The organism is Serratia sp. 506_PEND, from assembly GCF_001076875.1.
GTDB classification, from domain to species: Bacteria; Pseudomonadota; Gammaproteobacteria; order Enterobacterales; family Enterobacteriaceae; genus Serratia; species Serratia marcescens.
This window is the reverse complement of sequence record NZ_JVEL01000369.1, coordinates 1-54839: the sequence shown is the minus strand read 5'-3', so window position 1 is coordinate 54839 and position 54839 is coordinate 1. Positions and strand designations below refer to the sequence as shown.

The 54839-nt window shown below is 61.2% G+C and carries 59 protein-coding genes and 3 pseudogenes (1 of these 62 running past the window's edge); 38 read left to right on the top strand and 24 right to left on the bottom strand.

What is annotated here, in order from left to right:
* On the bottom strand, nt 1-600 hold the 5' portion of the coding sequence (locus ADK28_RS12165) for an oxygenase MpaB family protein (protein WP_016928595.1). 273 nt of this gene lie to the left of the window's left edge; the window shows 600 of its 873 coding nt (coding positions 1-600); it begins with the start codon at nt 598-600; its stop codon lies beyond the left edge, outside the window.
* Between the two features lie 242 nt (nt 601-842).
* Between ADK28_RS12165 and ADK28_RS12160 the strand changes: the two genes are divergently transcribed.
* The 4 genes from ADK28_RS12160 (at nt 843) to ADK28_RS12145 (ending at nt 4047) form a co-directional block, all read left to right on the top strand.
* Complete coding sequence (locus ADK28_RS12160; RefSeq protein ID WP_016928596.1) at nt 843-1286, top strand: acetyltransferase; 444 nt, start codon at nt 843-845, stop codon at nt 1284-1286.
* A 236-nt stretch (nt 1287-1522) separates the two neighbouring features.
* Nucleotides 1523-2548, top strand: coding sequence for a methionine ABC transporter ATP-binding protein (locus ADK28_RS12155; protein ID WP_033640979.1), 1026 nt, complete (start codon nt 1523-1525; stop codon nt 2546-2548).
* Nucleotides 2541-3209: a methionine ABC transporter permease gene (locus ADK28_RS12150; RefSeq protein WP_004939505.1), complete on the top strand. Its 669-nt coding sequence runs from the start codon at nt 2541-2543 to the stop codon at nt 3207-3209. Before ADK28_RS12155 ends, ADK28_RS12150 begins: the two co-directional genes overlap by 8 nt.
* 19 nt (nt 3210-3228) lie before the next feature.
* The gene (locus ADK28_RS12145) at nt 3229-4047 is read left to right on the top strand and encodes a MetQ/NlpA family ABC transporter substrate-binding protein (RefSeq protein WP_016928598.1); all 819 of its coding nucleotides are present in this window, start codon (nt 3229-3231) and stop codon (nt 4045-4047) included.
* Nucleotides 4048-4082: 35 nt separating this feature from the next.
* Here the strand turns inward: ADK28_RS12145 and ADK28_RS12140 are convergent, their stop codons facing one another.
* Nucleotides 4083-4727 (bottom strand): TetR/AcrR family transcriptional regulator, encoded by a 645-nt coding sequence (locus ADK28_RS12140; RefSeq protein ID WP_016928599.1) that lies wholly within the window; start codon nt 4725-4727, stop codon nt 4083-4085.
* Nucleotides 4728-4903: 176 nt separating this feature from the next.
* On the opposite strand from ADK28_RS12140, the gene bhsA (ADK28_RS12135) reads away from it, so the two are divergent.
* From bhsA (ADK28_RS12135) to dapF, 3 genes and pseudogenes are all read left to right on the top strand, one after another.
* Nucleotides 4904-5161: a multiple stress resistance protein BhsA gene (bhsA, locus tag ADK28_RS12135; RefSeq protein WP_016928600.1), complete on the top strand. Its 258-nt coding sequence runs from the start codon at nt 4904-4906 to the stop codon at nt 5159-5161.
* Between the two features lie 193 nt (nt 5162-5354).
* On the top strand, nt 5355-5612 hold the full coding sequence (gene bhsA / locus ADK28_RS12130; protein ID WP_016928601.1) for a multiple stress resistance protein BhsA: 258 nt from the start codon (nt 5355-5357) through the stop codon (nt 5610-5612).
* Between the two features lie 113 nt (nt 5613-5725).
* A pseudogene (gene dapF / locus ADK28_RS12125) lies at nt 5726-6602 on the top strand (diaminopimelate epimerase).
* Here dapF and ADK28_RS12120 read toward each other — a convergent pair.
* Entirely contained in the window at nt 6577-7875 is a 1299-nt protein-coding gene (locus ADK28_RS12120) for an SLC13 family permease (protein WP_048795764.1), read from the bottom strand. The pseudogene dapF and the gene ADK28_RS12120 sit on opposite strands and share 26 nt — an antisense overlap.
* Nucleotides 7876-7959: 84 nt before the next feature.
* Nucleotides 7960-8865: a bifunctional helix-turn-helix transcriptional regulator/GNAT family N-acetyltransferase gene (locus tag ADK28_RS12115; protein ID WP_082172283.1), complete on the bottom strand. Its 906-nt coding sequence runs from the start codon at nt 8863-8865 to the stop codon at nt 7960-7962.
* Between the two features lie 480 nt (nt 8866-9345).
* Between ADK28_RS12115 and ADK28_RS12110 the strand changes: the two genes are divergently transcribed.
* The 5 genes from ADK28_RS12110 (at nt 9346) to ADK28_RS12090 (ending at nt 13619) form a co-directional block, all read left to right on the top strand.
* On the top strand, nt 9346-10017 hold the full coding sequence (locus tag ADK28_RS12110; protein ID WP_016928605.1) for a CsgG/HfaB family protein: 672 nt from the start codon (nt 9346-9348) through the stop codon (nt 10015-10017).
* Between the two features lie 20 nt (nt 10018-10037).
* Nucleotides 10038-10394 (top strand): DUF4810 domain-containing protein, encoded by a 357-nt coding sequence (locus ADK28_RS12105; RefSeq protein WP_048795762.1) that lies wholly within the window; start codon nt 10038-10040, stop codon nt 10392-10394.
* A complete protein-coding gene (locus ADK28_RS12100) occupies nt 10391-11047 on the top strand; it encodes a DUF799 domain-containing protein (RefSeq protein ID WP_016928607.1) in 657 nt (218 codons plus the stop codon). The genes ADK28_RS12105 and ADK28_RS12100 overlap by 4 nt, the downstream gene beginning before the upstream one ends.
* Nucleotides 11048-11159: 112 nt before the next feature.
* Entirely contained in the window at nt 11160-12650 is a 1491-nt protein-coding gene (amyA, locus tag ADK28_RS12095; RefSeq protein WP_016928608.1) for an alpha-amylase, read from the top strand.
* Nucleotides 12651-12770: 120 nt separating this feature from the next.
* Nucleotides 12771-13619, top strand: a complete 849-nt coding sequence (locus tag ADK28_RS12090) for a PA4780 family RIO1-like protein kinase (protein WP_016928609.1) — start codon at nt 12771-12773, stop codon at nt 13617-13619.
* Nucleotides 13620-13628: 9 nt separating this feature from the next.
* Here ADK28_RS12090 and ADK28_RS12085 read toward each other — a convergent pair whose 3' ends face one another.
* Nucleotides 13629-13847, bottom strand: coding sequence for a DUF7661 family protein (locus tag ADK28_RS12085; RefSeq protein WP_016928610.1), 219 nt, complete (start codon nt 13845-13847; stop codon nt 13629-13631).
* A gap of 69 nt (nt 13848-13916) precedes the next feature.
* Here ADK28_RS12085 and ADK28_RS12080 point away from each other — a divergent pair, with 69 nt between their 5' ends.
* Nucleotides 13917-14744: an AraC family transcriptional regulator gene (locus ADK28_RS12080; protein WP_048795761.1), complete on the top strand. Its 828-nt coding sequence runs from the start codon at nt 13917-13919 to the stop codon at nt 14742-14744.
* Here the strand turns inward: ADK28_RS12080 and ADK28_RS12075 are convergent.
* The 3 genes from ADK28_RS12075 to lsrG all read right to left on the bottom strand — a co-directional run bounded on the left by ADK28_RS12075 (nt 14720) and on the right by lsrG (nt 16680).
* Nucleotides 14720-15310 (bottom strand): LysE family translocator, encoded by a 591-nt coding sequence (locus ADK28_RS12075; RefSeq protein ID WP_033640997.1) that lies wholly within the window; start codon nt 15308-15310, stop codon nt 14720-14722. The genes ADK28_RS12080 and ADK28_RS12075 overlap by 25 nt on opposite strands.
* Nucleotides 15311-15393: 83 nt before the next feature.
* Nucleotides 15394-16299: an O-acetylserine/cysteine exporter gene (locus ADK28_RS12070; RefSeq protein WP_004939557.1), complete on the bottom strand. Its 906-nt coding sequence runs from the start codon at nt 16297-16299 to the stop codon at nt 15394-15396.
* An 87-nt stretch (nt 16300-16386) separates the two neighbouring features.
* Complete coding sequence (lsrG, locus tag ADK28_RS12065; RefSeq protein ID WP_004939559.1) at nt 16387-16680, bottom strand: (4S)-4-hydroxy-5-phosphonooxypentane-2,3-dione isomerase; 294 nt, start codon at nt 16678-16680, stop codon at nt 16387-16389.
* 193 nt (nt 16681-16873) lie between these two features.
* Between lsrG and lsrK the strand changes: the two genes are divergently transcribed.
* From lsrK to ADK28_RS12035, 6 genes are all read left to right on the top strand, one after another.
* Nucleotides 16874-18439 (top strand): autoinducer-2 kinase, encoded by a 1566-nt coding sequence (gene lsrK / locus ADK28_RS12060; RefSeq protein WP_033640999.1) that lies wholly within the window; start codon nt 16874-16876, stop codon nt 18437-18439.
* Nucleotides 18440-18659: 220 nt separating this feature from the next.
* Entirely contained in the window at nt 18660-19844 is a 1185-nt protein-coding gene (locus tag ADK28_RS12055; protein WP_033641000.1) for an MFS transporter, read from the top strand.
* Between the two features lie 59 nt (nt 19845-19903).
* The gene (locus ADK28_RS12050; protein WP_033641001.1) at nt 19904-20797 is read left to right on the top strand and encodes a LysR family transcriptional regulator; all 894 of its coding nucleotides are present in this window, start codon (nt 19904-19906) and stop codon (nt 20795-20797) included.
* A gap of 79 nt (nt 20798-20876) precedes the next feature.
* A complete protein-coding gene (gene yajD / locus ADK28_RS12045; protein ID WP_016928619.1) occupies nt 20877-21218 on the top strand; it encodes an HNH nuclease YajD in 342 nt (113 codons plus the stop codon).
* Between the two features lie 270 nt (nt 21219-21488).
* Nucleotides 21489-22124: an AAA family ATPase gene (locus tag ADK28_RS12040; RefSeq protein WP_033641002.1), complete on the top strand. Its 636-nt coding sequence runs from the start codon at nt 21489-21491 to the stop codon at nt 22122-22124.
* Nucleotides 22121-22423, top strand: a complete 303-nt coding sequence (locus ADK28_RS12035; RefSeq protein ID WP_033641003.1) for a hypothetical protein — start codon at nt 22121-22123, stop codon at nt 22421-22423. Before ADK28_RS12040 ends, ADK28_RS12035 begins: the two co-directional genes overlap by 4 nt.
* Before the next feature lie 41 nt (nt 22424-22464).
* On the opposite strand, the gene ADK28_RS12030 is transcribed toward ADK28_RS12035, so the two are convergent.
* On the bottom strand, nt 22465-23226 hold the full coding sequence (locus ADK28_RS12030) for a CDP-diacylglycerol diphosphatase (protein ID WP_048795760.1): 762 nt from the start codon (nt 23224-23226) through the stop codon (nt 22465-22467).
* 237 nt (nt 23227-23463) lie between these two features.
* Between ADK28_RS12030 and ADK28_RS12025 the strand changes: the two genes are divergently transcribed.
* On the top strand, nt 23464-24264 hold the full coding sequence (locus ADK28_RS12025; RefSeq protein ID WP_082172282.1) for an alpha/beta fold hydrolase: 801 nt from the start codon (nt 23464-23466) through the stop codon (nt 24262-24264).
* Between the two features lie 72 nt (nt 24265-24336).
* Here ADK28_RS12025 and ADK28_RS12020 read toward each other — a convergent pair whose 3' ends face one another.
* Nucleotides 24337-24729: a hypothetical protein gene (locus ADK28_RS12020; RefSeq protein WP_016928624.1), complete on the bottom strand. Its 393-nt coding sequence runs from the start codon at nt 24727-24729 to the stop codon at nt 24337-24339.
* Nucleotides 24730-25081: 352 nt separating this feature from the next.
* On the opposite strand from ADK28_RS12020, the gene ADK28_RS12015 reads away from it, so the two are divergent.
* Both ADK28_RS12015 and ADK28_RS32985 read left to right on the top strand, forming a co-directional pair.
* Nucleotides 25082-25936 carry an acetylserotonin O-methyltransferase gene (locus tag ADK28_RS12015; protein WP_239686243.1) on the top strand — a complete coding sequence of 285 codons (855 nt, stop codon included), beginning with the start codon at nt 25082-25084 and terminating at the stop codon, nt 25934-25936.
* Nucleotides 25936-26079 (top strand): hypothetical protein, encoded by a 144-nt coding sequence (locus ADK28_RS32985; protein WP_239686242.1) that lies wholly within the window; start codon nt 25936-25938, stop codon nt 26077-26079. Before ADK28_RS12015 ends, ADK28_RS32985 begins: the two co-directional genes overlap by 1 nt.
* Here the strand turns inward: ADK28_RS32985 and ADK28_RS12010 are convergent.
* The 3 genes and pseudogenes from ADK28_RS12010 to ADK28_RS12000 all read right to left on the bottom strand — a co-directional run bounded on the left by ADK28_RS12010 (nt 26076) and on the right by ADK28_RS12000 (nt 30403).
* Complete coding sequence (locus tag ADK28_RS12010) at nt 26076-26999, bottom strand: PEP phosphonomutase (protein WP_048795758.1); 924 nt, start codon at nt 26997-26999, stop codon at nt 26076-26078. The two genes, ADK28_RS32985 and ADK28_RS12010, sit on opposite strands and share 4 nt — an antisense overlap.
* Before the next feature lie 73 nt (nt 27000-27072).
* Nucleotides 27073-29370 (bottom strand): annotated as a pseudogene (bglX, locus tag ADK28_RS12005) (beta-glucosidase BglX).
* Nucleotides 29371-29482: 112 nt separating this feature from the next.
* Entirely contained in the window at nt 29483-30403 is a 921-nt protein-coding gene (locus tag ADK28_RS12000) for a LysR substrate-binding domain-containing protein (protein ID WP_048795757.1), read from the bottom strand.
* A 118-nt stretch (nt 30404-30521) separates the two neighbouring features.
* On the opposite strand from ADK28_RS12000, the gene ADK28_RS11995 reads away from it, so the two are divergent.
* Together ADK28_RS11995 and ADK28_RS11990 are read left to right on the top strand one after the other, a co-directional pair.
* Complete coding sequence (locus tag ADK28_RS11995) at nt 30522-31676, top strand: methionine aminotransferase (RefSeq protein ID WP_048795756.1); 1155 nt, start codon at nt 30522-30524, stop codon at nt 31674-31676.
* Nucleotides 31677-31710: 34 nt separating this feature from the next.
* Nucleotides 31711-32490: an ABC transporter substrate-binding protein gene (locus tag ADK28_RS11990; protein ID WP_048795755.1), complete on the top strand. Its 780-nt coding sequence runs from the start codon at nt 31711-31713 to the stop codon at nt 32488-32490.
* 34 nt (nt 32491-32524) lie between these two features.
* On the opposite strand, the gene ddlA is transcribed toward ADK28_RS11990, so the two are convergent.
* Nucleotides 32525-33628 (bottom strand): D-alanine--D-alanine ligase, encoded by a 1104-nt coding sequence (gene ddlA / locus ADK28_RS11985; protein WP_015377061.1) that lies wholly within the window; start codon nt 33626-33628, stop codon nt 32525-32527.
* A gap of 168 nt (nt 33629-33796) precedes the next feature.
* On the opposite strand from ddlA, the gene ADK28_RS11980 reads away from it, so the two are divergent.
* The 5 genes from ADK28_RS11980 (at nt 33797) to ADK28_RS11960 (ending at nt 38806) form a co-directional block, all read left to right on the top strand.
* Nucleotides 33797-34000, top strand: coding sequence for a ParD-like family protein (locus tag ADK28_RS11980; protein WP_004939618.1), 204 nt, complete (start codon nt 33797-33799; stop codon nt 33998-34000).
* Complete coding sequence (gene map, locus ADK28_RS11975) at nt 33997-34791, top strand: type I methionyl aminopeptidase (RefSeq protein ID WP_048795754.1); 795 nt, start codon at nt 33997-33999, stop codon at nt 34789-34791. Before ADK28_RS11980 ends, map begins: the two co-directional genes overlap by 4 nt.
* A 126-nt stretch (nt 34792-34917) precedes the next feature.
* On the top strand, nt 34918-36624 hold the full coding sequence (dld, locus tag ADK28_RS11970; RefSeq protein WP_033641012.1) for a D-lactate dehydrogenase: 1707 nt from the start codon (nt 34918-34920) through the stop codon (nt 36622-36624).
* Nucleotides 36625-36851: 227 nt separating this feature from the next.
* On the top strand, nt 36852-37277 hold the full coding sequence (locus ADK28_RS11965) for a PAS domain-containing protein (RefSeq protein ID WP_023447580.1): 426 nt from the start codon (nt 36852-36854) through the stop codon (nt 37275-37277).
* 5 nt (nt 37278-37282) lie between these two features.
* The gene (locus tag ADK28_RS11960; protein WP_048795753.1) at nt 37283-38806 is read left to right on the top strand and encodes a flavodoxin domain-containing protein; all 1524 of its coding nucleotides are present in this window, start codon (nt 37283-37285) and stop codon (nt 38804-38806) included.
* 3 nt (nt 38807-38809) lie between these two features.
* On the opposite strand, the gene ADK28_RS11955 is transcribed toward ADK28_RS11960, so the two are convergent.
* Genes ADK28_RS11955 through ADK28_RS11945 form a run of 3 tightly spaced genes read right to left on the bottom strand, consistent with a single transcriptional unit; the run spans nt 38810 to nt 41503 of the window.
* Nucleotides 38810-39817, bottom strand: a complete 1008-nt coding sequence (locus tag ADK28_RS11955) for a FecCD family ABC transporter permease (RefSeq protein ID WP_033641014.1) — start codon at nt 39815-39817, stop codon at nt 38810-38812.
* On the bottom strand, nt 39814-40770 hold the full coding sequence (locus ADK28_RS11950) for an ABC transporter substrate-binding protein (protein ID WP_048795752.1): 957 nt from the start codon (nt 40768-40770) through the stop codon (nt 39814-39816). Before ADK28_RS11950 ends, ADK28_RS11955 begins: the two co-directional genes overlap by 4 nt.
* A 16-nt stretch (nt 40771-40786) precedes the next feature.
* Nucleotides 40787-41503, bottom strand: coding sequence for an ABC transporter ATP-binding protein (locus ADK28_RS11945; RefSeq protein ID WP_048795751.1), 717 nt, complete (start codon nt 41501-41503; stop codon nt 40787-40789).
* A gap of 597 nt (nt 41504-42100) precedes the next feature.
* Here ADK28_RS11945 and ADK28_RS11940 point away from each other — a divergent pair.
* Entirely contained in the window at nt 42101-42952 is an 852-nt protein-coding gene (locus ADK28_RS11940) for a DMT family transporter (RefSeq protein ID WP_048795750.1), read from the top strand.
* Nucleotides 42953-43009: 57 nt separating this feature from the next.
* On the opposite strand, the gene ADK28_RS11935 is transcribed toward ADK28_RS11940, so the two are convergent.
* The gene (locus ADK28_RS11935; protein WP_033633836.1) at nt 43010-43600 is read right to left on the bottom strand and encodes a Yip1 family protein; all 591 of its coding nucleotides are present in this window, start codon (nt 43598-43600) and stop codon (nt 43010-43012) included.
* 205 nt (nt 43601-43805) lie between these two features.
* Between ADK28_RS11935 and ADK28_RS11930 the strand changes: the two genes are divergently transcribed.
* The 5 genes from ADK28_RS11930 (at nt 43806) to ADK28_RS11910 (ending at nt 47389) form a co-directional block, all read left to right on the top strand.
* A complete protein-coding gene (locus ADK28_RS11930) occupies nt 43806-44273 on the top strand; it encodes an acyltransferase (protein WP_048795749.1) in 468 nt (155 codons plus the stop codon).
* The gene (locus ADK28_RS11925) at nt 44273-44815 is read left to right on the top strand and encodes a GNAT family N-acetyltransferase (protein WP_048795748.1); all 543 of its coding nucleotides are present in this window, start codon (nt 44273-44275) and stop codon (nt 44813-44815) included. Before ADK28_RS11930 ends, ADK28_RS11925 begins: the two co-directional genes overlap by 1 nt.
* 104 nt (nt 44816-44919) lie before the next feature.
* Complete coding sequence (locus tag ADK28_RS11920; RefSeq protein WP_048795747.1) at nt 44920-45771, top strand: DUF1460 domain-containing protein; 852 nt, start codon at nt 44920-44922, stop codon at nt 45769-45771.
* A 130-nt stretch (nt 45772-45901) separates the two neighbouring features.
* Complete coding sequence (locus tag ADK28_RS11915) at nt 45902-46714, top strand: MetQ/NlpA family lipoprotein (protein ID WP_015377051.1); 813 nt, start codon at nt 45902-45904, stop codon at nt 46712-46714.
* Between the two features lie 135 nt (nt 46715-46849).
* Entirely contained in the window at nt 46850-47389 is a 540-nt protein-coding gene (locus ADK28_RS11910; protein ID WP_028127650.1) for a GNAT family N-acetyltransferase, read from the top strand.
* A gap of 229 nt (nt 47390-47618) precedes the next feature.
* On the opposite strand, the gene ADK28_RS11905 is transcribed toward ADK28_RS11910, so the two are convergent.
* The 3 genes from ADK28_RS11905 to ADK28_RS11895 form a co-directional block, all read right to left on the bottom strand.
* Nucleotides 47619-48539 (bottom strand): DUF808 domain-containing protein, encoded by a 921-nt coding sequence (locus ADK28_RS11905; RefSeq protein WP_028127651.1) that lies wholly within the window; start codon nt 48537-48539, stop codon nt 47619-47621.
* A gap of 122 nt (nt 48540-48661) precedes the next feature.
* Complete coding sequence (locus ADK28_RS11900) at nt 48662-49591, bottom strand: alpha/beta fold hydrolase (protein ID WP_065426209.1); 930 nt, start codon at nt 49589-49591, stop codon at nt 48662-48664.
* Nucleotides 49592-49711: 120 nt separating this feature from the next.
* Entirely contained in the window at nt 49712-50116 is a 405-nt protein-coding gene (locus tag ADK28_RS11895; RefSeq protein WP_048795746.1) for a VOC family protein, read from the bottom strand.
* A gap of 76 nt (nt 50117-50192) precedes the next feature.
* Between ADK28_RS11895 and ADK28_RS11890 the strand changes: the two genes are divergently transcribed.
* Nucleotides 50193-50648: a GNAT family N-acetyltransferase gene (locus tag ADK28_RS11890; RefSeq protein ID WP_048795745.1), complete on the top strand. Its 456-nt coding sequence runs from the start codon at nt 50193-50195 to the stop codon at nt 50646-50648.
* A gap of 34 nt (nt 50649-50682) precedes the next feature.
* Here the strand turns inward: ADK28_RS11890 and pbpG are convergent, their stop codons facing one another.
* The 3 genes from pbpG to ADK28_RS11875 all read right to left on the bottom strand — a co-directional run bounded on the left by pbpG (nt 50683) and on the right by ADK28_RS11875 (nt 53856).
* Nucleotides 50683-51612 (bottom strand): D-alanyl-D-alanine endopeptidase, encoded by a 930-nt coding sequence (gene pbpG / locus ADK28_RS11885; protein WP_033641023.1) that lies wholly within the window; start codon nt 51610-51612, stop codon nt 50683-50685.
* A 151-nt stretch (nt 51613-51763) separates the two neighbouring features.
* Nucleotides 51764-52867, bottom strand: coding sequence for an adenosylhomocysteinase (locus tag ADK28_RS11880; protein ID WP_033641024.1), 1104 nt, complete (start codon nt 52865-52867; stop codon nt 51764-51766).
* 44 nt (nt 52868-52911) lie between these two features.
* Entirely contained in the window at nt 52912-53856 is a 945-nt protein-coding gene (locus ADK28_RS11875; protein ID WP_016928650.1) for a GlxA family transcriptional regulator, read from the bottom strand.
* Nucleotides 53857-53947: 91 nt separating this feature from the next.
* Between ADK28_RS11875 and ADK28_RS11870 the strand changes: the two genes are divergently transcribed.
* Nucleotides 53948-54625, top strand: coding sequence for a DJ-1/PfpI family protein (locus ADK28_RS11870; protein ID WP_033641025.1), 678 nt, complete (start codon nt 53948-53950; stop codon nt 54623-54625).
* A gap of 50 nt (nt 54626-54675) precedes the next feature.
* Nucleotides 54676-54839 (top strand): annotated as a pseudogene (locus ADK28_RS32980) (DedA family protein); the annotation flags it as partial.

The following is a 54839-nucleotide window of genomic DNA, read 5'->3' as shown; positions in this document are numbered from 1 at the left end:
CTGCGGCCGCATCGCCTGCAGGTATTCTTCGACCTCCGCGCAGGACTGAGGTATTGCAGTGGCTCCCAGCGCGGCGGCCACGCGCGCCGCTTCACGATAGTATTGATCCTGCAAATCGCGGGAAAGATGGGGGTTACGGTAGCGCAGGTGGCTGGCCAGAAAGCGGCTGCTCTCCGCCACGTGCACCCAGGTCAGCAGCGCCGGATCGCTGGCGGCATAAGGCGTGCCGTCGCCGCCGACGCCGGTTACCCGCAGATGGATGGCTTTGACTTTGGCGATCAGCCGCTCCGCCTCGGCGGTCGGGCCGAAAGTGGTGACCGACACGAACTGGCTGGTGCGGCGCAGGCGGCCGATCATATCGTCGCGAAAATTGGAGTGATCCCATACGCCGGCCAGCGCCAGCGGGTGCAGCATTTGCAGCAGCAAGGCGCTGACGCCGCCGCACAGCATCGGCGTGAAATCGCGATGTACCTGCCAGATGACAGACTGCGGGCCGAACAGCCCCGGATCGCCGGGCGGATTCTCAAAATCGACGCCGCCGAGCGCCAGCCCGGTCAGGCTGAGCACCTGTTTCTCTATCGCTGCGCGTACCGCTTCCATCCTGCCGCCCTCTTGCTGGTTCAGCGGCCAGTGTATCACGCGGCGATCGCCTCATTGCGCCCTGCGGCGGTTGAAAGCATTAACTTACTGAATTACAGTTGTTATACCGCTTGCAACAAGGCGGACCTATTCGATCCACTGCAGAGGCGCTTTGCAGGGCGTTAACCCACGTTAATTCGGCACTAACCCCACAAAACCTCTATCTAGTTTCTTTTCCTTCAACTTAGATAGCAGAGAGTTCGATGATTACCATCAGAGCACGCGCGGCGGAAGACAACGCGCAATTGGCAGATATCTGGCTGCGTTCGGTGCGCGCCACCCACCATTTTTTAACCGAAGACAACATCGCGCAGCTGTTCCCGCTGGTGCTGAACGACTACCTGCCGGCGGTCAACGTTTGGGTGGCCGAAGAACGCCCGGGGCATCCCTGCGGCTTTATCGGCCTGAACGGCAACAAGGTGGAGATGTTGTTTATCGACGCCGATCAGCGCGGCAAAGGGGTGGGCAAAGCGCTGCTGACCCACGCGGAAACGCTGCACGATGAGCTGCAGCTGGACGTGAACGAGCAAAATCCGCAGGCCAGCGGCTTCTACCGCCACTACGGGTTTGTCATCACCGGCCGCTCGCCGCTCGACGGCCAGGGCAACCCGTTCCCGCTGCTGCACATGAAGCTGGAAAAACGCTAGCCCTCCGCCGGCCGCCCTGCGGCCGGTTTCTTCCCCCGCCTCCCCCGCCGCCTTATATATCAAATAAGAATAAGTAATAGATTTTACATTCTTCCTGTCACTATAAACCCTCGGTAGGATTGCCCGGTATTCACCCGCAACAGAGGTTCCGTCAGCCGAAAAGCCGAACGATCTCTGTCCGGCGCACCGCGCTCTGGACGGAATGCTGTGATGTATCGATAAGGATCCGCTTCGCTATGATCGTTCTTTCGAACGTTTGCAAAACTTTTGACAGCACACAGGGCCGCGTCGTGGCGGTAGACAACGTCAGCCTGGCGGTAGAGGCCGGGCAAATTTACGGCATCATCGGCTACAGCGGCGCCGGCAAAAGCACCCTCATCCGCCTGCTCAACGGTCTGGAAACGCCCACCAGCGGCCGCATTGACGTGGGCGGTTTTGATATCGCCCGCGCCAAAGGCAGCCATCTGCGCCAGGCGCGCCTGAAAATCAGCATGGTGTTTCAGCACTTCAACCTGCTGTGGTCGCGCACCGTCAGCCAGAACATCGCGTTTTCCATGCAGATCGCCGGCGTGCCCAAGGCGCAGATTGCGCCGCGCGTGGCGGAACTGATCGCGCTGGTCGGCCTGCAGGGGCGCGAAAACGCCTACCCGTCGCAGCTCAGCGGCGGCCAAAAGCAGCGCGTCGGCATCGCCCGCGCGCTGGCCAATAACCCGAGCGTGCTGCTGTGCGACGAGGCCACTTCGGCGCTCGATCCGCAGACCACCGACGCCATTCTCGACCTGCTGTTGGACATCAACCGTCAGCTGAAATTGACCATCGTGCTAATCACCCACGAGATGCACGTGGTGCGCAAAATCTGCCACCGCGTGGCGGTGATGGAAAACGGCCGCATCGTCGAAGAAGGCCCGGTGCTTGACGTGTTCACCCGGCCGCAGCAGCCGATCACCCGACAGTTCGTCAAACAGGTGTCGCAGTATGCGGACACCGAAGAGAGCTTCAACCCGCAGCTCACCGCCCACCTGCCGGGGGCGATTTTCAAGCTGACCTTCGTCGGCGTGCAAACCCATCAGGCGGTGATCTCTGAAGTGATCCGGCGCTACGCCCTGACCGTCAACATTCTGCACGGCAAGATCAGCCACACCCTCAACGGTTCGTTCGGCGAACTGTACATCCACGCCGAAGGCAATGAACAACAAGTCGCCGACATGCTCAACCTGCTGCACGAAAGAGACATCGCCGTCGAGGTTATCCAACATGATTGAATCCCTGTTCCCCCACCTGCGTCTGGACCAACTGTGGGACGCCACCTGGGAAACGCTGTACATGACCGGCATCGCCGGTTTGGCCACGCTGGTGCTGGGCATCGTGCTCGGCGTGCTGCTGTTTTTAACCTCGAAGGGCCAGCTGTTGCAGAACCGGGCGGTCTACTCGCTGATCTCCGTGTTGGTCAACGTCTTCCGCTCTATCCCGTTCATCATTCTGATCGTGCTGCTGATCCCATTCACCAAGTCGCTGATCGGCACCATTCTCGGCGCGGACGCGGCCCTGCCGGCGCTGATCGTCGGCGCGGCGCCGTTCTACGCCCGGCTGGTGGAGATCGCGCTGCGCGAGGTCGACAAAGGAGTGATCGAAGCGGCGCGCTCGATGGGCGCCAAAAACCGCACCCTGATTTTCCGCGTATTGCTGCCGGAAAGCTCGCCGGCGCTGGTTTCCGGCATCACCGTCACCCTGATCGCGCTGGTGAGCTACACCGCGATGGCCGGGGTGATCGGCGCCGGCGGCCTGGGCAATCTGGCCTATCTGGAAGGCTTCCAACGCAACCACAGTGACGTGACGCTGGTGGCGACGCTGACGATCCTGCTGATCGTTTTCGTCATTCAGTTCATTGGCGACACCCTGACAAGAACGCTCGATAAACGTTAATTAACCAAGGAAAACGATGATGAAAAAGCACCTACTGATGTTGGCTTTCGCCTCTGTCGCCACCCTCGCCTCTTACGGCGCCGCCGCGGCGACCAAGCTGGTGGTCGGCGCCTCCAACGTGCCGCACGCCGAGATCCTCGAACAGGCCAAACCGATACTGGCGAAGGAAGGCATCGATCTGCAGATCAAGCGCTTCCAAGACTACATTCTGCCGAACACCGCCTTGGCCAGCCACGACATCGACGCCAACTACTTCCAGCACGTGCCTTACCTGAACTCGGTGCTGAAAGACCACGCCGACGACAAGAGCTACGACTTCGTCAGCGCCGGCGCGATCCATATTGAGCCTATCGGCATCTACTCGAAGAAGTACAAGAGCCTGAAAGATCTGCCGGAAAACGGCAAAATCATCATGCGCGACGCGGTGGCGGAAGAAGGCCGCATTCTGTCTATTTTTGAACGGGAAGGCGTGATCAAGCTGAAGCCGGGGGTGAGCAAAGTGGACGCGCGCATCACCGACGTGGTGGAAAACCCGAAACACCTGAAGTTCCAGGCCAACGTTGAAGGCGCGCTGCTGCCGCAGATGTACAACAACAACGAAGGCGACGCGGTGGTGATCAACGCCAACTACGCCATCGACGCCGGGCTGAATCCGACCAAGGATCCGATCGCAGTCGAAAGCGGCGAAAACAACCCGTACGCCAACATCATCACCGTGCACAAAGCCGACGTGAACAAGCCGGAGATCGTGGCACTGGTCAAAGTGCTGCACTCCAAACCGATTCAGGACTTTATCCGCGAGAAGTACCAGGGCGCGGTGATCCCGGTCAATCAGTAATGGGTTAGACGGCCCGGTGAAAACCGGGCCGGTTGTCACACCTTATTGCCAATCTGGCTGAGCCGCGGCCACACCAGCATCAACGCCTCCAGCAACCGCAGCAGATCGCCGCGGCTTGCCCCTTCGCGCGCCTGCACCGACATGCCTTCAATGGTGCAAATGACGTACTTCGCCAGCAGCGCGGTGTCGGTCTTCGCCAGCAGTTCACCCTGCTGCACCTTGCGATCGAAGCAGGCTTTCAGCGCCGCTTCCTGGGCATGATGTTTTTTGCGCAGCATCTGGGCGACGTCGTCGGACGCGGACGACAGCGCGGCGGAAGCGCACACCATAAAACAACCTGACGGCGTATCGGGGTCGGTAAACACTTCGACGGAAGAACGCACGTAGGCCTCGACGATCTCGGCCACCGGCAACGCCTGTTCCAACAGTTGGTTGGTGCAGGTGGTGTATTTTTGCAAATAGCGTTCCACCGCCGCGCGGAACATCCCTTCCTTGTTGCCGAATTCCGCATACAGCGTCGGCGCCTTGGCGCCGGTCACTTCCACCAGATCGGCCAGCGAGGTGGCTTCATAACCGTGCCGCCAGAACAGATCGAGCGCGCTTTCCAGCGCCCGATCGCGATCAAATTGTTTCGGTCTGCCGCGGCTTTTCTTGCCGCAGACCGCTTCATTGATGCTCATCGTTCCTCTCCTATCCCGCTCCACGGCAGGGTTAGCACAAATAACTTAACGATCATTATAAAAAAATATTGCGCGCTCGTCGAGAACCGATTAGCATTTAGTTATCGATCGTTAAGATAATTTAGCGAAGCGGATTAAACCCCTCTATTCACCGTTATCGGAAAGGAATTAACATTATGAAAAACTTAAAATTAACCTTAGCAGCCCTCACTCTGGCCAGCGTTTCCTTCGGCAGCTTCGCCGCTGATTTGGTTCAGAACCAACCGGCTGACCAGCAGAAAGTGGGCGTCATTACCGTCAGCGGCGCATCCGATCTGACCTCGCTGGAAAACAGCCTGGCCGCCAAAGCTGATCAGGCCGGTGCAAAATCCTTCCGCATTATCGGCGCCGGCGGTAACAACCAGCTGCATGGCACTGCAGAAATCTATCAATAACAAAGCATTAAGCCTGTGGACTGCATACCTTTATTGCTCACAGCGCCAGGGCGTAAAAAAAATTAATTAACGAGCATTAAAAAAATACTTGCAATCCGTCAAACCGGCATCTAACATTAAATTATCGATCGTTAATTAATTTAACGACCTTACAAAACAAACATCGTAAAGAACAAAGATAGGAAATAAGACCATGAAAAACCTGAAAATGACCATCGCAGCCATCGCACTGGCCTCCGTCTCCTTCGGCAGCTTCGCCGCCGATCTGGTTAACGCGCAACCCGCCGACCTGCAAAAAGCCGGCGTCGTCACCGTCAGCGGCGCGTCCGACCTGAGCAGCCTGGAAAACAAACTGGCGGCCAAAGCCGACGCGGCGGGCGCCAAATCTTTCCAGATCATCGCCACCACCGGTGACAACAAACTGCACGGCACCGCGATCATCTACAATTAATCGCCGGATCGGCAATCGTGCAAAAGGGCGGCTCAGGCCGCCTTTTGTTTGCTTTAACGCCAACGTTCTGTTGTAAGCTGTAGCGACCTTTTCCCGCTGAGCCGAGCAACGCCATGACTCCCCTGCTGTTCCACAAATATCACGGTCTGGGCAACGACTATCTGGTCTGCCACCGCTCGGTCGCCGAACGTCTGAGCCAGGAACAGATCCGCCTGCTGTGCCACCCGCATTACGGCATCGGTTCCGACGGCTTGCTGATCGACAGCGGCGACGCCGTCAATCCCACCCTGCGCATCATCAACCCGGACGGCTCCGAAGCGGAGAAAAGCGGCAACGGCCTGCGNTATCTACGCGCGCTATCTGTTCGACAGTAAGCGCGTGGCGCATCAGCCGTTTCTGGTGCACACCGCCGGCGGCGACGTGCGTTGCCAGGTGGCGGAAGACGCGCATCAGATAACCGTGGAGATGGGGCGCGCCAATTTCAGCCCGGCGGCGCTGCCGGCGTTGCTCGATCTGCCGGAGGCGCTGAACTATTCGCTGCCCCTGAGGGAGGAGACGTTGAGCGTTTCGCTGGTGTCGATGGGCAATCCGCACTGCGTGGTGCCGGTGGAAAAACTGGATCTGGCGCAGGTGCATCGGCTCGGACCGCAGATTGAACGCCATCCGCTGTTCCCGAAACGCACCAATGTACAACTGGTGGAAGTGGTCGATCGCCAGACGCTGCGCATCGGCATCTGGGAGCGCGGCGCCGGCTTTACCCTCGCCTCCGGCAGCAGCAGCTGCGCCGCCGCCAGCGTGATGCGCAAGTTGGGACGAGTCGACGATCGGGTTAGCGTGCGGATGCCGGGCGGCGAACTGCAGATCGCCTTCAGCGGCGATTTTCAGGTCAGCATGCGCGGACCGGTGCATAAAATCGCCACCCTGACGCTGGACGAAGATTGTTTTGCCGGCGGCGCGGAGCTGTTTACGGGATCCACCCCAGCAGCCTGAACCACAGATAATCCAACGGCACCAGCAGCGCAAAGCTGAGCGCAGCCAACAGCAGGCACAGCTTCAACCCTTCACGCGCCGGCACTTTGCCCATCCCCATCGCCACCACGATCGGCGAAGCCTGATACGGCAGCAGCGGCGTGGCATAGCCGATCACCTGGGTCATCAGCACCGTCAGCAGCGGCAAGCCGCTGCCCGCGGACAACGCCTGCGCCAGCGGAGTAAACAGCGCCGGCACGCCGTTGGCGGTCACAACGAAATTCAGCAACGCGGTGATCCCCACCAGCGAACCGAACGCAGCGAACGGTTTGCCATGCAGATCCGGCATCATCGCCAGCAGCGCGCCGCCCAGCCGATCGCCGAGACCGGAGTGGCTGACCAGCGCGGTCAGCCCCAGGATCCCCGCCACGTAGATACAGGTGCGCACGTTAACCCCGGCGGCGAACTGCTCGCCGTTGAGAAAACCGATGCGCGGCAACAGGCAGAAGCAGGCCGCCGCCAACCCGATCCAGGCGGGGGCGATGCCGTGCCAGCTGTCGGTCATCCACAGCAGCACCGTAATGCCCAACAGAGCGATCAGCCGCCACTCGGCGGCGCTGAGCGGGGTTTGCGCCGCCTCGGCCGCCACCGGCTGCGGCCGCGCGCGGAACAGGCCGCAGATGCACAGCGTCAGCAGCGCGCCTTTGGCGATCCCGAGCACCGGGGCGTGCAACAACAGGTAAGAAAGATAAGCGAAGTGGCTGCCGTAGGCGCTTTCCGCCGCGCCGCTCATCACCAGATTGGGCACGTTGGCCGGCAGGATGCTGGCGGAGAGCTGGAAGGTGCCGAACCCCACCGCCAGCGCCAAACCGATGCGGCCGCGCGAGCCTTCCGCCAGACCGGCGCGATCGGCCAACGCCATGACGATCGGCATCAGCAGCGTAATTCGCCCCATGTTGGAGGGCATGACAAACGCCAGCACGTAGCTTATCGCCACCACGCCGCCCACCAGGCGGGGCCAGGAACCGGCCAGATGCGGCAAGAGTCGGTTGGCCAGGCGATCCGCCAAACCGGTGCTGCGGATGGCGGTGCCCAACACGAAGCCGCTGAGCACCAGCCAAAATGCGGAGGACGCGAAACCGGAAAAGGTCACCGCGGCGGGCGCCAGCTGCAATACCATCACCGCCGCAAAGAACAGCAGCGCGACCAAATACTCCGGCAGGCGGGCGCTGGCCCATAGCGCGATGACCACCAGCGTGACCAGCGCGGACAGCGCCATCGGATCCCCCAACATAGTTTCCTCCCTGATAAAACGTTGTGATTGTTATCAAACGGTTAACAGGGTGACACAAGGCGCGGACGTTAACCTTGAAACCGCTCACATATCGTCGTTCTGCAGATTTTTCAGCATGCACACATTGCAGCCGTGATGGCCGGTATTGCCGCGCCGTTCCGTCAACAGCGTGAACCCCAGCGCGTAGTACAATCCGATCGCCTCTTTCAACTGTTCGGTGGTTTCCAGGTAGCAGTAGCGATACCCCGCCGCCCGCGCCGCCTTCAGCGCCTGCACCACCATATGGCGCGCCATGCCCAGCCCGCGCGCGCCGGGTTTGAAAAACAGTTTTTGCAACTCGCAATAGCCGGGCTCTTCGCCGGCCAGCGGCGCCATGCCGACGCCCCCCACCACCTGTCCGTCCCGCTCCAGCACCCAGTAGTGGCCGCCGTTGTCGCGATACAGACCGGTCAGCCGATCGAGATCCGGATCGTGCAGGCTGACCCCTTCCATTTTGTCCATGCCGTACTCGCGAAACACGTCGCGAATGATCGCCGCCATCGCCGCATCGTCGCGCTCGACGATCGGCCGCACCCGCAGGTTGGCGTCGCGCTGTTTGCGCGCGCTGCGCAGCGCCGCGGTCATCTTTTTCATCGCCGCGGTAGTGCTCGCCAGCTCATCGTCGTCCAACTGCGCCAGCGCCGCCTGCATAAAACCGTCGGCGTCGCTCTCGATGCCGGCCAGCGCCTTGCCGCCCTGTTTACTCAACCGATGCAGGTTGTGCCGCTTGTCATCAGGATGATCCACCGTTTCTATCACGCCGGCGGCCACCAGGCTGCGCAGCGCCCGGCTGGCGCTGGCCTTGTCGATGCACAGCCGGGCCGCTAGCTCGGTGACGCCCAGCGGCTGCTCGCTGACTTCGATCATCAGATGGATCTGCAGCGGCGAAAAGCGCGAGCCATTGCTCTGCTTGTTCAACATGCCGAATTCTCTGACCAAACTGCGCGCCAATGCTCTGAAATCCCTGATGTTCACAATTGATATCCCCAATTAGCTACCGATAAAAATGAGATTTAGTTGATAGTGTTACCTAATTCTCACTACCTTAACGGATCATCAAGCCGCCATGAACCCCGGTATAACAGAGGAGCTGATGCAAAACGTTACATTACCCAATACAGTAAACTGATTAATTCAAAAAAATCAGAATAAAAATTCATTAATTTAATGTTGATAAAACAATAAACCAGTTAAAAAACATACAATCGTGAAAAAATCTGCGGTTAAGAGAAGAAATCGATATCAATCCATTGCATTACAATAGGTTACAACAATGTTAATAGCGGCGTTAATGCCGATATCTTGTTGTAATTTGTTACATATTCATGGCAGGATCGCGACGCTTCCATAACGGCGACAACGCTCGTTATGGAAACATCGGGCGCGGGTTGCTCCCGCGCTGTTTTATGCTCATGGAGAGATCGCATGCCAATGAAAAAATCACTCGCCGTCTGTTCCGTCGCCCTTTCCGTCACTTTGCTGGCGGGCTGTGCGACCGAATCCTCCCGCTCTTTGGAAGTGCCGAAAGTGGCTTCCTACAACACCACTTATCAGGGCCCACGCAGCCCTATCGCCGTCGGTAAATTCGACAACCGCTCCAGCTACATGAATGGCATCTTCTCCGATGGCGTCGATCGGCTGGGCAATCAGTCCAAGACTATCCTGATCACGCATTTGCAGCAGACTGGCCGTTTCAACGTGCTGGACCGCGCCAACATGGAAGAGTTGAAAACTGAAGCCGGCATTAAAGGGAAAGCACAAACGCTGAAAGGCGCCAACTATGTGATTACCGGCGATGTCACCGAATTCGGCCGCAAAGAAGTCGGCGATCATCAGCTGTGGGGCATTTTGGGCCGTGGTAAATCACAGGTCGCTTACGCCAAAGTCAATCTGAACGTCGTGAACGTACAGACATCAGAAGTCGTCTATTCCTCTCAGGGCGCCGGTGAATACGAACTGTCCAATCGCGAAATCATCGGTTTCGGGGGCACCGCCAGCTACGACTCCACCCTTAACGGCAAGGTGCTGGATCTGGCCGTGCGTGAAGCCGTCAATAACCTGGTTACCGGTATCGAAAACGGCGCATGGCGCCCTGCTAACTAACGGAATAGAAGCAGAGAAAGATGATAACTAAAAAAATGGGCGGGGCGCTGTTTGCAGCGACCCTGTTGGCCGGCTGCGCCGCGCCGAAAACGCTTTACAATTGGGATGGCTACCAAACTTCTCTTTATCAATACTACCAGCAGGATGGGCAAAGCCCTGAGCAGCAGATCGCTACGCTGAAAGAGATCGTCGAGAAATCCCGCGCCAAGGATAAAGCCGTACCGCCGGGGTTGCATGCGCAACTGGGGCTGCTGTACAGCAAAACCGGCAACGACGGACAAGCCATGAGTGAATTCAACACGGAAAAAACGCTGTTCCCGGAATCGGCACCGTTTATGGATTTCCTGATGGCCAAGGATAAGGGGAGCTTTAAATGAAGCGTGTACTCACTTTCCTCAGCGTCACCGCCATCCTGTTGCTGAGCGGCTGTGCCAAGCAAACGCCTTATGACTATGCGGCATTCCATGAGAGCAAGCCGAAGTCGATCCTGGTCTTGCCGCCGATGAATCAGTCGCCGGATGTCAAAGCCAGCCACAGCGTGCTCGCCAGTGCAACCTTACCGCTGGCCGAGGCCGGTTACTATGTGATGCCGGTCGCTGTAGTGGAGGAAACCTTCCTGCAAAACGGTCTAACCAACGCCAACGACATCCGCGCCGTCAGTCCGAAAAAACTGCACCAGATTTTCGGCGCCGACACCGTGCTGTACCTGGATGTCACGCAGTACGGTACCAGCTACATGGTGATCAGCAGCGAAACTCGCGTTACCGTAGCCGCTCGCCTGGTTGACCTGCGCAACGGCAAACAGCTGTGGGCCGGCACCGCCACCGCATCCAGCAACGAAGGCAACAACAATTCCGGTGGCCTGCTGGGCATGGTGATCAGCGCCGCGATTTCACAAATCGCGGATACCATCAGCGATAAAGGGTTCGACATTGGTGCCATCGCCAATACTCGCCTCCTGTCGGCAACAGGTCAGAACGGCGCCATTCTTTATGGCCCGCGCTCGCCTCATTACGCCAGCCAGCGTTAAGCCGTCTCTCGGGCGGCCTTCTCGGGCCGCCTATGCCAAACTTGTCCCTTTTGCCAAAAGTAGCCCATGCTTTAACTGCACCTCTCCTTCTGGCTAACCGGGACGCTGGCTCATGACGAAAAAAACCACCCTGCTGCAATTCTTCCACTGGTACTACCCCGACGGCGGCAAACTGTGGCAGGAGGCCGCCGAGCGCGCCCCGCACCTGGCCGAACTGGGCATCACCGATCTGTGGCTGCCCCCCGCCTGCAAGGGCGCTTCCGGCGGCTACTCCGTCGGCTACGACACCTACGATCTGTTCGATTTGGGCGAATTTGACCAGAAAGGCAGCGTGGCCACCAAATACGGCGACAAGGCGGCGCTGGAACATGCCGCCACTACGCTGCGCGAACACGGTGTGGGGGTGATCTACGACGTGGTGTTCAACCACAAGCTCGGCGCGGACGAAAAAGAACGGGTACACGTATTCAAGGTGGACGCCAACAACCGCAACGATATCGACGACCAGGGCTTCGACGCGCTGGCCTACACCCGCTTCACCTTTCCCGGTCGCCAGGGCGTGCATTCCGAGTTTATCTGGGATTACAAATGCTTCAGCGGCGTCGACTATGTTGAGCAGCCGGACGACAAAGGGGTGTTTAAAATCGCCAACGACTACGGCGACGACGGCTGGAACGATCAGGTCGACGACGAGAAAGGCAACTACGACTACCTGATGGGCGCCGACGTGGAGTTCCGCAACGCCGCGGTGACGGAGGAACTCAAATACTGGGCGCGCTGGCTGCTGGACACGCTGCCATGCGACGGCTTTCGCCTTGACGCCGCCAAACACATTCCCGCCTGGTTCTTCAAAGAGTGGGCGGATCACGTGCGCGGCAGCGCGCAGCGCGACCTGTTTATCGTTGCCGAATACTGGTCGCACGATCTCGGCGCGCTGCAACAATATATCGAGTTGGTGGACGGCAAGGTGATGCTGTTCGACGTGGCGCTGCACCTGAAGTTTCATCAGGCGTCGAAACAGGGCGACGGCTTCGACATGGCGCAGATCTTCACCGATACCCTGACCGCCGCCGATCCGGCCCACGCGGTGACGCTGGTCGCCAACCACGATACCCAGCCGCTGCAATCGCTGGAAGCGCCGGTGGAACCCTGGTTCAAACCGCTGGCCTATGCGCTGATCCTGCTGCGCGAACAGGGCGTGCCCTGCGTGTTTTACCCCGACCTGTATGGCGCCAGCTACCGCGACAAGGGGCGCGACGGCGGCGAATACCAGATCGACATGCCGGCGATCCCGGAGCTGGAGAAGCTGATCGCCGCCCGCCAGCGCTTCGCCAACGGCCCGCAAACCGACTACTTCGACGACAGCCACTGCGTGGCCTTCAGCCGCGCCGGCACCGCCGAGGCCCCCGGCTGCGTGGTGGTGCTGACCAACGGCGGCGAGAGCGGCAAGACGGTCGCGCTGGGCGCCGATTTGGCGCACACCGCCTGGCGCGATTTCCTCGGTAATCGCCAGGAGGAAATCACCACCGACGACCAGGGCAGCGCCCATTTCCCGGTTAACGCCGGCAGCGTCAGCGTCTGGGTGCCGACAGGCAGCCTGTGAACGCCCGCCGCCGCGCAATGATGCCGCGGCGGCAAAACTAATGTTTGCCTTTCGGGTCTAACTTACGCTATCAACTGCGCAAGCCATTCACACCGGAGCCTAAATAGGGTACAAGGCTGCATGAAAATTCCAAAACGACTCCAGCCGCTGGTGGATGACGGGTTAATCGACGACGTCATCCGCCGGTTGAAAAGCGGCAAAGAAGCCGACGTGTTTATCGTGCGCTGCGGCGATGAGATCCGCTGCGCCAAAGTGTACAAAGAGGCCGAGAAGCGCAACTTCAAGCAGGCGGTTCACTATCAGGAAGGGCGCAAGGTGCGCAACAGCCGCGACGCGCGCGCCATGAGCAAAGGCTCCAAATTCGGCCGCCAGCAGCAGGAAGAAGCCTGGCAAAACACCGAAGTGGACGCGCTGTATCTGCTGGCCAAGGCCGGGGTGCGGGTGCCGCAGCCGGATATCTGCCTGGACGGCGTGCTGCTGATGGAGCTGATTACTGACGAAGAAGGTCTGGTGGCGCCGCGCCTGAGCGATGTCATCCTGACGCCGGAACAGGCGCGCGCCGATCACGCCCTGATGATGAATTACGCGGTGCGCATGCTGTGCGCCGGGCTGGTGCACGGCGACCTGTCGGAATTCAACGTGCTGATGGATAAAGACGGGCCGGTGATCATCGATCTGCCGCAGGTGGTGGACGCCGCCGCCAACAATCACGCCAAAAGCATGTTCGAGCGCGATATCAACAATTTGGCGGAATATTATGGCCAATTCGCGCCGGAACTGCGCGACAGCCAATACGCCAAAGAGATTTGGGCGCTGTATCAGGAAGGCAATCTGACGCCGGACAGCGCCCTCAGCGGCCGGTTCAGCGAAATCCAGAAGCGCGCCGATGTCGGCTCGGTGCTGGAAGAGATCCAGGCCGCCAGCGAGGAACACCAGCGCCGCCTCATGGCGCGCAACGCGGAAGAGTAACGCGCCGCGCTATTCGACGCGAAACACCTCCGGCCGCTGCGGCGTCGCCGCCTCGTGATAGATATCCCCCAGATAGCCGGCGATCTCCTCTTCGCGCAGATCGGCCGGCAACACGATATCGTGGCTGGGGGCATATTTGCGCTCCGGCAGCGTCACGCGGAACAGCCGCCATTCGTCCCCGATGCGCTTCACGCCCAGCAGACGGCCGAACACGTTAAAAATCATCATCCGCCATTCCCCCTCTCGTCGCTTTCAGGCTATAACACTGTGATGCCGCCGCAGTGAAAAGGAAAGCGTATGAGTGAAAAAACGCCGCAGTTCTGGCGCGATCCGCAGTTGCCGTTCGTCGAAGCCCGCGCCATCGCGGATGGCCGCCAGGCGTGTTACAGCCTGCACAGCCACGAATTCTTTTCCATCGGCGCCATCACCGGCGGCGTCAGCACCTATGTCAACGGCGAGCGGCGCATGCAGGTCAGCGCCGGCGATCTGGTGATCATCAACCCGCAGCAGGCACACGCCTGTAATCCGATCGCCGACCGCAATTGGTCGTACATCATGTTCTATCTCGATCTCGCCTGGATCGGCGCGCTGCAGCAGGAGCTACTCGGCGGCGAAGGCGAGCGTTTTGTTCCGTTCAGCCAGCCGCTCAGTCGCGATCCGGCGCTGTTCCACGGCCTGAATCGCCTTTATGCGCTGCTGACGGATCCGCTGTGCAGCTCGCTGGAAAAACAGATCGCCATGGTGGAGTATTTCAGCGCCCTGCAGCTCGGGCTGGGCGATGTCCGCCAGCCGGAGACGCCGCCGCATAGCCGACTGGAAGCGGCGGCGGCGTTTATCGACGCGCACTGCACCCAGCCGCTGACGCTGGACGACATTTGCCGCGCCGCCGCGCTCTCCCCTTCTTACCTGATCCGCGCCTTCCGCCAGCGTTACGGCATGACGCCGCACGCCTATCTGATCAACCGCCGCGTGCAGCACGGCCATCGGTTATTGAAAAGCGGCCTGCCGATCGCCGCGGCCGCCAGCGAAAGCGGCTTTGCCGATCAGGCGCACTTTCAGCGCACCTTCAAACAGCTGTTGGCCGCCACGCCCGGCCAGTATCAAAAACCCTCCGCCAACAGATAACAAGCGCTGGCCGCCAGCAACGCCGCCATCGCGCGATTAAAGCGTTGTACGTTGCGCGCCTGCCTGAGCAGGCCGCGCAGCATCGCGCCGACATAGGCCCAGCAGGCTACCGAGGCATAGCAAATCACGAAGTAGAGCCCGGCGAACTGCCATAGCAACAGCATGTCGCCATCGCCGACAAAGGCGCCGAGGCTGGCCACCGACGCCAGCCATGCCTTGGGATTCAGCCATTGCATCAGCGCGCCGTACCAGCAGGAAGGCGCCTGCGCCGCGCCGTTGCCCAGTCTGCCGTCGTCAAACGCCAGCCGATAGGCCATAAACAGCAGAAAAGCCACGCCGGCCCACTGGATCAAGCGGGTCAGCCCCGGCCACAGGATCAGCAGCTGGTGCATGCCCAAACCCAGCAGCACCAGCAACAGGGTAAACCCCAGCGTGGCGCCGAACACATGGCGTTGGGTCGCGCCAAAACCGAATTGCGCCCCGGCGCTCAATGCGACGATGTTGACCGGGCCAGGGGTGATGGAAGCCGCCAGCGCAAACGCGGCCATGGAAAGGTAGATATTCATGATGGACACCTGAGAAAATATTCACAGGCGCCAGAATGCCGACCGCCGCCGACACCGTATTGAACAGAATTACCCTGTTCGGTTTAGCGCACGGCGACGGCCCGGCGGCGCGGCAGCCCGAAGGTGTTGACCGCCATGCCGGCCAGCACCAGCAATGCGCCGCCGAACTGCGCCGGCGACAACGCTTCGTCCAGCAGCAGCCAGGCGGCGAACAGCCCGACCAGCGGCACCAGCAGCGTCAGCGGCGCAACGCGCCAGGTTTCATAGCGCCCCAGCAAGCTGCCCCACACCGAATAACCGAACAGCGTGGCGGCGAACGCCAGATAGGCCACCGCCAGCCACGTGCCAACCTGCACATGGCTCAGGCTGCTCAGCACCACCTCAGGGCCGTCGAACAGCCAGCTGCAGGCCAGGAACGGCACGACCGGGATCGGCGCGCTCCACACCACCAGCGATAAAATATTACGCTGCGGGAAACCGGCCAGGATCTTCTTGTTGGTCAGGTTACCCAGCGCCCAGGAAAACGCCGCCGCCAGCGTCAGCAACAGGCCCGCCAGGGGGACCGCGCCGCTGCCCGGCTTATGCAGGCTGGCCTGCGCCAGCACCAGCATGCCGCCGCTGGCGATAGCGATGCCGACGAAATGGTTGACCCGCAGCTTTTCGCCCATCAGCACGACGCCCAACAGCAGGGTGAAGAACACCTGCGCCTGCAGCACCAGCGAGGCCAGCCCCGCCGGCATGCCCACCTTGATGGCGACGAACAAAAACGCGAACTGCGCGAAGCTCATGGTCATGCCGTACAGCAGCAGCCATTTCCACGGGATCGTCGGGCGCGGGATAAAGAAGATCGCCGGCAACGCCACCAGCAAAAAACGCATCCCGGCCAGCAGAAACGGCGGCATGCCCTGTAAACCGAACTTGATCACGACGAAATTCACGCCCCAGATCACCACCACCAACAGCGCCAACAGCCGATCGCGCAATGTCATCCTCGCCCCGCTTATCCCATTGAAAATTCGCTTTGCCTTGCAGATTACAACCAAACCGGGGACATGGACACCGGCAAACGCCGGCGCTTATTCCGGCATCAGGCCGATAAAGGTGGTCTTCTTGCGCGGGCCGGTCATCAGCGCTTCCAGCTTCTCCACGCACTGCAGGTAGTGCGGGGTCTGCTTGTGCGCCGCCACCGCCTGCTCGTCGCGATAGGCTTCGTAGATGTAAAACCGCGTCGGGATCTGTTCATCCTGCAGCACATCGAAGCGCAGGTTGCCCGGCTCTTCGATCGCGCCCAGGTGATTGGCGCGGAAAACATCGATAAATTCGTCGATTTTGTCTTGTTTAACGTTGATCTCAACCAATGTGACGTGCATGGCAACTCCTTGTTTAAACGGCGCGCCGTAACATGGCGCTTTCCAACCATAGGTTTATTCCCGTCGATTGCCCTGCCGCAACGGCAATTTTGCCGCCTGGCTCACAAATCGCGTCGGCGACGCCCACTCCTCCCCCGGCGGGGTAAGGCGGCGGCATCTATAGTTAACACTCCTCCCCCTGAGAGCATAGGCTATGGATAACTACTTGATGGCGCTGGACGCAGGAACGGGCAGCATTCGCGCGGTGATCTTCGATCTGGCGGGTAACCAGATCGCGCACGGCCAGGCGGAGTGGCAACACCTGGCGGTGCCGGGCGTGCCCGGCTCGATGGAGTTTGACCTCAGCCGCAACTGGCAGCTGGCCTGCCAGTGCATCCGCCAGGCGATGCAACGCGCAGGCTTGAGCGCTCAGGCGATCCGCGCGGTGGCCTGCTGCTCGATGCGTGAAGGCATCGTGCTGTACGACCGCAACGGCGTGCCGATCTGGGCCTGCGCCAACGTCGACGCACGCGCCAGCCACGAAGTCAGCGAGCTGAAAGAGCTGCACAACCACGGCTTCGAACGCGAGGTGTACCAGCACTCCGGCCAGACGCTGGCACTGAGCGCCATGCCGCGCCTGCTGTGGCTGGCGCACCATCGGCCGGACATCTACCGCCAGGCGGCGACACTGACCATGATCAGCGACTGGCTGGCCAACATGCTGAGCGGTGAACTGGCGGTCGATCCTTCCAACGCCGGCACCACCGGCATGCTGGATCTGACCAGCCGCGACTGGCGGCCGGCGTTGCTCGACTTGGCCGGGCTGCGCGCCGATATTCTGTCGCCGGTGAAAGAGACCGGCAGCGTGCTGGGGCGCGTCACCGAGCAGGCGGCGCAGGAGAGCGGGCTGCTGCGCGGCACCCCGGTGGTGATGGGCGGCGGCGACGTGCAGCTCGGCAGCCTGGGGCTCGGCATCGTGCGCGCCGGGCAGACGGCGGTGCTCGGCGGCACCTTCTGGCAGCAAATCGTCAACCTGCCGGAGCCGGCCATCGATCCGGAGATGAACATCCGCATCAACCCCCACGTCATTCCCGGCATGGCGCAGGCGGAATCCATCAGCTTCTTTACCGGCCTGACCATGCGCTGGTTCCGCGACGCCTTCTGCGCGGAAGAAAAATTGCTGGCGGAGCGGCTGGGGATCGACGCCTACAGCCTGCTGGAAGAGATGGCGGCCAGAGTGCCGCCGGGCGCCTACGGCGTGATGCCGATTTTCTCCGACGCCATGCATTTCAAAACCTGGTATCACGCGGCGCCGTCGTTCATCAACATGTCGATAGACCCGGAGCGCTGCAACAAACAGACGCTGTTCCGCGCGCTGGAGGAGAATGCCGCCATCGTCTCCGCCTGCAATCTGGAACAGATCGCCGCCTTCTCCGGCGTGCAGGCCCGTTCGCTGGTGTTCGCCGGCGGCGGCGCCAAGGGCAAGCTGTGGAGCCAGATCCTCAGCGACGTCACCGGGCTGACGGTGCGGGTGCCGGTGGTGAAAGAGGCCACCGCGCTGGGCTGCGCGATCGCCGCCGGCGTCGGCGCCGGGCTGTACGAGTCGCTGGCCGAAACCGGCGAGCGCCTGGTGCGCTGGGAGCGCGAGCATCAGCCGGACATGACCCACCACGCGCTGTATCAGGAACAGAAAGAAACCTGGCGGCGGGTCTACGCCGATCAGCTGACGCTGGTGGACAACGGCCTGACCACCTCGCTGTGGAAAGCGCCGGGGCTATAAGCGCCACGCGGCATTCGGTCATAACCTTATGCCGTTTTATTCCTTTCCTCTCGGCGCGGCGCAAGCCGCGTTTTCACTCGCCGCCGCGATTGTTTCCTCTCAGAAACAGTGTAACCACCGCAGATGGATTTATCTGCGCCTTCGGCCTGCCGTAGATTGTGACTTCGGTCACACCGTGCCCCGCGCACGGCCTGCGCATTCACCTGAGACGAGCGGCATTATGCTGAATAATAAAGATAACCCTGCATCATCCCCGTGGCCGGCGATCTTCTCGCTGACGGTCGCCTGTTTTGTCATGGTCACCACCGAGTTTTTGCCGATCGGCCTGCTGACCAACATCGCCCCCTCGCTCGGCGTCAGCACCGGCACCGCCGGGCTGATGGTCACCATGCCCGGCATCGTGGCGGCGGTGGCCGCCCCCGCATTGAGCCTGATTTCCGGCCGTCTGGATCGGCGTTTACTGATGTTGGGGCTGTCGCTGTTGCTGATGGTGTCCAACCTGGTGGCGGCGCTGGCCGTCAACTTCCCGATGATGCTGCTGGGCCGCGTGCTGCTGGGCATCTGCGTCGGCGGTTTCTGGTCGTTCGCCGCCAACTACGGCCGCCATCTGGTGCCGGAAGCCAGCCAGGGCCGCGCCACCGCGCTGATCCTCAGCGGCATCTCGGTCGGCGCGGTGTGCGGCGTGCCGGCCGGGGCGCTGATCGGCGATCTGTTCGGCTGGCGCGCCGCCTTCTTCGGCGGTGCGGCATTGGCGGTCGGCGTACTGGCGGCGCAGCTGCGTTTGCTGACCTCGGTGCCGCCTTCCCGGCCGGTCACGCCGCGCGATCTGGTGCTGCCGCTGCGCCTGCCGATGGCGCGCATCGGCCTGATCGCCATCGTGCTGCTGTTCATCGGCCACTTCGCCGCCTACACCTACCTGCGGCCGCTGCTGCAACAGGTGTTCGTGCTCAGCCCATCGGCGATCTCGCTGCAGCTGTTGGCCTATGGCGCCATCGGTCTGCTGGGCACCTTTCTCGGCGAGCGTCTGGCGGAACACAGCCTGCGCGCCACCTTCATACTGATCGCCGCCATGCTGGCGGGCATTTTGATCGTTTCGCCGCTGCTCAGCGGCCTCGCCGGCGCCACGCTGATGGTGCTGGTGTGGGGGCTGGCCTTTGGCGCCGTGCCGGTCTGCGCCACCAACTGGATGTTCGCCGCCGTGCCGCAGGCGCCGGAAGCCGGCCAGGCGCTGTTGGTGTGCGTCATCCAGATCGCGCTGGCCTCCGGCGCACTGCTGGGCGGTGAAGTGGTGGACTGGCAGGGCGTCAGCAGCGCCATGCTGTTCGGCGGCGCGCTGATCCTCTCCGCCACGCTGGTGTTCGGCCTCAGCTTGCGCTCCGGCGCGATTGGCGCTAAACAGTGTTAATCATTATCTATCTGCAGAAACATGCCCCGGCCACCGCCGGGGCATGGCGTTGAGAACCTATGGACCATCATTTGCTCGCTATCCGGGTATTTAACCGCGTGGTGGAAACCGGCGGCTTTACCCGCGCCGCCGATTCGCTGGGCATGCCGAAAGCGACGGTCACCAAGCTGATCCAAAATCTGGAGGATCACCTGCAGACCAAGCTGTTTCAGCGCACCACTCGCAGCGTGTCGGTCACCCGCGAAGGCGAATGCTATTACCAAAATACGGTGAAATGGCTGGCGGATTTGGAGCAGATGGAGGGCTGCCTGACCGAGTCGCAAAGTTCTCCGCAGGGCGTGCTGCGCATCGACACCGGCAGCGGCACCGCTCGCCAACTGCTGTTGCCGGCGCTGCCCGGCTTTTTGGAACGCTACCCGCAAATCCAAATCGATCTCAGCATCGGCGATCGCGTTATCGATCTGATCAGCGACAGCGCCGACTGCGTGATCCGCAGCGGCCCATTGGCCGACTCCAGCCTGATCGCCCGGCGTCTGTTCGATCTGGACTGGGTCAGCTGCGCCACCCCGGCTTATCTGGCGCGCCACGGCGCCCCGCGCCACCCGTGCGATCTGGAACAGGGTTTTCCGATGGTGCACTACCGCCATCCGGTCAACGACCGCATCCATCCGCAACGCTATGTCGAACGCGGCAAAGAGATCGCCATCCAGCAGCGCTACCCGGTCAGCATCAATGAAGGCAACGCGCTGCTGGCGGCGAGCCTGGCCGGATTAGGCATCATCCAGATTTATCGGTTTATGGCGCAGCCGCACCTCGAGCGCGGCGAACTGGTCAGCCTGCTGCACGACTGGCAGCCGCCGCCGGAGCAGATGTACGTGGTCTACCCGTCCAATCGCCACCTCAGCGGCAAGCTGCGGGCGTTCATCGACTGGGCGGTGGAGACGTTTCGCTAGCAGCGAGATGAGCCGCACGCTGTAGCCGCGCGCAGTGTGGTATTATTTACCGCATAGTGATTCACCACGGACAACCACCATGGCCTATATCCCCAAAAACTATGCGAAGCTGGAAACCGGCTACCGCGAAAAAGCGCTGAAACTGTTCCCCTGGGTGTGTGGGCGCTGCTCACGCGAGTTCGTCTATTCCAACCTGCGCGAACTGACGGTGCACCACATCGATCACGATCACAGCAACAACCCGGAAGACGGCAGCAACTGGGAAATGTTGTGTCTGTATTGCCACGACCACGAGCACTCGAAATACACCGAGGCCGATCAATACGGTTCGACGGTAGTGGCCGGTGAAGACGCGCAGAAAGATGTCGGCGTCGCCACCCACAATCCGTTCGCCAACCTGAAAGCGATGATGAAGAAATAATGCCGCAAACAGCTTAATAGCCAACTAACTTATTAAGCTGTTAAATTAATAAACCCACCTCCGCATCGTCACTTCCCAGAGAATTCCTACTTACCCATCCGGGCCATCCAGCGCAAAATAAGCTGCGCAGTTAACGACATACTGGCTTGGCAAGCCGCCGCAGTTGGTGCATATTGTTCGCGAGTTGTTCTTGTTAACCTGTTTGATTATCAACCTAATAAGCGCATTAACTTAATAAGTTACCCGCTTAATAACTTGAGAGATGGCAGCATGATTGTTCTGATTGGCTCGCAAAAAGGCGGCGTCGGCAAGTCGACGAAAGCGGTGAATATCGCCGGGTATCTGATTCTTAAGCAAGGCAAGACGGCGATCATCGTCGATGCCGACGACCAGAAATCAATCATGACCTGGTACAACGACCGTCAGAACGTCGAAGGGCTGCCGCACATTCCGGTGGTGGCCGCGTCGGGCAAAATCAAGGAAACGCTGCTGGAGCTGGATCGCCATTACGACTACGTGATCGTCGACACCGCCGGCCGCGACAGCGCCGAACTGCGCTCCGGCCTGCTGGCCGCCGATCTGTTCCTCTCGCCGCTGCGCCCTTCGCAGATGGACCTCGACACCATCGGCTATCTGTCGGAGATGTTCTCCACCGCGCAGGAATATAACGAGAAGGTCAAAGGCTACATCGTGCTGAACATGTGCCCGACCAACATCTTCATTAATGAAGCCAACGAAGCGGCGCAGGTGCTGAGCGAATACCCGGAGTTCACCCTGGTGAGCAACCGCCTGTGCGACCGCAAAATTTACCGCGACGCCTGGGGCGAAGCCATCACCGTGCATGAGGCGAACAATGAAAAGGCGCAGGCCGAGATCGAATGCCTGGTGAAAGAGGTGATCCTGTGAAGAAGCGCACCCCCACCCACCGCATGTCGGAAGACGAATTCATCAACAGCGCCACCTCGCACACGTTGCCGGTCGCGGCGCCCGCGCCGGAAACCAAGCCGGCCGGCCGCAAGCGCACCTATAAGGCGATTTCCGTCAGCCTGACGGACAACCACATCGAAGCCATCGATGAGGTGATCGTGCAGGCGGCGCGCAACGGCATCGTGCGCATCACCCGCTCCGACATCATCAAGCTCGCCATCGACGGGCTGGCGGAGAAAAGCGAAGCGCAGCTGCTGGAACTGCTGAAGAAGCTCTGACCGCACGGCAGCCGCCGGCTGACCCAGCCGGCGGGCCGTTATCATCTTGAGTTCCCCGCCACCTCGCACCGGTAGTCCTGAATTTCGCCGGCCGAGCCCAGGTTCAGATCGGTCAACGTCAAACGGTTCGCCAACAGCAGCATCTCGCCCTGCGGGCTGACCGCCAGCGCCAGACCGTAATTGCCGATGCTGTCGCCCTGCTCGGCCACATAGTTTTGCAACAAGCGGAAAGGATCTTCCTGGGTTAAATCGGTGCCCGCCAATTTTCTGGCCAGGTAGTGGTGGCCGACCAATTTCACCGCCATCGGTCGCCACTGTTGATCTAATTGCTCCGCCTGTTCCCCCAGCGTGTTATAGACATCCTGGCGCAAGCAGGCAACGTGAATATGCAGCTGATTCTGAGAACGGCCATATTTCGAATTGACCGCCAGAGAAAGCCACGCGTCTTTTAACGGTTTACCCAGCTCGCCGGATATATGTTCGCGGTTGTTCCAGGCCAGGGCGAAATAATGCGGCGTTCGCTCCGCTTGCAATATCGGGCTCTCGATGCCGCTGACCTTTTCGGTTGGCATCACCAGATCGTGATAGGGACCTTTGCTGTCTTTAAACAGTACATAACCCTCTGTTAAGCCAACCTTTACACAGGGCGCCGGATCGTGGTTCTGTTGCTGATTGGGCACGCACTGCTGGCTAACGATTTGCCATAACGCATTCGGATTGCCGCGCCCGAAGAACCACCACAGCACCGCCGCCAGCAGCAAAATAACAAGCAAAATAATTAATAGTCTGAAAAGTCTTTTCATCGCGACGCCCTGTTTAGCTATTCCAGCTTGAAAGGAGCGCCAGCATAAATCAAGGCTCCGGCCTCGACCAGAATATTATCCTTAATGCCACCTTTCATTGACCTCTTGTTAGCAAAGGATAATGACAAATACGTCGCCACCTGAGTAATTTAAGGTAAATTAATACCGCAGGTTGAATATGAGTATGATATAAGCAGCCGGACTCTCTTTATATAAGGAACCGATAAGATGCCAACGATGGGCAAATCCCTGCATTACCTCGACGTGGGTTCGGGCTTTCCGTTGCTGCTGGGCCACAGCTATCTGTTCGATCTGAATATGTGGGCGCCACAGTTCGAAGCGCTGGCGAAACGCTACCGCCTGATCGTGCCGGATCTCTGGGGCCACGGCGATTCACCGGCGCTGCCGCCCGGGCGAAACAGCCTGTCGGATATCGCCGCCGATCATTTGGCGCTGATGGATCGTTTGGATATTGAAGAGTTCGGCATCGTCGGCCTGTCCGTCGGCGGCATGTGGGGCGCCGAACTGGCGGCGCTGGCGCCGGAGCGGGTGAAAGTGCTGGCGCTGCTGGACAGCTACCTGGGCGACGAAACGCCGGAGGCGCGGCAGCGCTATATGGGCATGCTGGCCGCCGTGGAACAGGCCGGCGCCATCGCATCGCCGCTGCTGGAACATGTCGCGTCGCTGTTTTATTCCGATGATGTCCCCGACGCCTTATTGCAATCGCTGCTGTGCCAGCTCCAGAGCCTGCCCGCCGATCGCCTGCGCGAGAGCATCGTACCGCTGGGCCGGATGATCTTTGGCCGCCCCGACAAGCTGGCGCTGCTGGAAAACATCACCGCCGCCAGCATCGTCATCACCGGCGCGCAAGATAAGCCGCGCCCGCCGGCAGAAGGCCAGCGCATGGCGGATCTTCTCGGCTGTCGGCATGTACTGATCCCTGACGCCGGGCATATCAGCAACAAGGAAAACCCGACGGCGGTCAACGAAACGCTGCTGGCGTTTCTGGCTGAAAACACTACGCCATTGTTCTTGTAAGATGCTCCGGGCCGCTGGCCCGGAGATTCCCTTCAAACGAAGCCTTAAGGAGGGGGAGGCTAAATCCGGCGCTTATTGGCCGATAGACGTCAGCCCCTGGCGGATCCCTTCGTCAGCCTGCTGACACCACGCCTGCAGACCCTGCGGCGCTTCCTTCTCCAACGCAACCACGTTGCCGTCGTCGTTCAGCACATTGCCTTCACGGCCCATCGCTTCGCGCTTGTCGCCGTCGCGGGTGTCGACGCCGCCGGGGATCGCCGCCACGTAGGCCACCATTTTCTTGGCGTTGTCGATGCTGTCCGCTTTCAGGAAACCTTTATCGACACAGTAGGACATCAGCCCGGCGGTATTACGCGTGATGTCATAGACGTTTTTCAACGCGGCAGGATCCATCCCTTCGGCGTTGGCGGTGTTGAACAAGCCCAGAGTCGCGGCAATCATGCCGGTCAGAATGATCTTTTTCATTGTTATCTCGTTTTAATAATGAATTATTTAGTTTTGAATTATTCACAAAAATAATGTGAATGTCGGTACGGTATAACGGCGGCCCAGATTAACACAACCCTGACGCGTTAATAACTGTGATTAAGTTAACCTCCCATAAAATAAAAATGCATGATGGAGTTATTATTCCGCCCGGCGTCAGTTTTTTACGCGCGACATTAACCGCACCCAATTCAATTTAAAATAGTCTCACAGGGAATGATTTACAACGGAAGCGTTGGTCTGCGGTCAATCGCGCCCTCGCCCTTTGCTAAAACCACAGGCGTGGCATAGCCTGTTAAGACGCGCCACGCCTTAGGGGAAGGAGAGCCGCATGAACCATTCCGTCCGGCCGCCGCAATGCGACGACAAAACCATTCTCGATATCACGATGAATTTATATCTCTATCCGGCGGCGCTTATTGCGCACCGCCTGGGCATCTTTGAGTTTATTGCTCTGCACCCCCGCAATCTGACCGATATATGCGCTCAGGCCAATGTGGAAAAACGCCCGGCGGAGACGCTGGTCATGGCGTTAGTGGCATTGAAATTGATCGCCAGAGACGGCGAAACATTCTCTCTGACGCCGGAAGCGGAAATCTTTTTGTTAAAAAACAACCCGCATTACTTCGGCTATTTTTGGGATTTGATGATTGAAAACAGCGAGATTTTCACGCTGCAAAACCTGGAAAGCGCCATCAGAAAGAATACTTCGCAGGTGTATGGCGAGCAGGAGTTGTTTGAAACGCATACGCTCGACGCCGACAGAATGCGGCGTTTTACCCACGCCATGCACAGCCTGAGCATGGGATCGGCCAGCGTTTGGCCTACGTTGCTGCCCCTCGGCGCCTCCGGCGCCCATGCCATCAGCCTGGCGGCCCACTGGCCGGCGCTCACGTGCACCGTGTTCGATCTGCCGGAGGTGTGCCCGCTCGCCGCCGACTACGCGCGCCATTACGGCCTCAGCCACCGCATCGGCACCCACAGCGGCGATATGTGGCGCGATCCCTACCCGGCGGCGGATCTGCACCTGTACTCCAATATTTTCCACGACTGGCCGATGGACAAGAACCGCTTCCTGGCGCAAAAGAGCTATGCGGCCCTCCCGCCCGGAGGCAGGATCGTGATCCACGAAGTGCTGTACAACGATGACGGCGACGGCCGCCTGCCGCCGCGGGATACAGCCTGATGATGATGGGATGGACGCAGGGCCGCCAATACTCCGGCAAGGAAATCGGCGGCCTGCTGCGCGACATCGGCTTCGGGCCCGCTCAGGTGCTGCCGTCGCTCGGCTATTTCAGCATCGTCACGGCGCAAAAACCCCTGACTTAACGGTTCACCGATCGCGCCATGCGGCTGTAGGTGTGGCGCACGCCGCGAATCGCCACGCTGTAGGCGAAGATGTTTTCCGGCAGCGCCAACCCCAAATAGCCGGTATCGCCGATATGATGCAGATCGGCGCCGGCCATTTTGCTCATCAGCGCAATCTGCCGCACGGTCTGCACGTCGGCCCCCTCTTGCGAGGTGCCGATCGCCGTCATCGCCAGCGCGCCCTGCCGCTGGGCAAAGGCGATCAACGCCGCCACTTTCTCCTGCGACATGCCGGGAATGGTGCCCGGCGCCGGCAACAGCACGATGTCCGCGCCGTTTTCCACGAACAGCGCGATGTCCCGCTCGCCGATCAGCTGGCTGCCGCTTTCGCGCACAATGCCCGCGCCGTGCATTTTGCCGGTCACCAGCACCATCTCGTCACCCACTTCATCGCGGATCGCTTTCAGCGCGGCGGCGATCGCCTGATTGCTGACGCCGTTGTTCGGGTTGCCGGTCAGCACCAGCATGCGCGCGCCGAGTTGATACAGTTTACGGGCATTTTCGGCGGTGGCGGCGCGGCCCGCCGTCATCTGCCAGAAGTCGTTATGTTCGGTGGCGAAAGCCGGATCGACCGCCTCCAGGTTCACCCCGATCACCCGCCCGGTCAGGCGCTGCAGCGTGCGCAGCGCCTCCTGCGGCGGCACGTCGGCGGGCAGGCCCGCGATATGCGGACGATCGACGTCGAACAGGTTCAACAGCAACAGATCGGCGCCCTGACTGGCCGCCAGTTCGGCATTGGTGACGTTATTGAGCAGCGGCTGAGTGACCGCGATGGTTTCGCTGACCAAGATGCGCCCTTCGCTGGCGCGGATGGCGTAGAGCAGATCGGCTTTGCCGATATCGGCCAGATCGCTGGCGCTGCAATCCAGATAGCGTTTCATGAGGCAAGCTCCGGTGACATTAGCGGAAAGGATGGATCCCCCTCTCCCACCGCAGTGAAAGAGGGGGAAAAGGTTACTTCAGCGTAAAGCTTTGCGCCTGCACGTTGTCGGAATCCAGGCCGACGAACACGTTGAATTTACCCGGCTCCGCCCCCCATTTCAGGCTGGCGTTGTAGAACTTCAGATCGTCTTCGCTAATCGGCAGTTCGACCTGCTGCGACTGACCGGCCTTCAGCATCACTTTCTTGAAGTTGCGCAGCTCCTTCACCGGCCGGCTGACCGAGGCGGTCACGTCCTGCAGATACAGCTGCACCACCGTGGCGCCGTCGTACTTGCCGGTATTCTTCAGCGTGACGCTGGCGGTTAGCTTGCCGTTGCGCGCCATCGTCGGGCTGGATAATTTCAGATCCGACAGGCTGAAGGTGGTTTAGCTCAGGCCGTAACCGAACGGATACAGCGGGCCGTTCGGCGAATCGAAGTAGCGTGAGGTGTACTTGCCCGGATTCTCCTTGCCGAACGGACGGCCGGTGTTCAGGTGGTTGTAGTACATCGGGATCTGGCCGACCGAGCGCGGGAAGGTCATCGGCAGCTTGCCCGACGGGTTATAGTCGCCGAACAGCACGTCCGCCACCGCGTTGCCGCCCTCGGTGCCGCTGTACCAAGTTTCCAGCATCGCGTCCGCCTGCTCGCTCTCCCAGCTCAGCGCCAGCGGCCGGCCGTTCATCAGCACCAGCACCAGCGGCTTGCCGGTGGCTTTCAGCGCGGCGATCAAATCGCGTTGGCTCTGCGGGATCGTGATGTCGGCGCGGCTGGAGGCCTCATGCGCCATGCCCTGCGATTCCCCCACCACCGCCACCACCACGTCGGCCTTGTTCGCCGCCTGTACCGCTTCGTCGATCATCTGCTGCGGCGAGCGGGTATCGAACGCCACCGCCGGCTCATACTCGTTCAGATAGTCGATGATGCCTTTATCCTGCGTGACGTTGGCGCCCTTGGCGTACAGAATGCGCGCCTTGTCGCCCACCGCCCGCTCCAGCCCTTCGCGCAGGGTGACCGACTGTTTGACCACCCCGGCGGCGGACCAACTGCCCATCACATCGCGCTGGCTGTCGGCCATCGGCCCGACCAGCGCGATGGTCGCCTGCTTGCTCAGCGGCAGCGTCTGCTTATCGTTCTTCAGCAACACCATCGTCTTGCGCGCCACCACCCGCGCTTCGGCGCGGTGCAGACGGCTTTCGGCGTTGGTGTCCTGCGGATCGGAACCCGCCGGGCCCAGATGCACGTAAGGATTGGTGAATAGCCCCATGTCGTATTTGGTGTTCAGCACGTCGCGGCAGGCGCGGTCGATATCGCTTTCAGGCACCAGCCCGTCCTTCACCAGACCCGGCAGGTACTTGTCGTAGAACTCGTCGCTCATGCTCATGTCGACGCCGGAGGTGATCGCCAGGCGCACCGCGTCGCGCGCGTCGGCGGCCACGCCGTGTTTAATCAGCTCTTTGATCGCGCCGTGGTCGCTGATGGTGATGCCTTTAAAGCCCCATTGTTCGCGCAGCAGATCTTTCAGCAGCCACGGGTTGGCGGTGGCCGGCACGCCGTTGATCGCGTTGAGCGACACCATCACCCCGCCGCTGCCGGCGTCCACCGCCGCTTTATAAGGCGGCAGATAGTCCTGATGCATGCGCAGCGGGCTCATGTCGACAGTGTTGTAATCGCGGCCGCCTTCGACGGCGCCGTACAATGCAAAGTGCTTGACGCTGGCCATCACCGAACCGGGTTTGGCCGGATCGCCGTTCTGGAAACCGTCGACCATCACCTTGGCGATTTTCGATACCAGCCAGGTATCTTCGCCGAAGCCTTCGGACACCCGGCCCCAGCGCGGATCGCGGGTAATATCGACCATCGGCGCGAAGGTCATGTTCAGGCCATCGTCGCTGGCCTCCTGCGCCGCCACGCGGGCGCTGAGCGCAATGGCTTCCAGATCGAAGCTGGCCGCCAGCCCCAGGCTGATCGGGAACACGGTGCGCTGGCCATGCACCACGTCATAGGCGAAGAACAACGGGATTTTGAGGCGGCTGAGCTGCATCGCCTGATCCTGCATAACCCGGATATCCGGCCGGGTAACGGTATTGAAGATGGCGCCGATCTGCCCTTTGCGGATCCCCTCGCGGATCGCTTCTTTCGGGTTATCCGGCCCGACGCTGATCAGCCGCAGCTGGCCGATCTTCTCTTCCAGCGTCATCTGCTTCATCAAATTGGACACGAAGGCGTCGCGCTGCTGGGCGTGAATGCCCTGCGTTATCGGCGTTTCCTGCGCAAAAGCCGGACTGAGGGCCAGACCGGACAACATACTCACCACACAAAGCCATTTCATCTTGTTTTATCTCAGGCGTGTTTCCGCCGCCAAAGCCGCGGGGTTTAATCGGAGTGAAGAAACAGTTTGCCACACTCTGTTTCATCGCCAAGGGAATTCGCATCGCTAATGTTTACAAAGCATTACAGGTTATCGGCAGGTAATTCTGCAGCCGGGCGCGGCTGTCGGCGGCCTCCGCCGACAGAAAATCGACCAGCGCGGTTAACGTCGGCGGCGCCACCGTGCGTTCAGGATAGACCAAATAATAGGCCGCGCCGCTGCTGACGCAGAGCGGGAACGGCGTCACGACGCGCCGCGCCTGAATATCCTCCTCCAACAGGCACAGATCGCCGATGGCGATGCCAAACCCTTGCAGCGCCGCGCTCATCGCCAGATCGAGGGTATCGAAATGCTGGGCCTTGCCGGACGGCAACGCATCGGCGCCCGCCGCCTTCAGCCAGCGCAGCCAGTCGCGCCGATCGCGCGTCGGGTGCAGCAGGGTTTTGTCCGTCAAGTCCGTCAGCCGAGGCGCCGGCGGCAGAAACGTCGGCGTGCAGACCGGCGTGAGGATTTCGTCGAACAGCAGGTGCGCGGTCAGCTTTTTGCCCGGCGACCGGCCGAATAGCACCGCGGCGTCAAACTGCTCGGCGCTGAAATCCAGGCCGTGTGACACCGAGGCGGTCAGTTCGATGTGCATGTCCGGCCGTTCATTCTGCAGGCGAATGATGCGCGGCAGCACCCAGCGCATGGCGCAGGTCGGGCATTTGATGCGCAGCGCCCCCGGCGGGGCGGCGGCCCGCGTCAGGGCTTCATCCAACTGCCCCAGCGCCTGCTGCACCGGCGCCAGCAGCTGCGCGCCCTGCGGCGTCAGCGCCAAACCGCGCGCCTGGCGGCTGAACAGCGGATACCCCAGGCGCTGTTCCAGCCCAAGGATTTGCCGGCTGACCGCCCCCTGCGTCAGGTGCAGCTGCCGGGCGGCATGGGTAAAGTTGAGGCGTTGCGCCACCACCACAAAGGTTTTCAATACGTCGAGCGACGGCAGGGGTATCGGCATAGCGAGCCTCGATTAGGTATGATCGTAGTGCATGGCAAGTATGACAAACTTTCCCTTGTCCGCCTACGCCGGCTGATGCTTAATCGCTCAACACTTCCCTGTTTGCCTGGAGCCCATCATGCAGAGCGCCTGCTCATCCCGCTCGAAGCTGCCGGACGTCGGCACCACTATCTTCACCGTCATTGGCCAACTCAGCGCCGAACATCAGGCCCTCAATCTGTCGCAGGGCGCGCCCAATTTCGCCGGCGATCCGCAGCTGATCGAGGCAACGGCGCAAGCCATGCGCGCAGGTCATAACCAATACGCGCCGATGAGCGGCGTGGCGGCGTTACGTGCTGCTCTGGCGGAAAAAGCTGAACGATTGTATGGCGCGCGCTATGACGCCGACGAAGAAATCACGGTGATCGCCAGCGCCAGCGAAGGGCTGTACTCGGCGATCAGCGCGCTGGTGCATCCCGGCGACGAGGTGATCTATTTCGAACCGGCGTTCGACAGCTATGCGCCGATCGTGCGCCTGCAGGGCGCCACGCCGGTGGCGATCAAACTGTCGCTGCGGGATTTTCGCGTCGACTGGGACGAAGTGGCCGCCGCCATCAACGGCAAAACGCGCATGATCATCGTCAACACGCCGCACAACCCGACCGGCGCGGTGTTCGACGCGCAGGATATCGACCGCCTGACCGCCCTGACCCGCGACACCGACATCGTGATCCTGTCCGACGAGGTCTACGAGCACGTGGTGTTCGACGGCGATATTCACCACAGCATGGCGCGCTATCCGCAGTTGGCGGAACGCAGCGTGATCGTGTCGTCGTTCGGCAAAACCTACCACGTCACCGGCTGGCGCGTCGGCTATTGCCTGGCGCCGGCGGCGTTGATGGACGAGATCCGCAAGGTGCACCAGTTCATGGTGTTCTCCGCCGATACGCCGATGCAGCACGCCTTCGCCGCCGCGCTCGCCAACCCGCAGAGCTACCTGGGGCTGGCGGCGTTTTACCAACAAAAGCGCGATCTGCTGGCCAGCGCCCTGCAGGATTCGCGCTTTGAGCTGCTGCCCAGCCGCGGCAGCTTCTTCATGCTGGCCCGCTTTAGCGGCTTCAGTCACGAAAGCGACAATGATTTCGCCGTGCGCTTGATCCGCGAAGCGAAGGTGGCGACGATCCCGCTGTCAGCGTTCTACAGCGACGGCACCGATACCGGCCTTATTCGGCTGAGTTTTTCCAAAGATAACGAGACCCTGCTGGAAGGCGCGCGCCGCCTGAGCCAGGTGTAATTTTTTGTCCGACCATGGGAAAGGGGCACTGCCTATGAAAGCTTTGAAAACGCTGTTCGCCGCCGGATGCCTGCTGGCCGCCGGCTCTTCTCTGGCGGCGGAAAACAGCCTGCGCTTCGGTCTGGAAGCGCTGTATCCGCCGTTCGAATCCAAATCCGCCAGCGGCAAACTGGAAGGGTTCGACATCGAGTTGGGCGACGCGGTGTGCGCCGCCGCGCAGTTGCAATGCAGTTGGGTGGAAACCTCGTTCGACAGCCTGATCCCAGCGCTGCAGGCGCGCAAGTTCGACGCCATCAACTCGGCGATGAACGTGACCGAACAGCGGCGCCAGGCGATCGCCTTTACCGACGCCATCTATCAGGTGCCGAACCGCCTGATCGCCAAAGCCGGCAGCGGCCTGCTGCCGGACGCCAACGCGCTGGCGGGCAAACACGTGGGCGTGCTGCAAGGCTCGATTCAGGAGATTTACGCCAAAACCCATTGGGCGCCGGCGGGCGTGGATGTGGTGTCTTACCAGGATCAGAATCAGGTGTATCTCGATCTGGCGGCCGGTCGGCTCGACGCCACGCTGGTGATGGCGCCCTCGGGGCAAAGCGGCTTCCTGTCACAGCCGGACGGCAAAGGCTTCGCCTTCGTCGGCGAGGCGGTGCGCGACGACAAAATCCTCGGTGAAGGCATTGCCTTCGGCCTGCGTAAAGGGGATGTGGCGCTGAAGAAGAAACTGGATGCCGCCATCGCCAAAGTGAAGCAGCAAGGCACGGTGGCGGCGCTGTCGAAGAAGTATTTCGGCGATATCGACGTGACGGTGAAGTGATGGACGGGGGCGGCACCGCCGCCCCCTGCCGCGTTTAGCGATCGAACACCGAACTGTTCAGCGCGCGATCCTGCTGGTGGCGCTCCAGCGCCAATTCGATCAGGCGCGTGATCAGCGCCTGGTAGCTGACGCCGCTGGCGGCCCACAGCTTGGGATACATGCTGATGTTGGTGAAGCCCGGCAGCGTGTTGATCTCGTTGATCACCACCTGGTTGTCCGGCGTCAGGAACACATCCACCCGCGCCAGCCCGAAGCACTCCAGCGCGCGGAACGCCTTCAGCGCCACCTCGCGGATGTGGTCGCTCACTTCCGGCGCGATCGCCGCCGGCACCACCACCTGAGCGCCCTGCTCATTGATGTATTTGGTGTCGTAGGAGTAGAAGGCGTCGCTCAGCACGATCTCGCCGCACACGCTGGCCTGCGGATCGTCGTTCCCCAGCACCGCGCACTCGATCTCGCGGCCGACGATCGCCGACTCCACCAGCACCTTGTGATCGAAACTGAAGGCCAGTGCCACCGCCGCGTCAAACTCGGCGCGATTTTCCACCTTGCTGACCCCGACCGACGAGCCCTGGTTGGCCGGCTTGACGAACAGCGGCAGGCCGAGGCGCTCGCTCAGTTGCTCAAACGTGAAGCCGGCGCGGTTGGCGCGCGTCAGGGTGACGAACGGCGCCACCGCCAGCCCGGCGTCGCGCAGCAGGCGCTTGGTCACGTCTTTATCCATGCTGACCGCCGAGCCGAGCACGCCGGCGCCGACGAACGGCATATTGGCCATGCGCAGCAGCCCCTGCAGCGAGCCGTCCTCCCCCAGCGTGCCGTGCACGATCGGGAAAATGACGTCGAGCTGGCCCAGCGCGCCGGCGCTGCCCGCTTCGATCAGCTGCTGTTTTTCCTGGCCCGGGATCAGCGCCACGTTCTTATTCGAGCGGTTCAGCGCGATCAACGCCGGATTCTCGGCGTTGAGCAGGTAATTGGAGGCGTCGTTGATGTGCCACTGCCCCTGTTTGTCGATCCCCAGCAGCGTGACGTCAAACTTCTCTTTGTCGATTGCATCCACAATGTTTTTGGCCGACTGCAGCGACACCTCATGCTCCGCCGATTTACCGCCAAAAATCACCCCAACACGTAGTTTAGTCACGCCTTAAATCCTTCTGAAAAATCATGGCAAAAAAGTCGTTCATCACAATAAACGCATTGCCTGGCGGCGGCAATCGTTGTTGCCAGAATCTTCTTACGCCACAGAATGCCACATCGCGACCATCCAAAACGTATACACTTCGTATATTGTTCATTTATGGAGACGCCAATGGGCATCGTAAAAATTTCGGACGCGCTGCATGACGATCTGCGCCTCGCCAGCCTGACCATGACGCGTTCGATCAACGCGCAGGCCGAGTACTGGATCAGGATAGGCATGCTGGCGGAGTTCCATCCGGAACTGACCTATCCGCAGCTGGTAAAAAAAATGATGAAAGATAACGCGCTGACGCTGAAGGAGATTGTCGGGTGAAACAGATTGTGATTAAAACGCCGGAAGAGATTGCCAAAATGCGCCATTCCAGCGCTCTGCTGGCCAAAGTGTTTGCTATGCTCGATGAGGTCATCGTCGAAGGCATCTCCACCATGGAGATCAACGACCGCGCCGAGGCGTTTATCGTCGAAGAACTGAAGTCGCGCCCGGCCAGCAAGGGGCAGTATGATTTCCCCTATGTGCTCAATACCTCCGTGGACGATGTGGTGTGCCACGGGGTGCCGTCGGCCAGCAAGATCCTGCGTTCCGGCATGATCGTCAACGTGGATATCACGCTGGAAAACGGCGGCTATATCGCCGACTCCAGCAAGATGTACTGCATCGGCCAGGTGACGCCGCTGGCCAAACGGTTGGTGAACAACGTCTATGAATCGATGTGGCAGGGCATTCGCGCGGTCAAACCGGGCGCCACTCTGGGGGATATCGGCCACGCCATCCAGCGGCACGCCGAACAGGCCGGCTACAGCATCGTGCGGGAATATTGCGGCCACGGCATCGGCCGCGACATGCACGAAGAGCCGGCGGTGCTGCACTACGGTCAAGCCGGCAGCGGCATGGCGTTGCAGGAAGGCATGGTGTTCACCATCGAGCCGATGATCAACCAGGGCGACCGCCGCATCAAACAGAAGAAGGACGGCTGGACGGTGGTGACGCGCGACAAAAAACTGTCGGCGCAGTGGGAACACACCGTGGCGGTCACCGCCGACGGCGTGGAGATCCTGACGCTGCGCGACGAAGAGCGCCGAGCCGGTTACGTCGAGCGCTACTAAACCCGCAAGCTATTAGCTCACCAAGCTGATAGCTTAATAAGTTATTTAATTAATAACCTCTTAGCTTGTTGCGCGGCACCCCGGCGCCGCGGTTAAAGCGACGGAGATGACAGGGAGACAGGCAGCATGCAGTCAGGCAATCAGACGTTTATCAATCAGCTCAAGGACATCGTCGGCGGCCCGCAGCTGTTGACCGGCGATCGCAACACCGAGCGTTATCGCAAGGGGTTCCGCTCCGGCGAAGGCCAGGCGCTGGCGGTGGTATTCCCTACCAGCCTGCTGCAGCTGTGGCGCATTCTGCAGGCCTGCGTGGCCGCCGACAAAATCGTCATCATGCAAGCCGCCAACACCGGCCTGACCGAGGGCTCAACCCCCAGCGGCAACGACTATGATCGCGATATCGTCATCGTCAGCACCCTGCGCCTCGATCATATTCAGGTGCTGGACAACGGCAAGCAGGTGGTCGGCTTCCCCGGCAGCACCCTGCACCACCTCGAGAAATTGCTCAAACCCTACGGCCGCGAACCGCATTCGGTGATCGGCTCCTCCTGCATCGGCGCCTCGGTGATCGGCGGCGTATGCAACAACTCCGGCGGCTCGCTGGTGAAACGCGGCCCGGCCTATACCGAAATGGCGCTGTACGCCCAGTTAGGGGAAGACGGCCAGCTGCGCCTGGTGAACCATCTGGGCATCCGCCTCGGCGACACGCCGGAAGAGATCCTCACCCGGCTGGAAAAAGGCGACTATCGCCCGGAGGACGTCGAATACGGTGAGCTGCGCGCCTCGGATAACGAATACGCCAGCCGGGTGCGCGACGTCGATGCCGACACCCCTTCCCGCTTCAACGCCGACAAACGCCGCCTGTACGAAGCCTCCGGCTGCGCCGGCAAACTGGCGGTGTTCGCGGTGCGACTCGACACCTTCGAGAAAGAGGGCAAAGAGCAGGTGTTCTATATCGGCACCAACGACACCGCGGTGCTGACCGAACTGCGCCGCCATATGCTGAGCAAATTCGAAAACCTGCCGGTGGCCGGTGAATACATGCACCGCGATATCTTCGACATCGCCGAGGTGTACGGCAAAGACACCTTCATGATGATCGACAAGCTCGGCACCGATCAGATGCCGCGCTTCTTCACCCTGAAAGGCCGCATGGACGCCAACCTCAACAAGCTGCCGCTGCTGCCGCACAACCTGACCGATCGGCTGATGCAGGGCCTGAGCCATCTGGCGCCGAGCCACCTGCCGAAGCGCATGAAGGAATACCGCGAACGTTTCGAACATCACCTGCTGCTGAAGATGGCCGGCCCCGGCGTGGAAGAGGCCCAGCGCTACCTGACCGACTATTTCGCCCAGGCCGAAGGCGCTTTCTTCGCCTGCACGCCTGACGAGGGCAAAAAGGCCTTCCTGCACCGCTTCGCCGCCGCCGGCGCCGCGGTGCGCTACCATGCGGTGCATGCCGACAAGGTGGAGGATATTCTGGCGCTGGATATCGCCCTGCGCCGCAACGACACCGACTGGTTCGAAACGCTGCCGCCGGAAATCGACAGTCAGTTGGTGCATAAACTGTATTACGGCCACTTTATGTGCCACGTCTTCCACCAGGACTACGTGGTGAAAAAAGGCGTGGACAGCCATGCGCTGAAAGAAAAGATGCTCGAGATCCTCAACCGGCGCGGCGCCGAGTACCCGGCGGAGCATAACGTCGGCCACCTCTACCACGCCAAGGCGGATCTGCAGGCGTTCTACCGCACCGCCGATCCGACCAACAGCTTCAACCCCGGCATCGGCAAAACCAGCAAACGCAAAGGCTGGGCCGAAGACCCCCGCTAAGACCGCTCAATTAGCCCGCCGCCGCACCCGGCGCGGGCCTCCTCTGCCCTACCGGCCTCATCGCGATCTTTCTGCACCTTTAAAGATGCATTTTTATTGCAACTTATAAAGTTCCCGATTACCATTCACTCTATCATCGCAAATGAGAATCAATTACAAAGCTGTCATGACGGATACATGACATCCGCCGTGGCATTCACCGCGAAGTTAATGAGAAGGAACCTACCATGAGTCAAACCCTCGATTCCGCCCAGCTGCTGGCCGCGCTCGATAAAGTGATGGTGATCTCCACCACCGATCTGCAGGGCACCATCACCTACGTCAACGATCTTTTTTGTCAGCTGACCGGCTTTTCCCGGGAAGAGCTAGTGGGCCAGCCCCACAGCATCGTGCGCCACCCTTCCGTGCCGAAAGCCGTTTACAAAGCGATGTGGGACACCATCAAGGCGGGCGGCATCTGGACCGGCATCATTCCGAACGTCGGCAAGGGCGGCGTGCTGTACGTGGTCGACACCACGGTGCAGCCGCTGTATGACGCCCAGGGCAATATCGAGGCCTATATCAGCATCCGCCGCGTGATCAACGATCTGATGACCGACTTCGAATCGGTGGAATTCGCCAAAGAACAGTTCGACAACCACTACGACAAGTAACCGCTATGGCCGACATCATCGAACGCATCCTGATTGGTTACGGTTCGGAGTCGGGCAACGCCCGGGCGCTGGCGATGCGCCTGGGTGAACAAAGCAGCCTGCAACCCTACCGCCCCGTCGTGAAAGAACTCAACGCCATCCAGCCCGCCGATGTGGGCGAACGTGACGCCCTGCTGATCGTCTCCAGCTCATTTGGCGACGGCGAACCGCCCGCCAACGCCGAGCGTTTTTCCGACGCGCTGGCGCAATGGCCGGATCGCCACCGGTTGCGCTACGCCATCTTCGGTCTCGGCGACACCGCGTACCCGCATTTCTGCGGCTTCACGCAGGCGCTGGATGCGCGCCTGACGCAATACGGCGCCCGCGCCATCATCAATCGCGTCGACGCCGACGTTAACTTCGAACCGTTCTTCACCACCTGGCTGACGACGCTGGAGAAGGTGCTGGCCGGCGATGCCCAGGCCGGCCGCGATTTGCATCTACGCGTGACCGCCTACGGCGAAGACCATGCGTTCAGCGCCGCCCTCCTCGAACGGCGGCCGCTCAGCGCTCGCACGCCGCAAGCCTGGCATCTGCGGTTGAATATCGCCGGCAGCGGCATCGTTTACCGGGCGGGAGATACCGTCTATCTGTTGCCGGAGAACGACGAAGAATTATTGACTCGGCTGGCAGACTGGCTCGGCAGGCCGGAGGCCGTCGACGCGCTGCGGCGCCGGGAGCTGCGCCAGCTCAGCAAAACGACGCTGCGCGAAATGGCGCAGTTGGCCGACAGCGAAGAGCTCAAAGGCCTGCTGAAGATCCGTCAGCGCAAAGCCCTGGAGAGTTATCTGTACGGCGCCGATCTGCTGGACGTGCTGCACGATTTTTGCTCGCCGCACACGATCACGCTGGAGAACCTGTTGGCGCTGCTGCCCGTTTGCCTGCCGCGCGCCTACTCCATCGCTTCGGCAACGCGGGCAGAGAGCCTCGATCTGTGCGTGCGCGACGTACGATATGAACGCGACGGCCGCACCCGGCGCGGCACGGCAACCGGCTGGCTGCTCAAGCATCCCGGTCCTTTCCGCCTTTTCTGCCGCGCCAACCCCGGCTTTTACCTGCCGCGCGACACCGCCTTGCCGGTGCTGCTTATCGGTACCGGTACTGGCATCGCACCGTTGATTGGCTTACTGCGCGAAATGGCCGCCCAGGGCGAACGGCGTGAAACCGTCCTGATCTTCGGTGAGAAAAGGCGCGGTGAAGACTTCCTGTATGGCGAGGAGTTGGTCACGCTGAACGCGACGGGCGTACTCACACGGCTCATCACGGCATTCTCGCGCGACGCCGCCGACAAGTATTACGTGCAACACGCCATCGACGATCGCGCCGATGTCGTCAGCGGCCTGCTGCAGCGGGGCGCGCATGTCTACCTGTGCGGCAATCGTCAGTATCTGGAACATGCCGTGGCGACGGCGCTGGAGCAAGCCTGCGGGGCGGAAAACCTGTGGCAGACGCTGATTGAGCAGCAGCGCCTGCACCTGGAACTCTATTGACGTTCATCGTTCCGCGCGCAGCAGCAAGGAGACGATGAACGCGCCCCCCAGCCCGGCCGTAATGATGCCGATGGGCAGCTCCTGATTGGGGATCAGGCTGCGGCTGAGCATGTCGCCGCCGGTCAGCAGCATCGCCCCCAGCAGGCCGCACATCGGCACGGCCAAACGGTGGCGCACGCCCACCAGGCGCCGGGCCAGATAGGGCACCATCAGCCCGACAAACCCTATGACGCCCGTCAGCGACACGAGAAACGCCGTAGACAATGCGCAGCACAGAAAGGTCTCGGTGCGCAGGCGCGCCACATTGACCCCCATCGAATGGGCGGTGTGCTCGCCCGCCAGCAGCGCGTCCAGCGCCCGCCAACGCAGCGCCGTAAACCCGGCCAGCAGCGCGAAACTCACCAACGGAATGAACAGATTATCCCAACGCGCCAACCCCAACCCGCCCAGCGACCAGAACAACACCGAACCGGCCGCCCGCTGATCGCCGGAAAACACCAGGTAGCTGGTGAGCGCGCTGAACAAAAACGAGACCGCCAGGCCGCAGACGATCAGCTGCTCGGCGCGCCTGACCCGGCTGACGCGAAACAGGATCATCACCGCCATCGCGGACAAAATGCCGCCGGCGAAAGCGGACAGCGGCAGCGTCAGCGCGCCCAGCGCATCGCCGAAGCGCGTGATGACCAGCACCGCGCCGGCGGAGGCGCCGGAGGAGAGCCCAAACAAAAAAGGATCGGCCAGCTCATTGCGGGTGGTGGTCTGCAGCAGCGCGCCGGTCATCGCCAGCCCGGCGCCGGTCAAGGCCGCCAATAAGGCTCTGGGCACCCGCAGTTGCACGACGATGGTATCCAGCATGCCGGATAGGGGCGCCGATGAAAGCCCCAATGCCGCCATCGTCTGCCGCCATGACAGCGCGACGCTGCCCAGCTGCAGGCTCCAGATCATTAGCCCGCACAACACTGACAGCGCCAGCGGCGCGAGCAGCATAAACCGCCGGATCGGCGAGTTCATTCAGCCGCCGGCGCGTACAGCGCCCGCGCCAGCTTTTCCACCGCGCCGATGTTGGCCGGCCCCGGCGTCAGCTCCGCATACTGCAGTTTCAGATAACGATGGTGCCGTACCGCGGGCGTCAACTTCATCAACGGGTGAGACTCGAGGAAGCGCCGCAGCGCATCGGCGCCTGACCCGGTCTGATAATCCAGCAGAATAATGAAGTCGGGCTCGGCCGCCGCCACCGCCTCCCAGGACGCCGTCGTCCAGCTCGCCGGCAAATCGTCCATCACGTTGCGGCCGCCCGCCGCTTCGATGATCGCCGTCGGCATGGCGTATTTGCCGCTGGTGAAAGGCTTCTCCTCCCCCGAGTCATAGACGAACACCTTGAGCGGCGGCTGGCCCGCCGGTCTGGCGGGAAGCGCAGCCAACCGGCGCCGCCAGCCTTCAACCAGCGCGGCGGCCTCTTGCGGCTTGCCGAAAATCTTGCCGAGCTTCAGCTCATCGTCATACAACAGGTTCATATCGGCCTTCTGCGGCCGCCCGCCGGCCTGTACGCAGCTCTCGCTCAGCACCAGCGTTTTGATGCCGAACGGGGCGAGCTTCTCCGGCGTGACGTCGCCGCCGATCTTCATGCCGTAATTCCAGCCGGCGAAGAAGAAGTCCGGCTGTGCCGCCAGCAGCGTTTCCAGAGCGGGATATTTCGGCGCCAGTTCGGGAATGGCGCCCATCGCGGCCTTGAAATCGGGCGTCAGTTTGTACCAGCCGGTGATGCCGGTCAGCCCGACAATGCGATCCTGCAGATGGAGCGCAAAGGCCATCTCGGCCATGTTGATGTCGTTGATGACGGCGCGTTGCGGCGCCTGGTTGAAGGTGACCGGCGTACCGCAGCTTTCTACGGTGACGGGAAATTTTTCGGCCGCCGCCGCCCCGCCGGCCAGCAGCAGGAGCAGGGGGAATACGCGTGTGTTCATGTTTCTCTCTGGTTTATCAAGCGCAATGGGGAACGTCAAAAATACGCAGCGTTTTCCCGCTGACGGGGTGCGCCACCTTGAAGCTGTTCATGCCGAACACCGGCAAAATCACCGGGGTCTGCAACACCGCCTCGGGCGTGCCACAGGCCACCTGGCGGCTATCGTTGAGCACCAGGATCCGATCGGCAAACGCCTCCGCCACGGGCAGATCGTGCAGCACCGCAATCACGGCGATGTCTTTATTCTTCACTAGCGACAGCAGCGCCGAGCGCCCGGGCGGATCGAGGTGATTGGTCGGTTCATCCAGCAACAACAGGTCGGGAGACTGCGCCAACGCCCGAGCCAGCGCGGCGCGCTGACGCTGGCCGCCCGAGAGCCGCCCCAACGGATGGTGTCTGAGCGGCGCCAGCCCGGTTTCCCTGATGGCCTCGTCAACGATGCGCTTTCCCGTCGCAGAGCGTTCGCCATGCGGTAAACGGCCCAACGCCACGTAATCCTCGACCGACAGCCGCAAATCCGGCAGATCGTTTTGCGCCAGAAAGGCGATGCTTCTGGCGCGCTCCGCCGCCGGCCACGTGGACAAGGCACGCCCCCGCCAGTAAATGCCGCCGCTGTCCGGCCGCGTTTCGCCGATCAGGGTGCGCAACAGGCTGGACTTGCCGCTGCCGTTGGGGCCGATCACCGCCAGCTTCTCACCGGCGCGGAGCGCGAAATGGATGGTGTCGAGTATCAATGCTCCGCCGTGGCCGGTCAGGCTAACTCCATCAACATGGAGGATGTCGTGAACTGAATTCATCATGCATTAATTGTTATATTATAACATACCAATATTTTTACCACGATTGCTCGCCTTCTGCAAAAGCGAATCGCAACGTCTTCTGCCGCACGCGCTGCGTGAAGCAAGGCAAGGGGCAAGCCGCGCCCTGCGTCAACACTGTGCGGCAAAAGCAACATAGCACACCTTTTAATTAATGATAATGATTTTCATTATCATTTAAATCATTGTGATTTCCGATTGCACGCCCCGCTGAACTTGGTTATGTTTGAAGCGATTCATCTCATTCCCGGTTTGCAGGACTCCCTATGACTCCGTTGGCGCACAGCACAGATCCGACAAACGCGACCGTTCCGGCCGTCGTTTTGCTGTGTGCTTCCTCCTCCCCACCCGCCGTTTCCTCTGTCGTTTCAGCGGTTGCCGCTTACCCGCCACGCATTGTGGTTGCGCGTTAAGCCACACCGACTTTTACCTCCGGCTTATTGATCTGTTGCGTTCAGGCGTAGACCGCCGCGCGCGCCGGAGCCTGTAATTTTCACGACAGGTGAAATTGATATGCGATTCCCTTCTCTCTGGGCCAATGCCGGCCTGGCTACGCTGTTCGTCCTGCTCTGGAGCAGCGGCGCGATCTTCTCCCGTTGGGGATTGGAGCACGCCTCCGCTTTCGCTTTTCTGTTCTTCCGCTGCGCCATCGCGCTGGCGGTACTGTTGGCCATCGGCCTGTGGCGGCGCCAGTGCCTGCCCACCCCCGGCACCCGCCGGCGCGTCGCGTTGATCGGCGTGCTGATGATCGGCAGCTATCAGATCTGCTATCTGCTGGCGTTGGAACAGGGCATTACGCCCGGCGTGCTGGCCACGTTGCTCGGCGTACAGCCGATCCTCACCCAGTTCATCACCGAACGGCGCTGCGCCGGGCTGCGCGCATTCGGGCTGGCGCTGGCGATGGCCGGGTTGACGCTGGTGGTGTACCAAAGCCTGATGGTGGCTCATTTCTCGCCGAGCGGCATGCTGTTCGCCTTTATCGCATTGGGGAGCATGACCGCCGGCACCCTGCTGCAAAAGGGCATGACGCAGCCGCCGCTGGCGGTCTTGCCGCTGCAGTATGCCATCGGGCTGTTGATGTGTGCGTTGGCGCTGCCGTTTGAGCCGCTGCGGGTCGACTGGCGGCCTGAGTTCGTGCTGCCGCTGCTGTGGATGGCGGTGGTGATCTCAGTGCTGGCGACCTTCTTGCTGTATCGCCTGATCCAGCGCGGCAATCTGGTGCAGGTCACCAGCCTGTTCTACCTGATCCCGGCGGTCACCGCCCTGCTGGATTACCTGCTGCTCGGCCACGCGCTGGCCGCGCTGAGCCTGTTGGGGATGGCGGGCATCGTGCTCGGCGTGATGCTGGTTTTCCGCCGCGCATAAAAGCAAAAGCCCCCGCGCCGTTCCACCGGCGCGGGGGCGACAACAACAACCGTTAACTCAGAACAACCAGGAACCGTACCCCCACAGCAGCACCGTCACCCCAAGCAGCAGCTCGAGCAACAGAATGCCGATGGCGAAGGTCGAGCTGGAGAAGATGAACCCTTCCTTACTGTCGATATTCAGGAAGTGCGGGATCCCCAGATTCAGCAGATAGCCCGAATAGCACAGGCCGATAATGCCGACAAACAGACACAGCCAGACGACCGGATAGAGCGCCACTACCCCGCTGAGGAACATCGGGGTCGCCACATAGCCGGCGAACACCATGCAGCGGTGCAGGCTGGGGCGCGATTCATAACGCCGCGCCATCCAGTGAATGACTTTCCCCATGGCCGCTACGCCCGCCAGCATCAGCAGGTAGAACGCCACGGCGGTATAAAGCGCGGTAAACATGTCGAGCCTGATGGCATGTCCCTCGCCGGAGAGCCAGCCCAACTGGGTGGTGCCGATAAAGGCGCAGACCACCGGGATAGCTGCCAAGAGCAACACGTGATGGGTGTATAGGTGCGAGACGCTTTCATTCTCGCTTTTGATCTGTTCGAACTCGGCGCTGGGATGCGCCAGAAGTCCCCAAACATGACTGACCATGAGACACCTCCTATCTCGCCGTAGGCCGCGATCGGCGAACGAATTTCACACCTCCGACGGACTGCTACCCGTGCGAGGATTGCGGCCACGGGGCTCTCTCCCCTGTACTAATTATAGTCTTTCGGCGAAAAAACGTGCGGAAAGCGCAACGCCGCAGCGCTTTGTCTTATACTCCCACCATAAAAACCAGGCTGAGAGGAAGGTCATGTCATCCGTAATCACCACCCGTCAGGCGGGGATCGTCGACGTCGACGCCGGGCGCAACGTCACCGTAATCGAGCCCTGCAATCTGTATGGCTGCCGGCTCGGCGACGATGTCTTCGTCGGCCCGTTCGTGGAGATCCAGCGCCACGTCAGCATCGGCGCGCGCAGTAAAATTCAGTCGCACAGCTTTATCTGCGAATACGTCACCCTCGGCGAAGCGTGCTTTATCGGCCACGGCGTCACCTTCGCCAACGATCTGTTCAAAGACGGCGCGCCCAACGCCGATCCGGCCAGTTGGGGGCGCACCTGCATCGGCGATCGGGTATCCATCGGCTCCGGCGCCACGATCCTGGCGGTGGAGATCTGCAGCGACGCGGTGATCGGCGCCGGGGCGGTGGTGACCCGTGACATCACCCGCAAGGGGATTTATGCCGGCAACCCGGCGCGCCTGCTGCGGGAGCTGCCGTAATGACCCCGGCCATCCGTATCGCGGCCATTGAGGCGCTGCCCGATGATTATCTGACGCGCGGCGATTTCAGCTTCACCATCGCCTGTTACGCTCTGCCGCAGTTCGACAGCCCGGTCGACAGCTGGCCAACCCGCCCGGTGGCGCCGTTTCGCAAGCGGTATCCGCTGGCGCCGTTCGCCAACGAAGACAGCGTGACCTTCCTGGCGTATCACCAGAATGACGCCGTTGGCCATATTACGCTGAGCAAAAACTGGAACGGTTACACCCTGATCGACGAGATCGCCGTCAGCGCTCATGCGCGCCGTCAGGGCATCGCCGGGGCGCTGCTGGACTGCGCCAAACGGTGGGCGCGGCAGCAGGAAACCTCAGGTATGATGCTCGAAACGCAGAACAACAATCTGGCGGCCTGCCGCTGCTACCAGCATTACGGGTTTATTCTCGGCGGCATCGATCGTTTGCTGTACCGCGCCGAGCCGGAGATCGCCGATCACGAAATCGCGCTGTTCTGGTATTTGCCGTTCAATAGCGAAATCGGTTACTGATTTATCGAACGTCATTGAGGCTATGTTTACTTTTTAACCCCTACCATCGGATGAGAACTGTTATCACTTACTCTGATAAGCCAGCGACACCCAGGGAGGGCCGTATGAACCAGAACAAGGCTGTTTTACTGATGTTAGCTATCGCCATGAGCGGATGCGCCGAGCGCCCCGCCGCCGTCGTCCCCGCAAGGCCGCCGACCGGCGTCACCGTTTCGCCGCCGGGCGTGCAGCCGGAGATGGACGCCAGCACCCGCAGCAAGCTGCGTGAGATCCTCGCACTGCGCGCCGGTTGGCCCGCCGCGCAGCCGCATGGCCGCAGCGTCGATTTGATTTCGCGCGAATTCCTCGGCACGCCCTATCTCGCCAACCGCCTGATCGGTGCGCAGAGCACGCCCGAGCAGTTGGTGATCGACTTCCGCGGGCTGGATTGCTTCACCTACATCGATTATGTGGAAGCGCTCAGCACCGCCCGCAGCGAGGCCGAGTTCGTTCAGCGTCTGGTGGACATTCGCTACGTCGACGGCAAAATCGCCTTCCCGCAGCGCAAACACTTCTTCACCGACTGGGCGCAGCGGCCGCACAAGGTGGCCGAAGACATCACCGCGCAGCTCAGCCCGCACGCCGTCACCCTCGTGAAAACCCTCAATCAAAAGGCGGACGGCGGCAGCTACCTGCCCGGTTTGCCCAACGTACAACGCAGCGTGACCTATATCCCCAGCGACAGCGTCGACGACAAGGTGCTGGCCCAGCTGCGCACCGGCGACTACATCGGCATTTACACCAACCTCGCCGGGCTGGACGTGACCCATACCGGCATCTTCGTGATGACCGACAACGGCCCGGTGCTGCGCAACGCCTCATCGCGCAAGGCCAACATGCGGGTGGTCGATTCGCCCTTTATGGATTACGTGATGGCCACGCCGGGCATCGTGGTGCTGCGTTCACTCAGCCGATAATCCCCCATCGCATAACGGCTATAAGCTATAGCCGTTTATGCTGAACGAGCGTTTGACTTCATCGGCGGTTCAGGCTTAGCTGTAAGAACAAAAACCAACTGATTTTATTGTTCTTTTCAGGGAGAGTTCGATGACCTTACGCTGGCGTATCACCCCTCTGGCGGCGGCCTTCGCCGCCGTATTGGCGCTGCAGGGCTGCGATCAAAAAACCGACCAAAACCATATCAAAGTCGGCGTCATCAACGGCGCGGAACAAGACGTGGCGGAAGTCGCCAGGCAGGTGGCGAAAGAGAAATACGGGCTGGACGTCGAGCTGGTCGGCTTCAGCGGTTCGCTGCTGCCGAACGACGCCACCGACAAAGGCGAACTGGACGCCAACGTGTTTCAGCACCGCCCGTTCCTCGAACAGCAAAACAAAGATCACGGCTATAAGCTGGTGGCAGTCGGCAATACCTTCGTCTTCCCGATGGCCGGCTACTCTAAAAAGATAAAATCGCTGAAAGAGTTGCCGGACGGCGCGGTGATCGCCATCCCGCTCGATCCGACCAACCTGGGGCGCGCCCTGCTGCTGCTGGAAAAAACCGGGCTGATTAGCCTGAAGCCTGGCAAAGGGTTGCTGCCTACCGCCCTGGACATCAGCGCCAACCCGCATCGTTATCAGATCATGGAGCTGGAAGGCGCGCAGCTGCCGCACGTGCTGGACGATCCGAAAGTCACCGTCGCCGTCATCAGCACCACCTACATCAACCAGACCGGCCTGTCGCCGACCAAAGACGGCATCTTCATCGAGGATAAAGACTCGCCGTACACCAACATCATCGTCACCCGCGAAGACAACAAGGACGCGCCAAACGTGCAGAACTTCATCAAGGCCTATGAGTCGGACGAAGTGGCCAAGGCCGCCGAGAAGATCTTCAACGGCGGTGCGGTGAAAGGCTGGTAATCACAGGCAAAGAGCCCCTTCCCGCTCATCATCGGGTTTTCTTATCTCACCATAAGAAAACCCGATTTACCCCGGCGGCGAGCGGCGCGCATAATGGCGTTTATCCGCTGATTTCCAAGGTAAACAGGCATTACCATGACGCTCTCCGCTCCCGTACTTAGCCTCCTTGACGCCACACCGGACGATATGGCCGCCGTGCTGCGCATTTACACCCACCACGTGCTGTACGGCGCGGCCTCGTTTGAAGAACAGCCGCCGACGCTGACGGAAATGCAGCTGCGCCTGAGCAAAGTGCGGGAAGCCGGGCTGCCCTGGCTGGTGGCGAAAAGCGAAGGCCGTATTGTCGGCTACTGCTATGCCACGCCGTATCGCCCCCGGCCGGCCTATCGCTTTACCGTGGAAGACTCGGTATATATCGCCGAAGGGCAACAGGGCAAAGGCGTCGGCAAGGCACTGCTGAGCGCGCTGATCGCCCGCTGCGAGCAAGGTCCCTGGCGCCAGATGCTGGCGATCGTCGGCGATTCCGCCGCCAACCGCGGCTCGCTGGCGCTGCACCAGTCACTCGGCTTCACCAGCGCAGGGACGTTAAAAGCGGTAGGGTTCAAGCTGGGGGAATGGCGCGACACGCAGATTATGCAGCGCGCGCTGGGCGCGGGCGACAATCGGCATCCTTGAAGGCATGGCGACGCACGATAGGGAGTTAGCGTCTATAGTGAAGAGTGATTTCATTGAGTTAGCGCCAACAGCGCGCCACCTGTAACCGGTAAGGGAGAATCAAATGAAAATTATTCTGTGGATAGTCGCCATCATCTTTATCGTGGGTTTGTTGACGATTACCGGCGTTCTCAAACTGATCTTTTAATCCATCTCATACGTCCCGCCCCTTCCGGGGCGAGACTTTTCATCATGCCTTGAAACGCGCGCGTACCGCGCCCAGCGCCGACACCGCCGCCAGCACCACGCCGCCGGCCACCAGCCCGAACGCCACGTTCAGCAGAGCCGGAACCACACCCTGCAAAAGATGGCCAAACGTCGGCACCACGGTGGTGTACGAGGCCCAGTCTTCGAACAGGTGATGCACCGGCGGCAAACCGTGGGTCAGAATACCGCCGCCGACCATAAACATGGCGACAGTGCCGACGATCGACAGCGTTTTCATCAGATAAGGCGCGGCGCGCACGATGCCGCTGCCGATGGCGCGCGCCAACGCGCTGCCTTTGCGGCTCAGATACAGCCCCAGATCGTCCAGCCTGACGATGCCGGCGACAATGCCGTACACGCCGAGCGTCATCACGACGGCGATGCCGCACAAGACGATCACCTGCTGGCTGAAGGTGGCGCCGGCGACCGTGCCCAGCGTGATGGCGATAATCTCGGCGGAGAGCACGAAATCGGTGCGTATCGCCCCTTTCACCTTGCGCTTCTCATAGGCCGCGGCGTCCTCATTGGCGCCGGGCCCGTCCGATTTTTCCTCCTGCGCCGCCTTGCCGTGGCTCAGGCTGTGAAACACCTTTTCGAACCCTTCGTAACACAGGTAGGCGCCGCCCACCATCAGCAGCGGCGTAATCGCCCAGGGCGCGAAGGCGCTGATCAGCAGCGCCAGCGGCACCAGGATCGCCTTGTTGATCAACGAGCCTTTGGCGACGCTCCACACCACGGGCAGTTCGCGATCGGCTTTAACGCCGGTGACCTGCTGCGCGTTAAGCGCCAGATCGTCCCCCAGCACCCCGGCGGTTTTTTTCGCCGCCATCTTGCTCATTAAAGAGACGTCGTCCAGCAACGAGGCGATGTCGTCGATGAGGGTAAGTAAGCTACTTCCTGCCAAAATGATTCATCCTTTTCATATTCACGGGCCATTCTATGTTTAGCATAGCGGTAAAGCATCATGAAAGGATATGGGAGGATCTCGGAAAATGCCGGGCGCGCGATTGCCGCCCGGCGCCGGCGTTAAGCCCCCTCGCCCGCCAGCCCCTCATCGGATCCAATAGCGAACGCACGCGTGATATGTTGAAGGACAAAACGATGGGCATCAAAGACGCACGATAAATGCGTACTGCCCTCAAGCAAGCCAAAGGCAACATGCACGTTGCCGTGCCGTTCGACGAAGCGCTGCAAGGATTGCGCACTGAACAACTCGTCCTGCGCTGCCGCCAGCAGCAAGGTCGGCAATCGCAACGCCGCCAGTTGCTTGGCCGGGGCGCGCGGCGTCAACGCATTAGCCATATTGACGCTGTATTGGCAGACAAAATCGGGGGCGGCGGCCAGCACCGCCGGGGGAAAATTCAGGCTGACCGCCCGAGCGTGCCCAAACCACCGCCCGCCGCTGAGCGCATTGGCGACAAACGGCCATTGGCGCACCTGGGCAAAACGGGCCGTCGCCGCCAGATCGCGGGCCATCCCGGAAAATGGCCCCAGCTCGGGCGCCAGCAGGATCAGGCTGTCCGCCTGCTGCTCGCCAGGATAGCGGGTCAAATAGTTGAGCAACATCCCGGCGCCGCTGGAATGGCCCAGCAGGTGCCTGCGCGCCAACGGAAAACGGCGGCGCATTTCCGCCAGGATGACATCGACATCGCGCCAAATACGCTCAGGCCGCTCAACCGTTCCCCTCTCTCCCGTGGAATCGCCATGTCCGCGGATATCCACCAGGCACACCGCGAGCGTCGGCTCGGCGGCCAACTGGCGCGCAAGAACGTCATACCCGGCGGCGCTGTTAACCCCGCCGCCGTGATAAACCACGATCACGTGTTCACTCTCGGCAGTGTGCCGATACAGACGATAGCTCAATCCCTCAACGCGACCGGACAGCATGTCCGCATGCCCGCCCGGCCACTCGCCGTAAGACTTCGCTTGCTCAACATAGCGGTCAAAATCAATCAAAGCGCACCTTTCCATGACGTTGTCGGCATTTCCTACGGCAAAATTCCCCGCCCTCATGATGATAAGCATATGAAATAACAGCAGGAACTACCATGCCTTTTACACGCTGAGCCCTTAGTATCAGGGCAGATCGCCCGCCGGCACATTGAGCTGCCAAGAAAGGCCGAAACGATCGTTGAGCCAACCGAAACGGGCGCTGAAGCCGTAGTCATCGAGCGGCATCAGCACCTTGCCGCCCTCCGCCAGCCGGTGGAACGCCCGCTCCAACGCTTCTTCGTTAGGCAGGTTGATGAACAGCGACACCGCCGGGGTAAAGCTGAAGTCATGGCTGATCGAGCTATCGGTAAACACCAGGTTCTGCCGATCAAAATCGATGGACGCATGCTTGATCAACCGCCGGCCGTCCGGCGTCGGGTCGTAATGCTGCACCTGCATGAGCCGAAAACGCTCGAACACCTGGCTGTAGAGATCGATCGCCTGCTGCGCCTCTCCCTGGAACATGACAAAGGTCGAAACCTGACTCATAACATCCCCTCCGGCAAACGTTGTGGTATTAATGGAGGATAGCGGATTACCGTTGAAGCGGCGGAAAGGAGCAACCATGAGCATCATTCATCGCCTGGCGCAGCCGGACGATCTCAACGGCCTGTTAGCCTTGTATCGCGAGCTGCGCCCGCAGGACGCGCCGCTGCGCGCCGACGACGCGCGCCGCACCCTGCAACGCCTGCTGGACGATCCGGCGATCCGCCTGGTGGTGGCGGCGGACGAGAAACAGCCGATCGCCACCTGCATGCTGGCGCTGATCCCGGGGCTGGCGCATCAGGCGCAACCGTTCGGCGTCATCGAACACGTGGTGACGGCGGAGCCCTACCGCGGCCACGGCGTAGCGCTCGCCATGATTGAATACACGCTGCAGCTGGCCTGGCGTAAAGGCTGTTACAAGGTGATGCTGCTGTCGGGACAGCAACGCACCGGCGCGCACCAGCTTTATCTCAAAGCGGGTTTCGACGGCGATCGCGAGCGGGGATTTGTCATCAGGCGGCCCGAGGGCCGATAGCGGCCTGCAGCAAACGGGCAGGCCGCCAGGCGGGTTATTCGCTGTCGTTTTTCGCCAGACGGGCGTCTTTTTGGCGGCGATAGTCACGGGCGGCGGCCGGGATCGGCGTCACCTTGCCGGTTTCAATCCAGCTGCGCAGCCGGTTGGCGTCGGCGAAGTGGGTATATTTGCCGAAGGCGTCCAGCACCACCAGCGACACCGAGCGGTTGCCGATCACGGTGCGCATCGCCAGGCAGTGGCCCGCCTGGTTGGTGAAGCCGGTCTTGGTCAGCTGAATGTTCCATTTCGGGTTGTACACCAGGTGGTTGGTGTTGCGGAACGGCAGCGTGTAGTTCGGATCCTTGAAGCTGGCCATGCGTTCGGTGGTGGTGCTGAGCTGGCCGATCAACGGGTATTGCTTGGTGGCGATCAGCAGCTTGGTCAGATCGCGCGCCGTCGATACGTTATGAATAGAGAGCCCGGTCGGTTCCACGTAATGGGTGTTGGTCATGCCAAGCGCCCTGGCCTTGGCGTTCATCGCTTTGATGAAGGCGTTGTAGCCCCCCGGATAGTGGTGCGCCAGGCTGGCGGCCGCGCGGTTTTCCGACGACATCAGCGCCAGCAGCAGCATATCCTTGCGGCTGATTTCGCTGTTCAGCCGCACCCGTGAATACACCCCTTTCATCTCCGGCGTCTGGCGGATGTCCACCGCCAGCATCTCATCGAGCGGCAGGTGCGCGTCCAACGTGACCATGGCGGTCATCAGCTTGGTGATCGAGGCGATCGGCACCACTTCATCCGGGTTGCGCGCATACATCACCTTATGGGTTTGCATATCGACGACCATCGCGCTGCCGGAGGCCAGCTCAGGCTGGGTGGCGTGCACGGCGGCAGCGTTGTCGCTGGCCAGCACGCGCGGCGCAAAGCCTGCGCCCGCCTGCAAAGCGAGCAGGGTCAGAACCAAAACACGTATTTTCACAGGCATTACTCTGAAATGGGGGCTTGAACTCAGCGAATTATATGTGAGGGTTCAGCGCTTGGCACTGGGATTGTATGGCGGATTTGTGACAAATTCTGTCGGCCGAAAAACGACGCAGCCCGCGGGCGCTCTGGGATGAACGCCCGCGTAGAAAAAGTTACAGCGCCGGCTGCCAGGCCGACTGCGGCAGCAGGTACAGCCCCGGCGTTTGCCGCGCTCCCGCGCCGACGATATGGCCGATGCCGGCCGCCATCACCGCCAGCGTGACGTCGAAGGCGTTGAGGCTGTCGCCGTAGCCGGCGGTCAGGTTGAACATCGACCCGTTGGCCAGCAAATAGACCGTCTTTTCATTCAGTTGGTAAGCATTCACATAAGGCATCGGCTCGTGGTGCGGCAAGCCCTTGAGGAAGCCGACGTCGATCTCTTCCGCCACGTGGCCGACGTTGAGGATAAACACGCCGTCCTGCGCCTGTTGCAGATGCTGCGCCGAAAGCACGTTTTTCGCGCCGGTCGCGGTGGCGATCACGTCCGCCTGCGCGACCCCGCTCGCCAGATCCACCACCTGCCAGCCGTCATAACGCGCCTGCAGCGCGCGCGCCGGATCGATTTCCGCCACCATCACCTGGCCGCCGTAGGCTCTGGCCGCGGCCGCCGTCCCCTGCCCGACCAGGCCGTAACCGATCACCAGCACACGCTTTTCATGCAGCGTCAAGTGGGTGGTCTGGAAGAAAGTGTGCCAGGCGGTCAGCCCAACCATATGCCGATTGTGCAGCCCCTCTTTCACCGGCAGATCGTCCCAGTTGAAGATCGGGTAGCGCGGCGCCACGCCGTTCAACCGGTTGATGCCCGAGCCGGTGGCCTCCAGCCCGGCGACGATCTGCGGGCCGTTCGGCGATTGGTGCAAACGGGTGGTCAAATCCGCTCCCATTTCGCACAAATGAGTCGGCCGCCAGGCCAGCGCGCGGTCGAAGGATTCCGACCATTCGCCGGCGCTCATGTCACGCCAGGCATAGGCCTGCGCGCCTCGCCGCTCCAGCCAGCTCACCACATCGTCCTGCACCGTAGTGGGATTGCAGGTGGTCAGGAAGATCGCCGCGCCCTTGTCCAGCAGGCCGGCCACCAGCGGCGCCATTTTCAGATCCAGGTGCATGTTGCACGCCAGCCGCACCCCGTGCAGGTCCGGCAACGCCGCCACCGCGGCTCGGGTGCGCGGCATATGACGCGTCGCCCAGCTCAATTCGCTCTCAAAATCCTGATACATCCGTTGCTCCTCTGGTGTGCCCCGCCGCCAGGCGTGGCAAAAAATTATCCCGCGCGGCCGAGCCGGCGGATCGCCTGCGGCGACAGGCCAAAGACGCGGATAAACGCCCGTCTCATGCGCTCCGGATCGCTGAATCCCACCGAACGGGCGATCGCCTCCAGCGGCTCGGCGCTCTCTTCAATGCGTACCCTGGCCGCCTCCACCCGCAGCTGTTCGATCACCTTGGCCGGCGTCTGCCCGGTTTCGGCGCGGAACAGCCGACCGAACTGCCGCTCGCTCAGGCAGGCGGCGTCGGCCAGATCCGCCACCGACAGCGGCAGGTGCAAATGTTCGCGCGCGTACGACAGCGCAGCGCGCATGCGATCCGACGACGGGTTCAACGCCAGCAACAGCGAATACTGCGACTGCCCGCCGGGACGACGGTGATAGACCACCAGCTGCCGCGCCACGGCCGCCGCCAGGGTGGCGCCCAGATCGTCCTCGATCAGCGCCAACGCCAGATCGATGCCGGCGCTGATGCCGGCCGACGTCCAGATATCACCATCGCGAATGAAAATGCGGTTGCTGTCGACGCGAATGCGCGGATAACTCTGCTGCAGCCGCGCCGCATGATACCAGTGGGTGGTGGCGCGTTTGCCGTCCAGCAGCCCGCAGGCCGCCAGAATAAACGCCCCGGTGCACACACTGGCGATACGCCGCGCTCGTCGGCTTTGGTTGGCCAGGAACGCCGCCAGCGCCGGTGACTGCGCCGCCATCACGTTGCCGCTGCCGCCGGCCACCACCAACGTATCGAAACGCTCGTCGCCGCACGGTTGCGTGGCGATTTCCACCCCGGCCGAGCTGGCGACCATGCCGCCCTGCGGCGAGATCGCCACGCAGCGGTAGGCCGGCGGATCGGTAAACTGACTGACGTTATCGAACGCCGCCAGCGGGCCGGCAAAGTCCAGCAGGTTGAAACCGGGAAAAACCACAAAACCGATCGTTTTCATGATGGCGCTTTTTGAGGGTTATCTGTCATATCAGCCAAATACAGGGCGGCTATTATGGCCCAGGTCCAACGATAAAAATGAGGCGAATGTCATGTCTGAACCACTCGTGATTGTATTTCCCATCTATCAAGGCGTCACCCAACTCGACTTCACTGGCCCCTTGCAGTTCCTGCGCCGCATGCCGGGCGCGGAAATCATCGTCGCCTCGGTAGACGGCGCGGATGTCGAGTCGGAAGGCTTGCACTTCACCCAGTTGCGCCCGCTGCCGGAGATCGCGCGCTGCGACGTGCTGTGCGTGCCGGGCGGCAGCGGCTGCACCCAGGCGCTGCAGGATAAAGCGTTCATGCAGCAAATCCGGCGGCTGGGGGCCGATGCCCGCTACCTGACCTCGGTATGCACCGGTTCGCTGATCCTGGCCGCCGCCGGTCTGCTGGCGGGCAAACGCGCCGCCTGCCACTGGTCGATGCGCGACAGCCTGAAGCTGTTCGGCGCCATACCCAGCGCTGCTCGCGTAGAACGCGACGGCAATGTGATCAGCGGCGGCGGCGTCACCGCCGGCATCGACTTTGCGCTGGCGCTGATCGCCGAACTGCACGGTGAAGACACCGCCCAAATGATCCAGCTTTATCTGGAATACGCCCCGGCGCCGCCGTTCGAGGGCGGCACGCCGGAACTGGCCCCGCCGCACATTTACGCCAGGGTACAGGCACAAATGGCGGAAAGCCTGGCGCGGCGCAGAGCGTTGGTGGCCCAAATCGCCCAAGACTAGCGATCGGGCGTATACTTGCCCTTATGCGTCAGCCACATAAGGAGCAAGGAATGACCGATTTGGCCCACTACATTACGGACTACGGTTACTGGGCGTTGTTTATCGGCTGCCTGGCGGAAGGGGAAACCATCACGCTGCTGGGCGGCATCGCCGCCCATGAAGGCTTACTGCACTGGCCGTGGGTGATCGCGGTGGTGGCGCTGGGCGGCATGAT

Bases quoted from the DNA above. Each gene is read 5' to 3' on its own strand.
- ADK28_RS12160 (WP_016928596.1), top strand. From the start codon at position 843: ATGATTACCATCAGAGCACGCGCGGCGGAAGACAACGCGCAATTGGCA.
- ADK28_RS12155 (WP_033640979.1), top strand. From the start codon at position 1,523: ATGATCGTTCTTTCGAACGTTTGCAAAACTTTTGACAGCACACAGGGC.
- ADK28_RS12150 (WP_004939505.1), top strand. From the start codon at position 2,541: ATGATTGAATCCCTGTTCCCCCACCTGCGTCTGGACCAACTGTGGGAC.
- ADK28_RS12145 (WP_016928598.1), top strand. From the start codon at position 3,229: ATGAAAAAGCACCTACTGATGTTGGCTTTCGCCTCTGTCGCCACCCTC.
- ADK28_RS12140 (WP_016928599.1), bottom strand. From the start codon at position 4,727: ATGAGCATCAATGAAGCGGTCTGCGGCAAGAAAAGCCGCGGCAGACCG.
- bhsA (WP_016928600.1), top strand. From the start codon at position 4,904: ATGAAAAACTTAAAATTAACCTTAGCAGCCCTCACTCTGGCCAGCGTT.
- bhsA (WP_016928601.1), top strand. From the start codon at position 5,355: ATGAAAAACCTGAAAATGACCATCGCAGCCATCGCACTGGCCTCCGTC.
- ADK28_RS12120 (WP_048795764.1), bottom strand. From the start codon at position 7,875: ATGTTGGGGGATCCGATGGCGCTGTCCGCGCTGGTCACGCTGGTGGTC.
- ADK28_RS12110 (WP_016928605.1), top strand. From the start codon at position 9,346: ATGAAAAAATCACTCGCCGTCTGTTCCGTCGCCCTTTCCGTCACTTTG.
- ADK28_RS12105 (WP_048795762.1), top strand. From the start codon at position 10,038: ATGATAACTAAAAAAATGGGCGGGGCGCTGTTTGCAGCGACCCTGTTG.
- ADK28_RS12100 (WP_016928607.1), top strand. From the start codon at position 10,391: ATGAAGCGTGTACTCACTTTCCTCAGCGTCACCGCCATCCTGTTGCTG.
- amyA (WP_016928608.1), top strand. From the start codon at position 11,160: ATGACGAAAAAAACCACCCTGCTGCAATTCTTCCACTGGTACTACCCC.
- ADK28_RS12090 (WP_016928609.1), top strand. From the start codon at position 12,771: ATGAAAATTCCAAAACGACTCCAGCCGCTGGTGGATGACGGGTTAATC.
- ADK28_RS12085 (WP_016928610.1), bottom strand. From the start codon at position 13,847: ATGATGATTTTTAACGTGTTCGGCCGTCTGCTGGGCGTGAAGCGCATC.
- ADK28_RS12080 (WP_048795761.1), top strand. From the start codon at position 13,917: ATGAGTGAAAAAACGCCGCAGTTCTGGCGCGATCCGCAGTTGCCGTTC.
- ADK28_RS12075 (WP_033640997.1), bottom strand. From the start codon at position 15,310: ATGAATATCTACCTTTCCATGGCCGCGTTTGCGCTGGCGGCTTCCATC.
- ADK28_RS12070 (WP_004939557.1), bottom strand. From the start codon at position 16,299: ATGACATTGCGCGATCGGCTGTTGGCGCTGTTGGTGGTGGTGATCTGG.
- lsrG (WP_004939559.1), bottom strand. From the start codon at position 16,680: ATGCACGTCACATTGGTTGAGATCAACGTTAAACAAGACAAAATCGAC.
- lsrK (WP_033640999.1), top strand. From the start codon at position 16,874: ATGGATAACTACTTGATGGCGCTGGACGCAGGAACGGGCAGCATTCGC.
- ADK28_RS12055 (WP_033641000.1), top strand. From the start codon at position 18,660: ATGCTGAATAATAAAGATAACCCTGCATCATCCCCGTGGCCGGCGATC.
- ADK28_RS12050 (WP_033641001.1), top strand. From the start codon at position 19,904: ATGGACCATCATTTGCTCGCTATCCGGGTATTTAACCGCGTGGTGGAA.
- yajD (WP_016928619.1), top strand. From the start codon at position 20,877: ATGGCCTATATCCCCAAAAACTATGCGAAGCTGGAAACCGGCTACCGC.
- ADK28_RS12040 (WP_033641002.1), top strand. From the start codon at position 21,489: ATGATTGTTCTGATTGGCTCGCAAAAAGGCGGCGTCGGCAAGTCGACG.
- ADK28_RS12030 (WP_048795760.1), bottom strand. From the start codon at position 23,226: ATGAAAAGACTTTTCAGACTATTAATTATTTTGCTTGTTATTTTGCTG.
- ADK28_RS12025 (WP_082172282.1), top strand. From the start codon at position 23,464: ATGGGCAAATCCCTGCATTACCTCGACGTGGGTTCGGGCTTTCCGTTG.
- ADK28_RS12020 (WP_016928624.1), bottom strand. From the start codon at position 24,729: ATGAAAAAGATCATTCTGACCGGCATGATTGCCGCGACTCTGGGCTTG.
- ADK28_RS12015 (WP_239686243.1), top strand. From the start codon at position 25,082: ATGAACCATTCCGTCCGGCCGCCGCAATGCGACGACAAAACCATTCTC.
- ADK28_RS32985 (WP_239686242.1), top strand. From the start codon at position 25,936: ATGATGATGGGATGGACGCAGGGCCGCCAATACTCCGGCAAGGAAATC.
- ADK28_RS12010 (WP_048795758.1), bottom strand. From the start codon at position 26,999: ATGAAACGCTATCTGGATTGCAGCGCCAGCGATCTGGCCGATATCGGC.
- ADK28_RS12000 (WP_048795757.1), bottom strand. From the start codon at position 30,403: ATGCCGATACCCCTGCCGTCGCTCGACGTATTGAAAACCTTTGTGGTG.
- ADK28_RS11995 (WP_048795756.1), top strand. From the start codon at position 30,522: ATGCAGAGCGCCTGCTCATCCCGCTCGAAGCTGCCGGACGTCGGCACC.
- ADK28_RS11990 (WP_048795755.1), top strand. From the start codon at position 31,711: ATGAAAGCTTTGAAAACGCTGTTCGCCGCCGGATGCCTGCTGGCCGCC.
- ADK28_RS11980 (WP_004939618.1), top strand. From the start codon at position 33,797: ATGGGCATCGTAAAAATTTCGGACGCGCTGCATGACGATCTGCGCCTC.
- dld (WP_033641012.1), top strand. From the start codon at position 34,918: ATGCAGTCAGGCAATCAGACGTTTATCAATCAGCTCAAGGACATCGTC.
- ADK28_RS11965 (WP_023447580.1), top strand. From the start codon at position 36,852: ATGAGTCAAACCCTCGATTCCGCCCAGCTGCTGGCCGCGCTCGATAAA.
- ADK28_RS11960 (WP_048795753.1), top strand. From the start codon at position 37,283: ATGGCCGACATCATCGAACGCATCCTGATTGGTTACGGTTCGGAGTCG.
- ADK28_RS11955 (WP_033641014.1), bottom strand. From the start codon at position 39,817: ATGAACTCGCCGATCCGGCGGTTTATGCTGCTCGCGCCGCTGGCGCTG.
- ADK28_RS11950 (WP_048795752.1), bottom strand. From the start codon at position 40,770: ATGAACACACGCGTATTCCCCCTGCTCCTGCTGCTGGCCGGCGGGGCG.
- ADK28_RS11940 (WP_048795750.1), top strand. From the start codon at position 42,101: ATGCGATTCCCTTCTCTCTGGGCCAATGCCGGCCTGGCTACGCTGTTC.
- ADK28_RS11935 (WP_033633836.1), bottom strand. From the start codon at position 43,600: ATGGTCAGTCATGTTTGGGGACTTCTGGCGCATCCCAGCGCCGAGTTC.
- ADK28_RS11930 (WP_048795749.1), top strand. From the start codon at position 43,806: ATGTCATCCGTAATCACCACCCGTCAGGCGGGGATCGTCGACGTCGAC.
- ADK28_RS11925 (WP_048795748.1), top strand. From the start codon at position 44,273: ATGACCCCGGCCATCCGTATCGCGGCCATTGAGGCGCTGCCCGATGAT.
- ADK28_RS11920 (WP_048795747.1), top strand. From the start codon at position 44,920: ATGAACCAGAACAAGGCTGTTTTACTGATGTTAGCTATCGCCATGAGC.
- ADK28_RS11915 (WP_015377051.1), top strand. From the start codon at position 45,902: ATGACCTTACGCTGGCGTATCACCCCTCTGGCGGCGGCCTTCGCCGCC.
- ADK28_RS11910 (WP_028127650.1), top strand. From the start codon at position 46,850: ATGACGCTCTCCGCTCCCGTACTTAGCCTCCTTGACGCCACACCGGAC.
- ADK28_RS11895 (WP_048795746.1), bottom strand. From the start codon at position 50,116: ATGAGTCAGGTTTCGACCTTTGTCATGTTCCAGGGAGAGGCGCAGCAG.
- ADK28_RS11890 (WP_048795745.1), top strand. From the start codon at position 50,193: ATGAGCATCATTCATCGCCTGGCGCAGCCGGACGATCTCAACGGCCTG.
- pbpG (WP_033641023.1), bottom strand. From the start codon at position 51,612: ATGCCTGTGAAAATACGTGTTTTGGTTCTGACCCTGCTCGCTTTGCAG.
- ADK28_RS11880 (WP_033641024.1), bottom strand. From the start codon at position 52,867: ATGTATCAGGATTTTGAGAGCGAATTGAGCTGGGCGACGCGTCATATG.
- ADK28_RS11875 (WP_016928650.1), bottom strand. From the start codon at position 53,856: ATGAAAACGATCGGTTTTGTGGTTTTTCCCGGTTTCAACCTGCTGGAC.
- ADK28_RS11870 (WP_033641025.1), top strand. From the start codon at position 53,948: ATGTCTGAACCACTCGTGATTGTATTTCCCATCTATCAAGGCGTCACC.